This is a genomic window from uncultured Vagococcus sp. (genome assembly GCF_963518325.1).
In the GTDB taxonomy this organism is placed as follows: Bacteria; Bacillota; Bacilli; order Lactobacillales; family Vagococcaceae; genus Vagococcus_D.
The window spans coordinates 1-54,762 of record NZ_CAUQJB010000034.1; the positions used below are offsets into that span (position 1 = coordinate 1).

45 protein-coding genes are annotated in these 54,762 nt (G+C 41.4%); 37 read left to right on the forward strand and 8 right to left on the reverse strand.

Annotated features, from left to right (window positions below):
- Nucleotides 1-259 precede the first annotated feature (259 nt).
- The 7 genes from RWN13_RS19635 (at nucleotide 260) to RWN13_RS19665 (ending at nucleotide 12,325) form a co-directional block, all read left to right on the forward strand.
- Nucleotides 260-2,326, forward strand: coding sequence for a methyl-accepting chemotaxis protein (locus tag RWN13_RS19635; protein ID WP_314067209.1), 2,067 nt, complete (start codon nucleotides 260-262; stop codon nucleotides 2,324-2,326).
- A 131-nt stretch (nucleotides 2,327-2,457) separates the two neighbouring features.
- A complete protein-coding gene (locus RWN13_RS19640; protein ID WP_314067211.1) occupies nucleotides 2,458-3,588 on the forward strand; it encodes an exonuclease SbcCD subunit D in 1,131 nt (376 codons plus the stop codon).
- Nucleotides 3,589-6,732: an SMC family ATPase gene (locus RWN13_RS19645; protein WP_314067213.1), complete on the forward strand. Its 3,144-nt coding sequence runs from the start codon at nucleotides 3,589-3,591 to the stop codon at nucleotides 6,730-6,732.
- Between the two features lie 17 nt (nucleotides 6,733-6,749).
- Nucleotides 6,750-9,953, forward strand: coding sequence for a DEAD/DEAH box helicase (locus tag RWN13_RS19650; RefSeq protein WP_314067215.1), 3,204 nt, complete (start codon nucleotides 6,750-6,752; stop codon nucleotides 9,951-9,953).
- 185 nt (nucleotides 9,954-10,138) lie between these two features.
- Nucleotides 10,139-10,405 carry a hypothetical protein gene (locus tag RWN13_RS19655; RefSeq protein ID WP_314067218.1) on the forward strand — a complete coding sequence of 89 codons (267 nt, stop codon included), beginning with the start codon at nucleotides 10,139-10,141 and terminating at the stop codon, nucleotides 10,403-10,405.
- 113 nt (nucleotides 10,406-10,518) lie between these two features.
- Entirely contained in the window at nucleotides 10,519-11,010 is a 492-nt protein-coding gene (locus tag RWN13_RS19660; protein ID WP_314067219.1) for a hypothetical protein, read from the forward strand.
- 346 nt (nucleotides 11,011-11,356) lie between these two features.
- On the forward strand, nucleotides 11,357-12,325 hold the full coding sequence (locus tag RWN13_RS19665; protein ID WP_314067221.1) for a helix-turn-helix transcriptional regulator: 969 nt from the start codon (nucleotides 11,357-11,359) through the stop codon (nucleotides 12,323-12,325).
- A gap of 167 nt (nucleotides 12,326-12,492) precedes the next feature.
- Here the strand turns inward: RWN13_RS19665 and RWN13_RS19670 are convergent, their stop codons facing one another.
- A complete protein-coding gene (locus RWN13_RS19670) occupies nucleotides 12,493-13,041 on the reverse strand; it encodes a hypothetical protein (RefSeq protein WP_314067223.1) in 549 nt (182 codons plus the stop codon).
- 1,057 nt (nucleotides 13,042-14,098) lie between these two features.
- Between RWN13_RS19670 and RWN13_RS19675 the strand changes: the two genes are divergently transcribed.
- The 27 genes from RWN13_RS19675 (at nucleotide 14,099) to RWN13_RS19805 (ending at nucleotide 43,629) form a co-directional block, all read left to right on the forward strand.
- On the forward strand, nucleotides 14,099-14,842 hold the full coding sequence (locus tag RWN13_RS19675) for a MurR/RpiR family transcriptional regulator (protein ID WP_314067226.1): 744 nt from the start codon (nucleotides 14,099-14,101) through the stop codon (nucleotides 14,840-14,842).
- Between the two features lie 145 nt (nucleotides 14,843-14,987).
- Entirely contained in the window at nucleotides 14,988-16,415 is a 1,428-nt protein-coding gene (locus tag RWN13_RS19680) for a 6-phospho-beta-glucosidase (protein ID WP_314067228.1), read from the forward strand.
- Between the two features lie 182 nt (nucleotides 16,416-16,597).
- Nucleotides 16,598-17,461: an ABC transporter permease subunit gene (locus tag RWN13_RS19685; RefSeq protein WP_314067308.1), complete on the forward strand. Its 864-nt coding sequence runs from the start codon at nucleotides 16,598-16,600 to the stop codon at nucleotides 17,459-17,461.
- A gap of 31 nt (nucleotides 17,462-17,492) precedes the next feature.
- Entirely contained in the window at nucleotides 17,493-18,368 is an 876-nt protein-coding gene (locus RWN13_RS19690; RefSeq protein ID WP_314067310.1) for a carbohydrate ABC transporter permease, read from the forward strand.
- A 31-nt stretch (nucleotides 18,369-18,399) separates the two neighbouring features.
- Complete coding sequence (locus RWN13_RS19695; RefSeq protein ID WP_314067230.1) at nucleotides 18,400-20,010, forward strand: sugar ABC transporter substrate-binding protein; 1,611 nt, start codon at nucleotides 18,400-18,402, stop codon at nucleotides 20,008-20,010.
- Between the two features lie 19 nt (nucleotides 20,011-20,029).
- Nucleotides 20,030-20,632 carry a YesL family protein gene (locus RWN13_RS19700; RefSeq protein ID WP_314067233.1) on the forward strand — a complete coding sequence of 201 codons (603 nt, stop codon included), beginning with the start codon at nucleotides 20,030-20,032 and terminating at the stop codon, nucleotides 20,630-20,632.
- A 1-nt stretch (nucleotide 20,633) separates the two neighbouring features.
- Nucleotides 20,634-21,977, forward strand: a complete 1,344-nt coding sequence (locus tag RWN13_RS19705) for a glycoside hydrolase family 30 beta sandwich domain-containing protein (protein ID WP_314067235.1) — start codon at nucleotides 20,634-20,636, stop codon at nucleotides 21,975-21,977.
- The gene (locus RWN13_RS19710; RefSeq protein ID WP_314067237.1) at nucleotides 21,978-22,886 is read left to right on the forward strand and encodes an ROK family protein; all 909 of its coding nucleotides are present in this window, start codon (nucleotides 21,978-21,980) and stop codon (nucleotides 22,884-22,886) included. It abuts the gene before it with no gap.
- Between the two features lie 158 nt (nucleotides 22,887-23,044).
- Nucleotides 23,045-24,052: a LacI family DNA-binding transcriptional regulator gene (locus tag RWN13_RS19715; protein ID WP_314067239.1), complete on the forward strand. Its 1,008-nt coding sequence runs from the start codon at nucleotides 23,045-23,047 to the stop codon at nucleotides 24,050-24,052.
- A 148-nt stretch (nucleotides 24,053-24,200) separates the two neighbouring features.
- The gene (locus RWN13_RS19720; RefSeq protein WP_314067313.1) at nucleotides 24,201-25,073 is read left to right on the forward strand and encodes an ABC transporter permease subunit; all 873 of its coding nucleotides are present in this window, start codon (nucleotides 24,201-24,203) and stop codon (nucleotides 25,071-25,073) included.
- A 15-nt stretch (nucleotides 25,074-25,088) separates the two neighbouring features.
- Nucleotides 25,089-25,964, forward strand: a complete 876-nt coding sequence (locus RWN13_RS19725; protein ID WP_314067241.1) for a carbohydrate ABC transporter permease — start codon at nucleotides 25,089-25,091, stop codon at nucleotides 25,962-25,964.
- Between the two features lie 21 nt (nucleotides 25,965-25,985).
- Nucleotides 25,986-27,626: an ABC transporter gene (locus tag RWN13_RS19730; RefSeq protein ID WP_314067246.1), complete on the forward strand. Its 1,641-nt coding sequence runs from the start codon at nucleotides 25,986-25,988 to the stop codon at nucleotides 27,624-27,626.
- 68 nt (nucleotides 27,627-27,694) lie between these two features.
- Nucleotides 27,695-28,312 (forward strand): DUF624 domain-containing protein, encoded by a 618-nt coding sequence (locus RWN13_RS19735; RefSeq protein ID WP_314067248.1) that lies wholly within the window; start codon nucleotides 27,695-27,697, stop codon nucleotides 28,310-28,312.
- Between the two features lie 2 nt (nucleotides 28,313-28,314).
- Nucleotides 28,315-29,238, forward strand: coding sequence for an ROK family protein (locus tag RWN13_RS19740; protein WP_314067250.1), 924 nt, complete (start codon nucleotides 28,315-28,317; stop codon nucleotides 29,236-29,238).
- Complete coding sequence (locus RWN13_RS19745; protein WP_314067252.1) at nucleotides 29,239-31,380, forward strand: glycoside hydrolase family 3 N-terminal domain-containing protein; 2,142 nt, start codon at nucleotides 29,239-29,241, stop codon at nucleotides 31,378-31,380.
- A gap of 89 nt (nucleotides 31,381-31,469) precedes the next feature.
- On the forward strand, nucleotides 31,470-32,384 hold the full coding sequence (locus tag RWN13_RS19750) for a serine hydrolase (protein ID WP_314067255.1): 915 nt from the start codon (nucleotides 31,470-31,472) through the stop codon (nucleotides 32,382-32,384).
- 341 nt (nucleotides 32,385-32,725) lie between these two features.
- Entirely contained in the window at nucleotides 32,726-33,757 is a 1,032-nt protein-coding gene (locus RWN13_RS19755; RefSeq protein ID WP_314067257.1) for a D-alanine--D-alanine ligase, read from the forward strand.
- Nucleotides 33,758-33,939: 182 nt separating this feature from the next.
- Nucleotides 33,940-34,968, forward strand: coding sequence for a DUF916 and DUF3324 domain-containing protein (locus RWN13_RS19760; protein ID WP_314067260.1), 1,029 nt, complete (start codon nucleotides 33,940-33,942; stop codon nucleotides 34,966-34,968).
- Nucleotides 34,969-34,981: 13 nt separating this feature from the next.
- Complete coding sequence (locus RWN13_RS19765) at nucleotides 34,982-37,861, forward strand: pectate lyase-like adhesive domain-containing protein (protein ID WP_314067263.1); 2,880 nt, start codon at nucleotides 34,982-34,984, stop codon at nucleotides 37,859-37,861.
- 118 nt (nucleotides 37,862-37,979) lie between these two features.
- On the forward strand, nucleotides 37,980-38,729 hold the full coding sequence (locus RWN13_RS19770) for a WxL domain-containing protein (RefSeq protein ID WP_314067266.1): 750 nt from the start codon (nucleotides 37,980-37,982) through the stop codon (nucleotides 38,727-38,729).
- 505 nt (nucleotides 38,730-39,234) lie between these two features.
- Complete coding sequence (locus tag RWN13_RS19775; RefSeq protein ID WP_314067269.1) at nucleotides 39,235-39,471, forward strand: hypothetical protein; 237 nt, start codon at nucleotides 39,235-39,237, stop codon at nucleotides 39,469-39,471.
- Nucleotides 39,472-39,724: 253 nt separating this feature from the next.
- The gene (locus tag RWN13_RS19780) at nucleotides 39,725-40,015 is read left to right on the forward strand and encodes a WXG100 family type VII secretion target (RefSeq protein WP_314067272.1); all 291 of its coding nucleotides are present in this window, start codon (nucleotides 39,725-39,727) and stop codon (nucleotides 40,013-40,015) included.
- A 121-nt stretch (nucleotides 40,016-40,136) separates the two neighbouring features.
- Nucleotides 40,137-40,544: a DUF1310 family protein gene (locus RWN13_RS19785; protein WP_314067275.1), complete on the forward strand. Its 408-nt coding sequence runs from the start codon at nucleotides 40,137-40,139 to the stop codon at nucleotides 40,542-40,544.
- On the forward strand, nucleotides 40,541-41,767 hold the full coding sequence (locus tag RWN13_RS19790) for a hypothetical protein (protein WP_314067277.1): 1,227 nt from the start codon (nucleotides 40,541-40,543) through the stop codon (nucleotides 41,765-41,767). The genes RWN13_RS19785 and RWN13_RS19790 overlap by 4 nt, the downstream gene beginning before the upstream one ends.
- Nucleotides 41,764-42,126: a hypothetical protein gene (locus RWN13_RS19795; protein WP_314067278.1), complete on the forward strand. Its 363-nt coding sequence runs from the start codon at nucleotides 41,764-41,766 to the stop codon at nucleotides 42,124-42,126. The genes RWN13_RS19790 and RWN13_RS19795 overlap by 4 nt, the downstream gene beginning before the upstream one ends.
- Before the next feature lie 2 nt (nucleotides 42,127-42,128).
- Nucleotides 42,129-42,425 (forward strand): hypothetical protein, encoded by a 297-nt coding sequence (locus RWN13_RS19800; RefSeq protein WP_314067281.1) that lies wholly within the window; start codon nucleotides 42,129-42,131, stop codon nucleotides 42,423-42,425.
- Between the two features lie 985 nt (nucleotides 42,426-43,410).
- Complete coding sequence (locus RWN13_RS19805) at nucleotides 43,411-43,629, forward strand: hypothetical protein (RefSeq protein WP_314067283.1); 219 nt, start codon at nucleotides 43,411-43,413, stop codon at nucleotides 43,627-43,629.
- Nucleotides 43,630-43,969: 340 nt separating this feature from the next.
- Here RWN13_RS19805 and RWN13_RS19810 read toward each other — a convergent pair whose 3' ends face one another.
- Nucleotides 43,970-44,434 (reverse strand): VOC family protein, encoded by a 465-nt coding sequence (locus tag RWN13_RS19810; RefSeq protein ID WP_314067286.1) that lies wholly within the window; start codon nucleotides 44,432-44,434, stop codon nucleotides 43,970-43,972.
- A gap of 77 nt (nucleotides 44,435-44,511) precedes the next feature.
- Here RWN13_RS19810 and RWN13_RS19815 point away from each other — a divergent pair, with 77 nt between their 5' ends.
- Together RWN13_RS19815 and RWN13_RS19820 are read left to right on the forward strand one after the other, a co-directional pair.
- Complete coding sequence (locus RWN13_RS19815) at nucleotides 44,512-45,438, forward strand: YafY family protein (RefSeq protein WP_314067289.1); 927 nt, start codon at nucleotides 44,512-44,514, stop codon at nucleotides 45,436-45,438.
- Between the two features lie 342 nt (nucleotides 45,439-45,780).
- Nucleotides 45,781-46,491: a DNA alkylation repair protein gene (locus RWN13_RS19820; protein ID WP_314067291.1), complete on the forward strand. Its 711-nt coding sequence runs from the start codon at nucleotides 45,781-45,783 to the stop codon at nucleotides 46,489-46,491.
- A gap of 230 nt (nucleotides 46,492-46,721) precedes the next feature.
- Here RWN13_RS19820 and RWN13_RS19825 read toward each other — a convergent pair whose 3' ends face one another.
- From RWN13_RS19825 to argF, 5 genes are read right to left on the reverse strand one after another with little or no spacing between them, the layout of a single operon-like run.
- On the reverse strand, nucleotides 46,722-47,738 hold the full coding sequence (locus RWN13_RS19825) for an NAD(P)-dependent oxidoreductase (protein ID WP_314067292.1): 1,017 nt from the start codon (nucleotides 47,736-47,738) through the stop codon (nucleotides 46,722-46,724).
- A 10-nt stretch (nucleotides 47,739-47,748) separates the two neighbouring features.
- A complete protein-coding gene (locus tag RWN13_RS19830) occupies nucleotides 47,749-48,606 on the reverse strand; it encodes an arginine deiminase family protein (RefSeq protein ID WP_314067295.1) in 858 nt (285 codons plus the stop codon).
- A 17-nt stretch (nucleotides 48,607-48,623) separates the two neighbouring features.
- Nucleotides 48,624-50,123: a YfcC family protein gene (locus RWN13_RS19835; protein WP_314067296.1), complete on the reverse strand. Its 1,500-nt coding sequence runs from the start codon at nucleotides 50,121-50,123 to the stop codon at nucleotides 48,624-48,626.
- The gene (arcC, locus tag RWN13_RS19840) at nucleotides 50,123-51,046 is read right to left on the reverse strand and encodes a carbamate kinase (RefSeq protein WP_314067300.1); all 924 of its coding nucleotides are present in this window, start codon (nucleotides 51,044-51,046) and stop codon (nucleotides 50,123-50,125) included. The genes RWN13_RS19835 and arcC overlap by 1 nt, the downstream gene beginning before the upstream one ends.
- A gap of 10 nt (nucleotides 51,047-51,056) precedes the next feature.
- Nucleotides 51,057-51,995 (reverse strand): ornithine carbamoyltransferase, encoded by a 939-nt coding sequence (argF, locus tag RWN13_RS19845; RefSeq protein WP_314067302.1) that lies wholly within the window; start codon nucleotides 51,993-51,995, stop codon nucleotides 51,057-51,059.
- Nucleotides 51,996-54,164: 2,169 nt separating this feature from the next.
- Between argF and RWN13_RS19850 the strand changes: the two genes are divergently transcribed.
- On the forward strand, nucleotides 54,165-54,437 hold the full coding sequence (locus RWN13_RS19850; RefSeq protein ID WP_314067304.1) for a hypothetical protein: 273 nt from the start codon (nucleotides 54,165-54,167) through the stop codon (nucleotides 54,435-54,437).
- Here the strand turns inward: RWN13_RS19850 and RWN13_RS19855 are convergent.
- The gene (locus RWN13_RS19855) at nucleotides 54,409-54,645 is read right to left on the reverse strand and encodes a hypothetical protein (protein ID WP_314067306.1); all 237 of its coding nucleotides are present in this window, start codon (nucleotides 54,643-54,645) and stop codon (nucleotides 54,409-54,411) included. The genes RWN13_RS19850 and RWN13_RS19855 overlap by 29 nt on opposite strands.
- Nucleotides 54,646-54,762: the final 117 nt, after the last annotated feature.

Below are 54,762 nucleotides of genomic sequence, written 5' to 3' on the forward strand. Positions count from 1 at the left end.
CTAGAAAAATCCGGTTAATTCAGATGTATCATCCCAACTGTTTGATTGGTTAAAGTGGGGCGAGTTGATATGGAGTGCTAGAAAAATCCGGTTAATTCAGATGTATCAGCTCAACTGTTTGATTGGTTAAAGCGAGACGTGACGGGATATTCTTTTAGTAGGGATTTTGTTGAGTGGCTTAATAAAAAGGGAAAAGTGCCGATTAATAAGGTATTAAGCAATTTTATTAGACATTTTTGAATCAATAGGAGGAGAGTAAGTGAAAGGCAAAGGCAAGAGTAAAAAAACAAGTTTAACAACAGTCATTTCTTTAAATATTATCCCGATTATCCTAATTATTTTAATTACCATATCTGTTGTGGGGTACACATTTGCCACGAAGATTATTCAAAAGCAAGTGACGATTCAAATGGAAACAAAATTGAATGAAACAGTTAAATCCATCGACATGATTTTACAAACACAGCAGGCATTGGCTCAAAGCACTGCGAAAAGTGTGGAAAGTTCCTTAGGGAAAATGGCAGAAGGCGATTATGAAGCTCTGTTGATGAAGCAACTACCCTTATATCCGGAAACGTATGGCATGGGAATTTGGTTTGAACCTTTTACTGTAGGTGAACGGAAGCAGTTTGCCCCTTTTGCCCACAAAGAAGATGCCAAGGTAGTGGCCGATCGCAGTTATACGGTGGGATTAGATAGGATTTGGGACACAGAGTGGTATACGGTCGGCAAAGCCAATAAAGCTGGTGGTTGGACAAAATCTTATCACGATCCTAAAACCAACGTTGGGATGGTCACAACGACTTATCCGATGTATCGGGGAGAGACATTTATTGGGGTTTCCACAGTTGATATTGATATTTCTAGTATTCAACAATTAATCGCTGACTTAAAGATTGATTTTGATGGGAAGGCCATCCTTGTGGATACGGATGGCACTTATCTAGGCGGTGCACCTAAAGAGCAGCTTATGACCCAAAAAATTTCAACAGATCCAAATCAATCCTTAGCTGACAGTGGCAAAGCCATGTTAAAAAATAAATCTGGTCAAAGTCAGTACAAAGGTAAAAATGGCAAAGAACGTTTTTACTATCAAACATTACCATTGAACGATTGGAAGATTGGTATCACGGTCAATGAAGGTAAGCTAAAAGCTGATTCTAATCGCCTGTTGCTGATTTTTACCCTGATCAGTATACTAGGTATTACGATTGTGACTTTTGTGATTTGGCGTTTTGCAAGCAAACTTGGAAAAGCCGCTAAAACCTACAGCAAAATTGCCCAAAGTGTTTCAGCAGGTAATTTGGTTAATGAGTTTGAAGCGCAGGATCTGGCACGTCAAGATGAATTAGGGGAGATTGGGCGTTCGTTGCAAGAGATGCAGCTTAATTTGAAAGAGGTGGTTCAAAGCTTCCAATTGGCATCGACTCAAATTGATGACAATGCGCAAAATCTCTCGTCTTTCTCTCAAGAAATGGCTGCAACTGCTGAAACTGTGGCAGTTTCTGTCAGTGAAGTCTCTATGGGAACAGGGAATCAGTATGAGAAACTAAAAACCGTGGACCAAATTGTTGCCAGTTTTAGTCAGATGATTCACTTTATGACTGGGGCGATTCATGAAGTGGGGGAGTCGTCACAGAATATTAATCAATTAGCTAATCGCAGCCAAGGTGGTATGACGGAGCTGATGGAGTCGTTTGAAACCTTAGACCGTTCGATTAAAGAATTGATTCAACGGGTAGATTCTGTTGGGAATAATATGAAACAGGTCAATGAAATGACGGAGTTGATCAATGGAATTGCGGAACAGACCAATCTTTTGGCCTTAAATGCGGCAATCGAAGCAGCGCGAGCGGGTGAGTCTGGCAGAGGGTTCGCCGTGGTAGCTGATGAGATTCGCAAATTGGCAGAGAAAAGTAAACACTCTTCGGAAACAATTAAAACGTTAATTGAGGATGTTTATGCAGATACGGAAGGCATGATTAGTTCGACCGCGTCTGTTGATCAGGAAATCGCTTCTCAACGTAAACATATTTCAGCAGCATCACGCTCTTTTAACGGCATCATTAAGGCAGTTGAAGAAATAGTACCAAAAATTGAAACGGCAGAAGAGTCAGCAACGGCGATTAATGACAGTCGCGAGACTATTCTAAAAGAAGTCAGTGAAACGAGGGAAATTTCCGAGACCGTTTCGGAATCGGCAGAAGAAATCGCCGCGTCGGCTGAGGAGATGTCAGCCTCTACAGAAGAAGTTTCGGCTGCTGCAATGAATTTAGGTCAAATGACCAATGAAATGCGTGAAAAGATCAAATTTTTCAAAATTTAAGAGAGTTCTCACTGAAGTAAGCCATTCATTATGCGAATGGCTTACTTTTTTTATTTTTCTACCCCTGTCTTTTCAGTTTCTAATGAAAATTTGGTATAATGGTGGGAAGATGTTTTTTGAGAGGTGATGACATGAAATTTCTACATACTGGGGATTGGCATATTGGCAAGAAACTAAATGGTTTTGATTTATTGGAAGAGCAGCGCTATGCCTTTGAACAAGTGATGAAACTAGCTGCTACTGAGAAAGTTGACGGCATTATTATTGCTGGGGATTTGTACGACCGTACAGTACCGGCAGTTGAAGCGGTGGAATTATTTAATCAGATGTTAATCGACATGAATTTAAAAGCGGCCTATCCTGTTTTTGCAATCTCAGGGAATCACGACAGTGCCACTCGTTTGGAAACCGGGGGGCCATGGTTTGAAGCGCTAAATTTTCATTTACACACCCGGTTGGAACAAGCTTTTAGACCAGTTGAATGTGGCGATGTTCAGCTGTATTTATTGCCGTACTTCGAGCCTTTTGAAGCTCGTCAGTACTTCCAAGATGACAGCATTCGTTCGATTGATGTGGCCATGGAAGCGGTGATTGCTGAGATGCGTAAAAGCTTTCAAGGGGATAAACAACAAGTTTTAGTCGCTCATTTTTTTGTGGCAGGTAGTTCAACTTCAGATTCAGAAACGAAAGTCACCGTTGGCGGGTTAGACGTGGTACCACTAGCGCTTCTAAGTGACTTTGATTATGTGGCTTTGGGGCATTTACATTATAAAAATGCGTTAAATGGAGCAAATGCTCGTTATAGCGGCTCCTTATTAAAATATTCTACCTCGGAAGTCAATCAACCAAAAGGCGTGTGGATTGTTGACGTTGGTCATGAGACGACCTTTGACTTTGTGGAACTGCCTTTTTTACGGGATTTAAACGTATTGGAAACCGATTTTGCGACCTTAATGGATCCGGCTTATTATGACACGATCCAACGGGATAACTATTTAGCTATTTCATTGACGGACCGTGGCGTGATCCCCAATGTGATGACTCAGTTGCGAACCATTTACCCACGCATCATTCAACTGGAGCGGGCCTTTGGTCGTGATATTAAACAAGCCAGTCGTAAAACCACAGAGGCGATTCAAGTCACCAGTCCAACGGAATTATTCGCCAATTATTTTAGCGAGACCACAGGTGAGCCACTTTCAGAGAAGCAAGTAGCGTGGTTAGAGGCCGAAATCAGTCAGATTGAAAAGGGGGAACAGTAGATGAAACCCATGAGCTTAAGGTTGCAAAATTTTGGCCCTTATCAAGCTGAAACGGTTGATTTTAGTCGTTTTTATCAAAGTCCGCTTTTTCTGATTAGCGGTAAAACTGGAGCGGGCAAGACCACATTATTTGACGGCATGACGTTTGCTTTATATGGTGAAACGACTGGCGGCATTCGTCAAGGGAAAGAGATGCGATCCAACTTTGCTGCGGCCAGTGAGCCAACGTCAGTTATTTTTGAATTTGCTCATCGTGAGCATCGCTATCTGGTGGAGCGAGAACCAGAGCAAGTGTTGGCAAAAAAGGTCGGCGAAGGGACCACGACTCGGCCAGCTAAAGTCAGGTTGACGGTTTTTCATGACGAACAAGAGATTAAACAACTGACGAAAGCCCGAGATGTTCAATTGTACTTAGAAGAGTTGCTGCATCTCAATGCACAGCAGTTTACCCAAATTGTCCTATTGCCTCAAGGGGATTTTCGCAAGTTTTTGAATGCTAACAGTAGTGATAAAGAAGTAGTTTTGCGAAAATTGTTTAACACAACCCTTTATCGGCAATTAGCTGAAGGGCTAAAAGCCCGAAAAAAAGATTACCAGAAGGAATTGGAACAAGCGGGGAATGCCATTCAATTATTGTTGAAACAGCTGAAATGGCAGCCTGAATTTGCAGAAAAGGCCGCAGAACTGACAGGGATTGAGGACTGTTTGGCCCTCTTAGAGGAGCAACAGCAGCAGTATCAGCTCCTAATCAGCGAGACGGAGAAGGCACTCAGCCAGGATCGCCAAGAGCAGCAAAAAGTGGCAGATCGTTACAATCAAAAAAAAGCCCTCCTATTGCTTTTTGAAGAACGGCAACAACTGCAGGAACGATTTGAGGCCTTGAGGGCTGAAAGCCATCAAATAAAGGCTCAGGAAGTTCGCTTGGCTCAGTTGGAGTGGGTGTCTCAACAAGAGGGTGACATACGTCGCTATCAAGAAAGTGTCATGGAAAGTCAGCGTGTAGCAGGCCTTTTGGCTAGCGCTCAAGAGGAACGTGAGAGAACCATTGAGCAAGAGAAGCAAGTAGCAAGAGAAGAAGCTAGCTTGTTGACTAAAGAGCAGGAAATCAAGGAACAGCAGGCGGAATTGGCTCAACTGATTCAATTAGCCCCTCTTTTGGCTGAACGCAAGGGACATTCTGAACGTCTAGCCCAGTTAAAAGTTGAATTAACCCAACTAGCAGCAACTCTAGCGACGTTAAATGAGCGAAAAGGCAACAATCAGCAGGCGTTAAAAAAGGCGGAGGAAAGGCTAGCCAAGGGGGAGCAGTTACAAGCCGAAAAAGAACAGCTAATAACAGAACTGTATCACTTGGAACAATTGCTTAATAGAGGGCAACAAGCCAGCCAGCTTTCCCAATCCTTAACTGCCAAAACCAGTGAATTGAGTCGAGAAAAACAGCAACTAAATGTGTTGGAAAGCAGTTGGCCAGAATGTGAAAGTCAATTCCAGCAAGCCAAAAGTCAAGTTGCCAGTTTGCAAATTGCTCGTTTGAGCTTGGATTTAATGCCAGGGGCTCCTTGCCCAGTTTGTGGAGCTACGGAGCACCCAGAACCGCATCGTGACCAAAACTGGTCGGTAGCTGAGATCAAAGATGCTGAAAGAAACTTGGAGGCAAAAGAACAGGCCCTCCAAGAACTCAAAGAAAGTCTGGCAAAATCCCAGCAAACCTGTGAGTACCTTGAAAAGGAAGAGGCAACCTTCGTCCAGCAACTGGCTAAAGAAGAGAGCTGGTATCAAGAAACAGGCGCTGACAGCTTGTCGGACAGCTGGCCTGTGCGGATTGACACCCTTAACCGAAGACACCAAGAGGTCTTGGCTAACCAAGAGAAGACAGTCAAGGCTTTAGCTGAGTTAAAACTACTTAAAGAAAGCCATCAACACATTCAAGAGGAACAAAGTGTGCTGGAGGAGCAAATTGAAGACTGTAAGGGACAACAGCAAGTCCTAGCCAGTGAACAATTAAAACGTGAGACAACCATGGCGACCATCAGACAACAACTGCCAACTAAATGGGCGGAAATGACTGATTTATCCAGCATTCAAGCCGAGTTGGCTGAGAGTGTCAAGCAGTGGGAAGAGACCTTGGCAGGCTTAAAAGCTCAATTAACAGCCTTGGGAAATCAGCTCCTAGTGGGGGAAAGTAGCATCAGTCATTTAAGTGAACAGTTGGCTAAAGAAACAAGCCGTTGTGAGCAATTGACCACCCAGTTAGATGCTCAGTTGGCAGCTAGTCCATACGACTATCAATTAAGTGAGCTTCTAGATGAGTTAGGGAATCTGTCAGAGGTCCCCAATCTGAGAACAGCGATTGAGACGTTTAATCGTCAGCAATTGACATTACAAGCCCAGTTGGAACAAGTCAACGGGAAACTTAAAGAGGCCGAACAGCCGGATATTAGTTTAGAAGAGCATCAGTTGGCCAACCTTGATCAAGAGATATTAGTGAAATCACGACACGTGGTGGAACAGGAACAGCAGCTGGCGCACAATCAAAGCATTGCCAAAGACGTTCGCCAGCAGCAGGCTGACCTTAGTGATAAATGGCAGGAGCTAGCAGAGCTCAATCAATTATCAGAAGTGGCTAATGGAGATGGGCCTTACAATAAGATGAGCATTGAGCGCTATGTGCTCCAAGCTTATTTTGAAGAAATCTTGCGAGTGGCCAATCAACGTTTGATTCAATTGACGAATAATCGTTATAGTTTTGAATTAAGTGAGAGTCAAGGTTCATACAAGAGTCAAACGGGGTTGGAAATCAACATATACGACGATAATGTGGGAGCTGTACGCAGTGTTAACACCTTGTCAGGTGGTGAAAGTTTTATTGCAGCCTTATCCCTCTCCCTTTCCTTGGCAGAGGTGGTGCAAAATCAAGCAGGCGGGATTCAAATAGACGCCATGTTTATCGATGAAGGCTTTGGTTCCTTAGATGAAGATGCTTTGGAACAAGCCATGGACGCCCTAGAATTAATTGAAGGCCAAGGGCGGATGATTGGGATTATCAGTCACGTCCGTGAATTAAAACAACGGATTCCTCAACAATTGCAAGTCGTGGCTAGCGGAACAGGTATCAGTAGCATCCGTTATCAGACAGCAGACTAAGAAGAGGCGGAAAAAAGATGAAGTGGACCATTCCTGAAAGAATTATTCAAAGAGGACGTAAATATGCCGATGAAGGCCGTGTGACGGCCATCACCCAAGATCTAACCCAAGAAGTATGGCATGCTGAGGTGATTGGCTCAGCCATTTATCAAGTGGAATTAGATGGTACTCCTCGTGAAAAAGATGTGTGTACCTGTGCTTACTGGCAAGAAAACGGGTATTGCAAACACACGGTGGCCGTTGAATTGGCACTGAGAGATAAAGGGCTCAATCGCGTCTTAAAGCAAAACAAAGATTTAAAAACGACTTACAAAGCGCCTTCTTTATCAAAAATTGTGACAGACAGTTTTGCGAAACTCCAAGATAAAGAAACCAAACAAGCCCTGGAAGAAGAAGCACTGTTAAAAGTCGAATTTATGGTGGAAAGTTTGGAAATTTCCAACTACCATCCGGAAAAAGCAGTCTTTGGTTTAAGCTTCAAAATCGGTTATTTAGACGGACGGACCTATGCCGTTAAAAATGCTAGTGAATTTTTACAAGCTTTTGCTAAACAAGAAAAATTTCGCCACAGCGACAAATACCTCTTTTCTCTAGCGGCCCTTAATTTCAGTGAAACTGATTATAGCCTATTGACAGATGCTTTGGGTATTTATCAAAATAACCAGATGGTTGCCAGCAGTGGTGTCCAGTTAAAAGGCAGTGTCAAGCAGCGCTTCTTGCTTTTGCCGGTCAAAGAATTGAAGCCCTTCTTAACGACGTTGCTGCGTCACGATAAACTGCACCTGACGATTGGCGAAAAAACCACTCGTAAGCTCTTTTTTTCCAGTGGAAAATTGCCAATTGTTTTTGAAGTGGAACCACAACATACGGGGTTTAATTTGAAAATTAGCAATGGCATTGACCATTACTGGGAGACCTACCAGTGGGTCAGTCGTGGTGTGACAATTTACGAGATGACAACGGCTCAACAAGAGATTTATCAGACCTTGACTCAGTTATTAAAACGAGTGGAGACGCCGATTATTTATTATGAGGCAGAGGAAGTGGCCGACCTCTTTTCCTATGTTCTGCCGGCTTTGGAGAAAATTGGCTTGCTGAAAGTCGATGAGAGTCTTCAAACTGAAATGATTCAAGTGCCCGTTAAAACAGGTCTTTACTTGTCAGCTACTAAGGGCAAACTCAACATGCGAGTGGACTTTAAATACGGCGAAGAAGTTTTTTCGACAGATAAGGCTCACTCAACTAAAACCGATAAAACTGCCTTAGTTATTCGCAATCAAGTTCAGGAGAGTCGGATTGAGAAACTATTAAGCCGTTATCACTATACAAAGCGGGCCGTTGGTTACAGCAAACCACTGCCTGAAAAAGCGGAATTATACCAGCTCTTTTCAACGGAAATTCCCTATTTGCGGAAATTTGCTGAGGTGGAAATTGCGCCGGATCTAAGTAGTCTCTATCTGGATGCGGTTCAGTTTCAGCCTCAAATCGAGGTCTTTGAAGAAGGTTCTTGGTTGGATATTCGTTTTGATGTTTCCAATATTGATGAAACTGATATTGACGCCATTTTATTGAGCTTACTCAATCAGGAAAGCTTTTATCAGTTGTCCAATGGACAAATTTTATCCTTGGATTCAGATGCCTTCCAACAAACCAGTGAAGCCTTATCTAAATTAAGAGGGCAACTACAGTATCAAGATGGCAAATTCTTAATTCCTAAATACCGGGGATTGCAAGTGGAAGAAGCCTTGGAAGACGTTGCGAATACGACCTTTAGTCAGGACTTTAAAGTGATGGTTGAAAAGCTGACAAAACCAGAATCTTTGGATTATCCGATTCCTGAAAATTTAGAAGCTGATTTGCGCCATTATCAAAAAGTCGGCTTTCGCTGGCTAAAAATGCTGAGTGACTACCAATTTGGTGGAATTTTAGCCGATGATATGGGACTAGGGAAAACCGTTCAAGGCATCACCTATCTCTTGTCTGAAAAAGAAAAAAACATTGGCGCCCCTTCATTAATTGTGGCACCGGCCAGTTTGATCTATAATTGGCAAATCGAGTGTCAAAAGTTTGCCCCAAGTTTGACGACCTGTGTGGTGACTGGCAGCAAAGCTGAGCGGGAACGGTTGTTGCAAGAAGAAGGGGATTGCGATTTGTTGATTACCTCTTATGCAAGTATTCGTCAGGACATTGAGCTCTATCAGGAACTGGACATTCACTGTTTGATTTTAGATGAGGCTCAAATGGTCAAAAACTCAGCTACAAAAACCTTCCAAGCGATTAAGGATTTAAAAACCACCCATCGCTTTGCTTTTAGCGGGACGCCGATTGAAAATGATTTGGAAGAATTATGGTCATTGTTTTACATGTTAATGCCTGGATTTTTCCCATCACGTGCCAAGTTTAAAAACTTGGAAACCGAAGAAATTGCCAAGATGATTCAGCCATTTGTTCTTCGTCGTGAGAAAAAAGAAGTTTTAAAAGACTTACCTGATAAGATTGAGTCAAATCTATACAGTTCGTTGACCGAGGAACAAAAGACAGTTTACCTAGCTCACTTGCGTCAAATGCAAGAATCGATTTCCAGTATGAGTGCCGATAGTTTTAGAAAAAATCGCATTTCCGTTTTAGCTGGCTTGACTCGCTTGCGTCAGATTTGTTGTGATCCAGCTCTCTTTATTGAGGATTATCAAGGGGATTCTGGAAAGCTGGAACAAGTTAAGGAACTGGTGATTGCCGCTAAGGAAAACGGTCGTCGTGTCTTATTATTCTCGCAATTTACCAGCATGTTAAGCATTATCGAAAGAGAGTTTGATCAGTTGGGAATTGAGAGTTTTTATCTGCGAGGCAGCACTAAGCCTAAGGACCGGATTGAGATGGTTGAGGCTTTTAACAGCGGCGAAAAAGATGTGTTTTTGATTTCCCTGAAAGCGGGGGGAACCGGCTTGAACTTAACCGGAGCTGACACGGTAATCTTATACGATTTATGGTGGAACCCTGCTGTAGAAGAACAGGCTGCCGGACGTGCCCATCGGATGGGTCAGAAAAAGGTGGTTGAAGTCTGGCGCTTAATTGCGGAAGGAACCATTGAAGAGAAGATGAACAAGCTGCAACAAGAGAAGCGGGAACTCTTTGATAAAGTCATGAACGCTGAAGAAGAACAACAATTAGCGAAATTAACAGAAGCTGATATTCGCGAAATATTGAGTATGGGAATCAATTAAAAACAAGCCCCTTTCACATGGGTATCAAGTGAAAGAAAGGCTGACTTGGGGTCTGGATGTTAGCCTGAATACTGCGGACAAAATGGCTGATGAGGGGAAGTAGACCAACCCGGTTAAATGAAAACAACTTGTATAATTAAGAGGCACGAGTTAAGCGTGACACTATGATTATACAGGATGTTTTTTTGATTCAGTATCGAAAGATATTAGAACTGCACTTATCCAACATTGCGCAACGAACAATCAGTTCTATCACCGGAAATGCGTGGCAAAGAGTGTCTGATGTCATTAAACAAGCAAAAATGAAAGGGCTTGAGGAATTAACAGACGCCATGACAAACCAGTGGCTTGAAGACTTTCCTTTCCCTGAAAAACAAGCATTAGAGAAAGGTTACTTCCCAATTAATTGGGATGAGATTTATCAAGAGCTGATGAAAAAAACGTCACATTAAAGCGTTTTCATCTTGGGTATGAGGACAAGGCAAGGCGCCACCATAAAATTCCATATGCTTATCGAACCATTGGTGAGAATTACGGGAAACATGCCAAGAAATACAAACTAACGATGCCAATCAGACGAAAACTAGGAGAGCTTATTGAGACTGACTGGGCTGTTTCAACTCTGAGGCCTAAAGATCGAGAGACAGGCGAGACGATTAACGTTTATATGTTTATTGCGACACCCCCCTATAGTCAATATAGCTATGTCGAAGGGTTCTTAGATTTGAAGAGGGACAGCTGGCCAACTGCACATATTAATCCCTTCAATTATTTTGGTGGCGTATCGGAAGTATTGGTTCCCGATAATTTACGTACCGGTGTTATTAAGTCTGACAAATATGAGCCAATCATAGACGAAGCTTATGGAGAATTAGCTGATTATTACCAAACAGTTGTCGTCCCAGCACGAGTGAGAACGGCTAAAGATAAGGCATCAGTTGAAGGGGCCGTTGGACATATTTCGAGACAAATCATCGCAGCTTTACTTTATGATGAATGTTTTAGTCTTAATCAATTCAATCAAGAACTATTAGCTAAACTAGATGACATCAATTAAACTGATTTTCAAAAACGAGAAGGTTCCAGATAACAGATAGTCGAGGAAGAAGTGAAATCGCCCCTTCAGCTCCTTCCTCGAACGCCTTATAAAATCGCGAAATAGAAAACAAGTAAGTTCAATTGAACCAACATATCCAAGTTGAACTCATGTATTACTCAGTCCCATATGAGTAAGTCCAAAATGAAGTGTCTAGCCGACTCACTAAGATTCTAATTAACGTTTACTTCAAAGGCATCTGATATCTATTGTATCAAGTTTGGTACAAGGAAAATCGCAAATGGTCTATAATAGTGCTTTTCATTTAACTCAATGAAGTGTATCTTCAATATAAGGAGGAATTATTATGGATATTGGAAGTAGAATACATTCATTAAGAAAAGAAAAAGAGTGGTCACAACAAGAATTGGCTGAGATTATTCATGTTTCAAGACAAACTATTTCAAGGTGGGAAAATGGCGACACCCTGCCAGATATTGATTTACTAATAAAAATTACTGAGGTATTTGAAATCTCATTAGATCAATTAATAAGTGACGAGAAAGATAAAGAAACGATTTCAGTAAAAATGAAAAAAACTAGACATAAGTTGTCCATGTTTAATTATGTAGTTATATTGCTAGGTGTGGCTACAATAATTTTATCAGTGCTAGCGCTTAATATTATTTTGGAGAATAACAATAAGAAAGTGGAAACTCAGTTGATAACGCTTGAAAATTCAATAATAAAGGCGAATAACAATTTGGATTCACTATTAGAAAATGCCTCAATTCTGTTACCGGATATGAAAACGACTGAGTCAAAATTTTTAGATCTAAAAAAACAAAGTATTAAGTTTAGTGAAGAAGTATCAACGATTCAAGTAAACAAAATTTATGATAACCCACTAAGAAAAAAAGAGAAAACAGAACAGATGGCTAATTCTCTTAATATGAGGATTAGCTCGATTATTGAGGTTTATAAGATTCTATCCAGTTTGAATACGTTTTATTCAGAAAGCGTTATCTTAGGAAGCGGAGAAAAGAATGGTGGAGCTGAATTATTAGGTTTTCCAACAGAACAAGAATTGACTAAAATCTATTCTGATGTACGAAGACTCAATGCTATTAAGGTGAAAGACACATTACTTATTATCGTCGAAGACGTGAAAAAGCAAAAAGAGCTCTTTGAGAATATTAAGTTACAATTAAAATACGTTGATGTCGATAATGAAGAGGAAATAGCGATGTTTTATGACAGTATTTTAAGATTAAGTAGTGGGACTATGCAAGATAGGTTAAAAAAAGAAATGAATGATATGAAAAGCAGTAAATAAACAATCCCGAACTGAAAACTAGCTTATACTAAACAGGCGTTAATAAGTAAAGTCATTAACGCCTGTTTTGATATAGGAACATATTTTGAATTTTTGCCATTCATTCAAAAAAGAACGCATCAGAAGAATCATAGGTTAAGTAAAGAGCTATTCTTTATGATTCATCTTTACAACGTTACAGAGATATTGTATTGAGATTCTGCACTCAAGTTTTTTAAATCCAGTGTTAAATTACCCGTACTTTTAGTTGTAAAGCTGTCAACAGATCTGCCTACGTCTAAAGTCCAGTTCACATATGTCGTATTCCCCATTTTAGCTGTCACAGTTCTATTTCTAGTTCCACCAGCGCTAGGGGTATTCGCATAAGATACTCTTTGACCATTAGAAACAGCGTATCCTCTCCTCCAAGAAGTACCGTTCTTCAAAATCGGATAAAAGTTGTCTGTAGCAGCGCGAATTAAACTTTGTTTGATATAGTCCGAAGGCAACACAGAAAATGCTGTTTCTGTTAACTTATCGTCTTTGATTGTAAAATATTTCCCTGAAATTTCTAACACATAAGACTCAATATCCAACGCTTCTTCATTTAACACTAGCGAACCTCCACTTGAAGAGTCTATCACAGAAACATCAATATTAGTGGAAGCATTTACTTTTTGTGAAAAAAGAAATATTGAAGCTAGGCTAAGAATAAGAATATAAATACTTTTCTTCATGTTTTCACCCCCTCCTCTTGTAAGCGTTATTTTTTTCACTTTTATTTTATCACTAAATAAACAAAAATCTTTATCACTAAATAAACAAAAATCCAACGATAATTGATCTGGAATTCATTGATACGACAGGTTTGTTACCTGATTTTGTTACAAGATACAAGATGTTAGATGGTTGTTACATGCTTATTTAAAGAATTCCTTATTAGATAAAGGTGTGCAATCAAATACGATTAAATCTTATCACTAGTGTAAAGTAGAAGAAGTCAGGATATTCTGGTTTATTAATTTCTTGAAAAATTGACAAAACGGATGACCACTTCCAGAAAATGTTCAGTACTTAACTTTTAAACCAAGGGTACCAGCGACAGGTTAAACGATTGTATCGGAATAATGTGTCTCAACCAGCGCTCTGCCAGATCAAACCGATGATAATAAAAGGTTCGTTTGAGCATCCGTTGATAAGTTTTTCAACTTTATTGACGATACCCATTCCTGAAATGATGTTTTTGAGGGATATTTATCCATATACTAGTCCATTTTATTGTTCATGAAAAACTTGAATACAAGTTTTATGCCAATGTTAAATCTTCGCAATACTAGTGAAACATAATAAAAGAACAATCACTAAATGGAAAATATGGATGTTATTTATAAAGACGTTGCGAATACTCCTTATCAAGAGAAGGAAAAAAGGTGATAATCTTAATGGAATTTGGATGCGGGGATTCAACTATAAAAGAGTGACCTATCGAGCCGCTTATGAGATTGAAGGGGATAAAATTATCCCTATTCTATTGTGTGGTAGTTGACCTGCTATGAACAGTTAAAAAGAAGGGTGAACTAGCAAAGATAAGCAACAGTAGTGAGTAAATTAATGTCATTTTGTACCCATCGTATTGATTGGCATGAGGTATAGCAATGATAGGCTGGCTCTCTCCATGAGGGCTTTTTTGAGTGCATTAGCTAAGTCACTCCAAGTAAATCTTTGCCTAGTATAGTTATTTTTTTCAATCCATAGTATAGTAAACACCATACAAACGATGAAATAGGTGAAGAAATGTCATTTTTAGGTAAGGTAAATTTTAATGAATTATCAGAAGTGGATCACGCTATCTATAATTATATGTCGACAGATAGTGATAAAATCCCTTATATGCGAGTACGGGAAATTGCAGCAGAATCACATACCTCTGCTTCGTCAGTGATGCGCTTTATTCGTAAATTAGGCTATGAGAGCTTTACGGAGTTTAAGACTCACTTTAAAACGGAGCATGAAATGAATTATCAAGGAAGTGATTTCTCCAGGGGAAGTGAATTGTTGGAACGACACAATTTTCCTAAAGAAATCGAGATGAAGCTTAAGCTTGTGGCCGAGTTAATCTTAAGAGCGGACAATATTGTCTTTTTTGGCATGGGCTCATCGGGAGCTATTTGTGAGTATGCTGCCCGTAAGTTAGCAACTATTGGCTTTAACAGTTTTGCATACAGTGATCCGACTTTCCCCCTTTTTGGCAAGTTGCGCAACAGCTCTTCTAATGTGCTGATTACCTTGTCAATCAGTGGCAGTACAAACGAAGTTGTGGAAACGGTTAACGGCTTTAAAACTCATCCGGACTTTGATACAGTCTGTGTCACAACTGATCAAAACAGCACCTTGGCTTTGATGTCAGATCATGTTTTAAGCTACCGAACAGATATTGAACTCTTACATAAACACGAGGATTTAACCTCGCAAATTCCATGCATGTATATAGTTGAAAGCTTAATTAGAGAAGTATTGAACATGGATAAGTTATTTTGATGAAAACCACCCTTGGCACACTACGTGCCAAGGGTGGTTTTGCATTCAAGGGGATGGTACAAGGTATCAACCTTAAGAAATCCCTTTCATTCAGTTTGAGTAAACCTTATACTCAAAGTGTAGAAAATATTGGAGGGCTTTTATTATGGATAAAAACGTTTTTAAAGATACTTTTTTATGGGGTGGCGCAGTGGCTGCCCATCAGATAGAAGGTGGCTGGGACCAAGGGGGAAAGGGCGTTAGCATTGCAGACGTGATGACGGCAGGTGGCAATGGTATTCCTCGTGAAATAACAAAAGGGGTCCTTCCAGATAACTATTACCCAAACCATGAAGCTATTGATTTTTATCATCGCTATCAGGAAGATGTGGCATTGCTAGCGGAGTTGGGAATAAGTTGTTTTAGAACGTCCATTGCTTGGAGTCGGATTTATCCAAAAGGGGACGAGTTGGAACCAAACGAAGAGGGGCTGAAGTTTTATGATGACTTGTTTGATGAGTTATTGGCTCATGGCATTGAACCGGTGATTACCCTCTCTCATTTTGAGATGCCCTATCATCTGTATGAAGCCTATGGCGGGTTCAAAAATAAACAACTGATTGACTTTTTTGTTCGTTATGCCGAAACGGTGATGACCCGTTATAAAGATAAGGTCAACTACTGGATGACCTTTAATGAGATTAACAATCAAGCCGATGGTCAGCATGATTTACATGTTTGGACGAATTCAGCGATTCGTTTTGAACCAGGTGACAATCACGAGGAAATCGTCTATCAGGCAGGGTTAAATGAGTTGATTGCCAGCGCTAAAGTCGTGGCCTTAGGTCGTCGGATTAATCCTGATTTTCAAATTGGCTGTATGATGGCTTATGTGCCCGTTTACCCTTACTCATGTAAGCCAGAGGATATGATGGCGTCAATCAAGGTCATGGATCGGCGATTCTTTTACAGTGATGTTCATGCTCGCGGTGAGTTGCCAAATTATATGTTAACCTATTGGCAAGACAAACAGTTTCAAATTGATTACACCTCAGAAGAGCTTGAGGCACTGAAAGCCGGAACCGTTGATTACATTGGCTTCAGCTACTACATGTCAACGGTAACGACGACTCAGGCAGAAGTAGATGGCTATCCAATCGCTGATTTTCCAGCTGCGAAAATCACCAGCAACCCCTTTGTTAAGGCCAGTGATTGGGGCTGGCAAATCGATCCCGTCGGCTTACGCTATACGTTAAATCTGGTGTATGAACGCTACAACTTACCATTGTTCATCGTTGAAAATGGCTTTGGTGCCTATGACAAATTGGAAGAGGATGGCACCATTAATGACAGCTACCGAATTGATTACCTTAGCCAGCACATTGAGCAAATGGCTTTGGCTGTGACGAAAGATGGGGTCGAACTGATGGGCTATACCCCTTGGGGAATCATTGATATTGTCAGTTTTGGCTCAGGAGAGATGGAAAAGCGTTACGGCTTGATTCATGTTGATAAAGACAATCAAGGTCAAGGAACGTTAACTAGACGGAAAAAGCAGTCATTTTACTGGTACCAGCAGTTGATTCGCAAATAACTAATAAAAACGTTTTTCAATAAAATAAAACAAGTTAAACGGACAAGAAATTCCCAAGTCCTTTTAACGGAGGAGGAGTAGTGGTGGAACAGAAGACCCTTAAAACATTAAAGCAATTGCCGCGAAAAGAACGTCTGTCAAAGTGGTGGCAAGGATTTAAACGTCAATGGGAGCTCCAGACAATGGTCATTCCAGGTGTGATATTTATGCTTATTTTTAGCTATATTCCCATTTATGGCTTGTCCATTGCCTTTAAGAGTTACACGGTGATTGACACAATTGAGACCGCGCCTTGGGTTGGGCTTGAAAATTTTAAGATTATTATGGAAGATAAATTTTTCTGGGAATCGGTGGTGAACACCTTGGGAATCAGCTTTCTCAAGTTGGGAATTGGCTTTATTATTCCGATTATGTTAGCCATCTTGATTTTTGAATTAAAAGCGGGACCCTTCAAGAAAATCGTGCAAACGATTTCTTATATGCCTCATTTTCTTTCTTGGATTGTCCTTGGTGGCATGTTGATTACTTGGCTATCCACAACGGGCCTTCTGAATCAGATTTTAATGGGGGTGGGGGTTGCGACTCAACCTAAAAACTACCTGCTGGATGCAGATGCTTATTGGTGGATTGCGGTGCTGTCGGATATTTGGAAAGAAGCTGGCTGGGGAACGATTTTGTATCTAGCCACCATGTCTAAGATTGATCCTTCGTACTATGAAGCAGCTAAAATCGACGGCGCCAGTCGTTTAAAACAAATTACCAGTATTACTCTGCCGATGATGTCTAGCATTATTAGCTTAAATTTGATCTTAACAATCAGCGGCTTACTTGGGTCAAATCTGGATCAGACCTTAGTATTGATGAACCCTCAAAATCAGGCTCGGGCAGAAGTGATTAACTCCTACGTTTATCGCATGGGGATGACTCAGGGAGACTTCTCATATGCAACAGCTGTTGGGCTTGGCGTTTCAATTGTATCAGTGATTTTATTAGTGATCTCAAATAAAGTCACCAGCCGTTTAAACGATAATCAATCCGTCTTATAGAAAGGAGATAGAAAAGATGCAAACAAAAGTAATGAAAAAAGATGTGGACAGTCGCCTCTTTAATCTAATTAATGCAGTGGTTTTGCTCCTATTTACGATTATCATCGTCGTTCCTTTATGGAATGTGCTGGCTTCCTCTTTCAGCTCAGGAAAATCACTAGCCAGTGATCATTTCCTTTTTTGGCCCAAAGATTTTTCATTGGAAAATTACCGAGCAGTCTTCAGGGATACCACGATTTGGCGGGCATTTTTTATTTCCATCACTAAAACTGTTATCGGTGTTGTGACGCATGTCTTATTTTGTGCCACTGTGGCATATGGCATGAGTAAACGCCATTTAAAAGGGCGCAAACTGTATTCAACACTGGGAATTATTACCATGTTTTTTTCAGGGGGGATGATTCCCACCTATTTGCTCATTAAGTCATTGGGCTTGTTAAACAGCTTTTGGGTATACATCATTCCAGCTATGTTTAGTTATTATGATGTGATTATCTTGATGAATTTCTTCCGGGGCGTGCCAGATTCACTTGAAGAGTCGGCGGCCATCGATGGCGCCGGCCAATGGCGGATATTTGCCTCGATTTACTTGCCCTTATCAAAGCCAGCCTTGGCCACAATTGCACTCTTTAATGGGGTTGGTCAATGGAATGATTTTATGACGACAAAACTGTATATTACGGATAAAGCCTTGTATCCACTGCAAATGAAATTGTATGAAATCATCGTTCAATCTCAAACTCAAACCATGCAAAGTTTGGCAGCTGGGGCGGCGATTGTGGAAACCACGACAAAAGGCGTTCAATTGGCGACAATCGTGATTACCACGGTGCCTATTTTAATTATTTACCCGATTCTGCAAAAGCATTTTATCTCTGGCATGATGGTCGGAGCAGTCAAAGAATAACAGATACTATAGGATAAAGGGGACGAAGAAGATGAACTGGAAGAAGACCGTAACAGGAGTAGCATTAGCAAGCACGTTATTAATGGTAGGCTGTGGCAAGAAAGAGGCCAAAGAAGCAACGGAAATCTCGCTTAAGGATCGTTATGAACTAGATGAGACAGCACCAGCTTGGACTCTAGACAAAAAAACAGAAACCACTGAATTAACCTGGTATGTCAATGCTGATTGGTGGAACACTGATTTTGGCAAAGATGTGGTCACTAAAAAAATGAAAGAAGACTTAAACGTGGACATTAAATTTATAACAGGGGATGACACGAAGTTAAATACCTTCTTTGCTGGTGGCGATATGCCTGATATTGTCACCGTCTTTGATGCGAAATCAAAAGTGGCCCAAAAGGCTGATACATGGGCATTGCCATTAGATGATCTAGCAGAAAAATATGATCCTTACTTCTTTGAAGTAGCCGCAGCTGATACGCTGAAATGGTTTCAGTTAGATGGTAAAACCTATGGCTATCCCAACTATTCCAATACGGCTGCCGATTATGACAGTGGCTTGATTCCCGCCAACACTAATTTTTTGATTAGAAAAGATGTTTACAAGGGAATTGGTGAGCCAGCTATGGGAACGCCGGAAGAATTTCAGGCTGGGATGAAAAAAATCAAAGAAAAATACCCAGAACTTATTCCTTTTGGGTTTAATTCAGTAGGCGAAGGCGTGGGTTCTTTAGGGGATGTTTTCCAGGATTTTATTGGTGTTCCTCTTGAAACTGCCGAGGGTGAATTTTATAACCGCAACTTAGATGAGGATTACTTAAGCTGGCTAAAAACCTTAAACAAGGTCCATCGGGATGGTGGGATTAGTGATGATAGTTTTGCGGACGACGGTGTAGCCTTTGAAGAAAAAGTTAAATCAGGTCAGTATGGGACGATTATGGCAAGTGGCACGGCTCAAATGAGCGGCTTCTTGCAAACGTGGTTAACGGCTAATCCAGAAGGCCAATACATCGCCATTGACGGTCCTAGTACGAAAGGGCGACAGCCAACCTTAAATCAAAGTGGGATAAGTGGTTGGATGAACACGTATATTAGTAAAACCAATGTGGACCCAGCCAAGTCTATTCAAATTTTCACTTACTTACAAAGTGAAGCTGGTGGTATTTTGACAACCTTTGGTGTTGAAGGGGAAACGTATGAAGTGGATTCAGAAGGGAAATTTGAGTTGTTGCCGGAGATTCTTGAGATGAAAGAAAATGAGCCAGATCGCTATAAAAAAGAGATTCGCTTAAGTGAATTTATCTTCTTTGGCCACGATAAATATCAGGCGATGGCCAGTGAGTCAGCTGCGACACCCGCTTTGGTTCAACCGCGAGCGTGGGGAGAAGGCAAGCTGTATCCCCACTTTGTTTTGGAAAATATTAACCCGAAACAAGGAACGGCGGAGGCTCGTGCCTTAAGTGGAATTGATACTAATTGGGCCACAACCTTGGTCAGTTCGATTCGAGCTAAATCAGAAGGGGAGTTTGATCAATTGATTGCTGCTCATGAAGCCTTCCTAAAAGAAAATAAGATGGATGAGATTACGGAGATTCGTACGGCAAACATGGCAAACAATCGGGAAAAATTAGGCTTAAAATAAACCAGTGGAGGTCGTTGAGATGCAGAAGTACTTTAGTTTAGAAGGTGGGATTTATCGCGGCTTGAGCTTGATGGGTGATTTAATAACCTTAAATTTACTGTTGATTGTTACCAGCCTGCCAATTCTAACAATGGGCGCCTCTCTCTCAGCCGCCTATGGGATTTGTTTTAAATTAATCAAAGGTGAGAGGGTTGAGATTCGGAAAAGCTATCTGACTGCTTTCAAGGAAACGTTCCAACTAAGCACCCTAATCTTTCTAACCCATTTAGGCGTCATGGGATTTCTAGCAGTGGCAATCAAGCTGATAGGGGTAGAATGGATCGTTTTCCCTCTATTGGTGGTCCTTGCGATGTGGCTACTCTTAAATGAAATGCTTTATCCTTTGCTCAGCCTGAGACATTTTTCCTATAAGGAGCTCTATCGCCAAAGTTTTGGGATAACGCTGAAATATCTCGTGCCGCTGGTTGCCAGCTTTATGTTGACCTTGATTGGACTACTTTGGCCCGTCTTTTTGATCAAGCTCTCCTTTATCTGGTTAGCTTTAGGGGGAGCACTGATCATCTATTTGAAAAGCAAACTATTGACTCACGTCCTAACAAAACTAAAAATCGAGGAAAATTAATATGATAACAATCACTGCCTATCAGTCAACAGGCCCTAAGGACCTGTTTCAACACGTTAATCTAAAAGACTGTTCTACCGAAGAGAGCGAAACAATTGAGATTGACCGTTCTCAACTGTTCCAAGAAATTGATGGTTTCGGGGCTTCTTTCACCGATTCTTCAGCTTATTTAATCGATCAGGTCTTAAGTCCCCAAGATAAAGAGGGCTTAATGACCCAGTTATTTCACAGAGAAAAGGGTATAGGCCTGTCAGTCATTCGCAATCCAATGGGGGCCTCAGATTATGCCCGGAGCCTTTATAGTTACGATGACCAGCCAGCAGGTCAAAGTGACGTTGAGTTAAAGGATTTTTCGATTGACCATGATCGGGAAAGTATTTTGCCCTTAACCAAATGGGCCATAGACATTAATCCGGATATCAGTGTTTTTGCCTCTCCTTGGAGCCCACCTGCCTGGATGAAGACGACAGATACCATGAATGGTGGTAAACTAAAGGAAGAGTATTACGAGTCCTATGGAAACTATTTTGTTAAATTCATCCAAGCTTATGAACAAGCAGGCGTTCCTATTTCAGCCGTTACGCCTCAAAATGAACCTTTGTACATGCCTTTGCATTATCCTAGTATGGAGTTTTTAGCTCATGAAGAAGCTCGCTTTATTAAGGATTATTTAAAACCGGCCTTTTTGCGCCAAGGGATAAGCACTAAAATAATTGCTTATGATCATAACTGGGATCGGATTGATTATGCCTTTGACGTCTTGGATGAAGCCAGTGAGTCAATTGATGGAATTGCTTGGCATTGGTATGGAGGCCGTCCAATCTCTCAAAGCCGGGTTCACCATGAGTATCCGCAGATTGACACCCATTTTACAGAAGGCTCAGGAGGAGAGTGGATTCCTGCCTTTGAACCGGCTTTTTCCAATCTAATGAGAACGGGAATTGACGTGATGAGGAATTATGCCAAATCCTTTGTGTTGTGGAATATGGCATTGGATGAGCACAACGGACCGACAGTTCCCGGCTTTGGCAAGAGCACCTGCCGTGGGATTGTGACCATTAATCAGGAAACAAAAAAGTTGGACTATACCTTGGATTATTACGGCTTAGCCCATTTTAGTAAATGGGTCAAAAAGGGAGCGAAGCGCATAGGCTCAACAACCAATCAATTCGTTAAGAATGTGGCCTTTTTAAATACAGACGGGACAGTGGTCAGTGTCTTGTTTAATGATAGTCATGTCCCTCAATCTATCAGGTTGAAACTAGATGGGCAAATTATTAAACAGCTGATCATTCCAGAGAAAGGTGCCATGACTCTCGTAATTGAATCAAAAGGAGTGGAATGAATGACGTATTACGTCGGGATTGACATTGGTGGCACCAATATTAAGTATGGCTTGTTAACAGCTGCAGGCACCATCATAGAAGACAGTCAGATAAAAACAGCAACCAGTGGGGCCTGCATTATTGCTGAAATCACGCAGATTGTGAAGGCGTATCAAGAAAGCTATGACATTAAAGCCGTTGGGGTCAGCGCCCCAGGGGTGATTCGCAATGATGGCTTTATGGTGACGGGAGGGGCGATCCATGATTTTTATGGCATTAATTTGCGGGAACTATTAGAGGAAGCTACTGGGTTACCGACTTTCGTGGAGAACGATGCTAACTGTGCGGCCTTAGCTGAAAAATGGTTAGGCGCTGGTCGTGAGTATCACGACATACTGGCAGTGGTGGTCGGTACAGGTATTGGTGGCGGAATCATCATCAACGACCAACTGTTTAAAGGGGCCCACGCCACAGCGGGAGAATTTGGCTTTATGATTGTAGAGCCTATTCAAAATCAGGATTCTCGCATGGCTACCTTGAGCTTAACAGGGTCTGTCGGCTGTGGAATTGTCCTTAAGTATGGGGAGAAAATCGGCTCAGATGAGTATTTAGATGGGGAAGCCATTTTTGCTCGCTTAGCTGAAGGCGAAATTGAGGCAACAGAAGTCATTGGAAATTTTTATAATCGCCTAGCCATTGGCATTTTCAATATGGCAGTCTCCTTTGATCCCGAAATTATTCTGATTGGCGGGGCCATCAGTGGCAACCCTACGTTTATGACCGAATTAACCCATCAGGTGCATGAATTAAAGCGTCAGCATCGTGATATGGGGCCAATCGTTTTACCAGAAATCGCACCGTGTCAATTTCTAAACAAAGCTGGCATTATTGGCGCTACCTATAAAGCCAAATTAGGAATTGAAAAATAATAACTTCGTGATGGCGGATAAACCTATATTTATCAAGGGTTATCCGCCATTTATAAGAAAGAAGGCAATTAAATTTAAAAAAAGAGGTTGCCAAATGAAAACGGTTGTGTTAAATTATAGATAAATAAAAACGTTTTTATTGAAAAGGAGATGAGGCAGTGAAAAAGGAAAAAACAACGATCAAAGATGTGGCGAAAGCGGCAGGCGTCTCTATTTCGACTGTCTCCAATGCTCTGAATGATGTGGATGTCTTAAAGGCTGATACCAAAGCCCATATTTTGGCGGTTGCTGAAGAACTGAACTATGTTCCCAATCTAAATGGTCAGTTGCTCAAATCCAATCGGACCAAAATGTTAGGCTTTTTCACTACCAGTGTCAGTGGACCTTATTTCTATAAGTTAGTAGAAGCCATGGCCAAAGAGTGTGAACGTCTAGGCTACGTCTTGAGTATTCAGATTACTAGCAACAAAAACATGATTTTAAACCATATTTTAGGCAGGCGCTTTGATGGCAATATTATTTTCGAACAGTCGGTTTTTTTCGAGGAAGAAGAGGCCCTACTGGCAAAAGAGAATATCCAAACCGTTTATCTGGATCGAAAAGTTGAAAATAAAACCAGTAGTAGTGTGGTTTTTGATTCCTTTCAGGACGGATATGAGATGACCCGACATTTAATCAGTTTAGGGCATAAAAAAATTGCTTTTATCAAAGGCTTTCCCGGAGCATACGATGGTGAGGAGCGCTTGAGAGGGTTTCAAGTGGCCATGGAGGAAAGTGGCTTAGGGATACCTGAAGCGTACATGTTATCGGGACTGTTTGAAGAAGCCGTGACTTACCAAGAAGTTAAAAGGTTTATTGAAACTAGCCGGGTGGATTTACCCGACGCCTTTATGGCGGCCAATGACTTAAGTGCCATCGGTTGTATCAAGGCTTTGAAAGATGAAGGATACGTCGTACCTGACGATTTCAGCGTGACAGGTTTTGATGATATTGAAATTGCCGAGTATTTTCCACCGCCTCTGACAACGATTCGCAACCCGATTGCCCGTCAAGGTGTTGTAGCGATTCAGCAGCTGGTTCAGCAAGTGGAGCAACAAGCAGAGGGCAAAGTGATTTGTTTAGAAGGCGATGTGGTCATTCGAAAGTCATCATTCTTAAAGAGATAGACTTTCGAATGGTTTTTAACCGCCGAAATAAAAACGTTTTTATTTCGGCGGATAAAGAGTAGAGGAGGAAAAAAGTTTGAAAAAAGGGAACCCCCCAACAGGGGAAGTTGCGAAGAAGAATATCTGGGCGCGTTTAAAACGCCAAGGAATGTTTCAAGGAATGGTTGCGCCAGGAATTATCTTGATGATCATTTTTAGTTTTGTGCCGATGTATGGGATTGTAATCGCTTTTAAGGATTATTCAGTCCTTGATACAATCGGTAATGCACCATGGGTTGGGACGTATTATTTTAAGGAGTTCTTTTCGGACCCAATGTTTTGGACGGTGATGAAAAACACCTTGGGTATTAGCTTTTTAAAGTTAGCCTTTGGCTTTCCCGCTGCCATTATATTAGCCGTCTTAATTAATGAAATCGTCAACAAACAACTCAAGAAAATCGTGCAAACGATTTCCTATCTGCCTCATTTCTTATCCTGGGTAATTCTGGGTGGCATGTTTATTACTTGGCTGTCAGATACAGGATTAGTTAACAATATTCTAGTGGATTTTGGGATGATAGCCAAACCCATTAAGTTTTTAACCGATCCGAAACATTACTGGTCCGTGGCGGTCTTCTCAGATATCTGGAAAGAAGTCGGCTGGAACACGATTCTTTATATCGCGGCCATGACAGGTATCAATCCAGCTTTGTATGAAGCAGCTAAAATGGATGGTGCCACTAAAATCAGGCAGGTGATTAGCATTACGATTCCGTCGATTCGCCACATTATTGCCCTGAATTTTATTTTGTCAGTAGGGGGCTTGTTGGGTTCAAATTTAGATCAAACACTGGTCTTGCAAAACCCGGTTAACTATCAGGCCAGTGAGGTTATTAATTCCTATGTGTATAAGATGGGGATTCAACAAGGGGACTTCTCCTATGCTACCGCCGTTGGTCTCTTCGTGTCATTAGTGTCACTAGTTCTAGTGGTGGGCAGTCATTTTATTACGAAAAAAATTAGCGATACATCCGTCTTTTAGGAAGGAGATAAGAGCATGAACAAGATGTACAGTAAAGATGAAAAAATATTCAATGTCTTTAATGTTATTTTTATGATATTTTTTGTGGCGATTATCGCCTTACCTTTGTGGAATATCATCGCCTTATCCTTTAACGATGCAACTGATTCGATTAAAGGAGGCTTGTACTTTTGGCCCCGGGAGTTCTCACTGGAAAGTTATTTTACCGTATTTGAGGACAAGCAGATATACAAAGCCTTTGTGATTTCAATTGCCAAAACATTAATCGGTGTTGTTCTACATACCTTTGTGACCGCGATTGTGGCTTATGGGATTTCTAAACCAAACCTGATGGGACGCAAACTCTATATGAATATGGGGATTATGACCATGTTTGTCAGTGGTGGCATGATACCCACTTTTCTCTTATTCAAATCATTAGGCTTACTAAATAATTTTTGGGTCTATATCATACCGGTTCTCTTTTCTTTTTACGATATGGTGATTTTAATGAACTTTTTCCGTAGTGTCCCTGTGTCTCTGGAAGAATCAGCGGAAATTGATGGGGCGAGCCCTTTTACCATCTTCCTGAAAATCATTTTACCCTTATCACTGCCAGTATTAGCAACCATCGCCTTATTCCATGGCGTTTATCAATGGAATGATTACATGACGGCAAACATCTATATCGAGGATCGTTCACTCTACCCACTACAGATGTTGTTGTTTAGAATTGTCTCAGAAAACTTGTCACCAGCTGTTGCGACCGGGACAAACGTGGTCAGAAATACCACCTCACAATCCATGCAGTTGGCAACCATGGTCGTCACCACCGTTCCGGTTGTTGTGGCCTATCCATTCTTACAGAAGTACTTTATCCAAGGCATGACCCTTGGTTCGGTAAAAGAATAACGAAAAGGGAGAGATATCAAAATGAAAAAGAAAACATTATTAGTGACAGGATTGACGCTTTTAACTCTAGCTACATTAGTCGGTTGTTCCTCAAAAGAAAAAGCAGGCAGTAAAGCGAAAGAAATCAAACTGCCGGAAGCTCGTTTTGAACCAGATCCAAAAACAGCAAGCTGGGAAAAAGACACTGATCATGCTGCCACATTAAAATGGTATGTCAACTTTGACTGGTATGCCCAACCTGGTTGGGGGGTGGATACGGTCACCCGAAAAATTAAAGAAGACATGAACATTGACGTGGAGATTGTTTCTGGCAATGATGAAAAATTAAACACCATGATGGCTTCTGGTAATCTACCGGATTTAGTGACCTTTGATAAAAATTTGACGATTGCTCAAGATGCGCCTAAATTTGCCTTGCCATTAAATCAATTAGCAGAAAAATATGACCCTTATTTCCTAGAAGAAGCGGCTAAGAAACAAACGGTTCAATGGTATACCAAAGAAGACGGAAATATCTACGGTTACCCAAGTTTCTCTGTGACACAAGATGATTACGACGCGGGGAATACCGTCGGCGATCAAGTCTTTATTGTCAGAAAAGATATTTATGAAAAGATCGGCAAACCAGATATGAGTACACCGGAAGGGTTTTTAAGTGCTTTAGAAAAAGCCAAAGAAGCCACGCCAAAAGCCGATGACGGCTCTGAGCTAATTGGCTTTGCTTCAACAGCCATCGACATTGCCAATGGCGGCGATGGCGCCATGGGTGGGACCCTCCAAGATTTCCTGTCGATTCCTGTCTCAAAAGACGACACGTGGTATGACCGAGATGCCGATAAAGAATACATCACTTGGCTGGAAACCCTACGCCAAGCGTATAACAAAGATTTAATGAGCGATGAACAGTTTTCTGACAACGACAACACGATGAAAGAAAAACTGTCTCAAGGAAAATATTTTGCCTATCTACATAGTAATACCAAAGGATTAAATGAATTTATGTCCAATAACAATAAACGAAATAAAGATCAGGAGTATATTGCCGTCGATGGCCCTAAAAATAGTGCCGGAGATCGTTCAACCTTTAGTGGTGGCACGATTGGCGGTTGGACCAACACCTTTATTACCAATCAAACCAAAGAACCGCAAAAAGCCATGGAATTACTGACTTACTTAACGAGTCAATACGGTAATATGGTGGCTACCTTTGGGATTGAAGGGGAAACCTATGAATTAGTCGATAATAAAGCTGTCCTTTCAGAAGAAACCGAAGCACTGCGCAATTCAGATATTGCTAAATTCGATAAAACAGTTGGATTAGGCAGCTACTGGTTTACCATTGATTCAGCCTATACCCTGTCAATGGGGGAAGAACCTGCCACATCGATTCGTCAAATGGTTCGTTGGGCCGATGATAAATTAGCCCCACGTTTTGAAATTGAAGAAATCGACCCAACACCAGGCACTAGTTTGGCCCGGAACTTAACGACAATTAACACCGACCGCGTCCAAGCGATTGTCAAGTATTTGGAAGCCACAGATGAAAAAGCCGGCAAACAAGTCTGGGATGATTTCTTAGCAAGTCGAGATAACAATAACTTTGAGAAAATTACCAAAGAACGTAATGACAAGTTAGCAGATAATGTTAAAAAATTAAAATAAACCAGGGCCCTCTCAATGAGGGGGGGACGTACACCGAGTTAATCGGAATGATATAGGAGGAAAGCCAGATGTTTTCTATGACCAGTAAGTTTTATCAATTTTGTGTGGCAATCTATCGCTTGATTTGTTTAAACGCCTTATTTCTGGTGTGTTGTCTGCCAATCGTTACGATTGGCGCCTCTTTTTCAGCTTTGATTGACACCTTGATGGCGACCGATGATGTGAACGTCTGGCGGCCTTTCCTACAAAGCTTTAGACAAAAATTTCGTCGTAGTTTGCCTTTGATGGGGTTTAATATGGCCTCCTTTCTATTTGTTAGTAGTTTGCAAATGACTAATATAGGCAGTTCTACTTTTTTACATTTGATAAAGTTGTTGTTTATCAGCTTTATCATTTCTTATAATCTGAACATCTACCTCATTGATGTCCTATTGATGAAACAGAAAGTAATGGAAGTTTTTAGACTGGCGTTTATCTTTACTTTGGGAACCTTCTTCAAAACTTGTTTTTTACCACTGCTGGTGCTGGGATTAGCCTATCTCTCACTTTCGGTGGCAGGTTATGGCACCTTTTTCTTTGTCATAAGCTTACCGACGATGATGTACCTACGTTTTGTTAAGAAAGATATCATAATAATTGAAAAAAATGAAGAACTAGTTGAGCAAGTCGCTAGTGAAGGAGTTTAAAGATGGCGTATTACGTAGGAATAGATATTGGCGGGACCAATGTCAAATATGGGTTAGTCACTGAAACGGGAGATATTCTGGCAGAAGGAAAAGTCAGCACCCATCATAATGGAACGGAATTAATCCAGACAATTGAAGAGATTGTCCATGGTTATCAACAGGACTACAGTCTTACAGCAGTTGGGTTAAGTGTTCCAGGAGTGGTGGAAGAAACGGGATATCTGACGACGGGTGGCTCCATTCAGGATTTTTATGACATGGATTTAAAAGGCCTTTTGGAAAAAAAGTTAAACTTACCAGTTTTTGTGGAAAATGATGCCAACAGTGCCGCCTTAGCCGAAAAATGGCTGGGAGCAGGGAGGGAGTATCAGCATCTACTATGTGTGGTAGTAGGGACAGGCATTGGCGGTGGGATCATCATCAATGGGGACTTATTTCGAGGGGCTCATTCCAATGCCGGTGAATTTGGGTTTATGGTGGTCCAGCCTATTGAGCATCAGGATACACGCTTAGCCACCCTTAGCCTGACGGGTTCGGTCCAGTGCGGGGTGGTTAGTCCTTATGAAATCAGTCAGTCCGGTTATGAAATCAACCAACTTGATGGTGAGACGGTCTTTCGTTTGGCCGCAGAAGGTGATGAAGTGGCTCAACAACTGATCGATGTCTTTTACGATCGTCTAGCAATCGGAGTGTTTAACATGGCGATTGCCTTTGATCCAGAAATTGTGCTAATCGGTGGGGCTATTAGCAGTAACCCGTCATTTATGATGGAATTGAATCGTCGTGTCAGGGCCTTGAAAGAGGGGCATATCGACATGGGAAATGTTCAACTGCCAGCAATAAGAAATTGTCAGTTTTTTAATCAGGCCGGGATAATTGGCGCGGTCTATCGTTCAATAAAGGCGTTAGCGAAGGAGGCGAATTAAATGAATCTCAAACGCTTATTATCAGAAATGACCTTAAGCGAAAAAATTGGACAACTAGTCCAGTTGACCCCTAATTTTTTTGAAGAAGGAGCAGGGGAAATTACGGGACCCTTGCAGGAACTAGGCTTGACCCAAGAGGATTTGTTTCAAATTGGTTCGGTCCTAGGTACTCATACAAAAGAACAAGTGATTCAAATTCAAGGAAGGTATTTGGAAAAAAGTCGCTTGAAAATTCCTCTGATGTTTATGGCCGATGTGGTTCATGGCTATGAGACGATTTTTCCCGTGCCCTTAGGCTTAGCCTCATCATGGAATCCAGACTTAATCGAGGAAATGGCCAGTTTATCTGGACGAGAAGCAAGTGATGCCGGGGTTCACGTGACTTTTTCACCGATGGTTGATCTAGTGAGAGACGCGCGCTGGGGCCGAGTTATGGAAAGTACGGGAGAGGATCCTTATTTAAATGGCTTGTTTGCTGCGGCGTTTGTTAAAGGGTATCAGGGAGATGCTGAAAATCTGGCCAGTGATTATCAAAAAATAGCCGCCTGTGTCAAACATTTTATCGGTTATGGCGCCGCTGAAGGTGGTCGTGATTACAATACGGTCGATATCTCTGCCATTAATTTGTATCAGTACTACTTACCTTCTTTTAAAGCGGCCATTGAGGCAGGGGTTAAATTAGTCATGACGTCCTTTAACACGATTAATGGGATCCCAGCCAGTGGTAATAAGTGGCTGATGAACAAGATTTTGCGGGAGCATTTGGGCTTTAAGCAAGTACTGATTTCCGATTGGGCCGCCATTTGGGAAATGATCCCTCACGGAGTTGCCCGAGACTTAAAACAGGCCGCCCAATTGGCGATTGAGGCCGGTGTGGATATCGACATGATGACACCAGCTTATCAACAAAATTTGGAGGCCTTAGTTGCCTCAGAGGCTATTTCCCAGGACTTAATTGATCAAGCCGTTTTAAGGGTTCTGCAACTAAAAGCAGACCTAGGGTTATTCGAGGATCCTTACCGTGGTTTATTAGCAGAGCGTCAATGGGCAGTCCAATCAGAACTGGCCGCGGCTTCTCGCCGAATTGCCAGTCAGTCCATGGTCTTGTTAAAAAATGAGCAGATTTTACCTTTAAATACTGCCAAAAAAATTGGGTTAGTCGGTCCGCTAGCCACGTCTCATGACATTTTAGGGGCCTGGTCCTGGATCGGCGATCTATCTAAAAGCGTGACCGTGGCAGAGGGCTTAAGAGCTACTTTACCCGACTTACCTGTAGTGGGGACGGCAGATCCGTTAGTCTTTACCGATCAGGAGAAAGCCCAGATGTTGACCTTGGCTAAAGAAGTCGATACGTTAGTAGTAGCCTTGGGTGAAAGTTCGGAAGAAACCGGTGAAGCAGCCAGTAAAGCCGCTATCACCTTGCCAGCTAGTCAAATTCAGCTACTAAAGGATCTCTATGCCTTTAATCAACAAATTGTCGTGGTATTATTTAATGGTCGCCCCTTGGAATTAAGGGAAGTTTTAGACCACAGCCAAGGGGTTTTGGAAGCTTGGTTTCCAGGGTCAGAAGGAGGACATGCAGTTGCCGATATTTTATTGGGAGCAGTCAATCCTTCAGGCAAGTTAACCATGAGTTTTCCGGCCAAGGTCGGTCAAGTTCCCTTGTATTACAATCAATTAAGAACGGGACGGCCCCTAACTTCAGTAAATCAAGATCAAAAGTACATCTCACGTTATTTGGATGTTAGTAACGACCCTGTCTTGCCATTTGGTTATGGTCTAAGTTATACGACCTTTGACTGGTCCGTTGTACAATCAAGTGAGCAACTGGCTGAAAAAGGGTCGATCACCTTTGATGTCAAAATCAAAAATACAGGGAAACTAGCTGGCAAAGAAACGATCCAATGTTATCTAAAAGACCTCGTCGCAGAAGTAGCCCGACCAAAACGAGAACTTAAGCAATTTGTTCAAGTGTTTTTGGCCCCAGGTGAAGAAAAAGTGGTGACTCTAACCATTGAGCCAGCGGATTTAGCCTATATTCACAGTCATTTAGAAAGCCAAACAGATCCGGGAGAGTATCACGTCTATATTGGTTCCAGTAGTCTGGCACCGAAAGTTGGACAAATTTATTATAGTAACTAAGAGGGGCACGCCGACTTCCGTCAAAGGACAGTCGGTGTGTGTTTATGTTAAACTAGAGATATACTCTAAACCAATCAAAGGAGCTAGTTATGGATAAATTATTAGGGCAATTTTTAACAAAAGCCAACAACCAACATGTGATTAATGCCATTCAAATTCACCAAAGAGGACAACTAGTAGCGGAATTTAACCGCTTTAATGATAAGGAACGGTTTCACAGTTTTTCAGCCAGTAAAAGCTTTACCGCCATTGGGGCAGGTATTGCCATTGATGAAGGCCTTATTAGTCTAGATGAAACCATTGCCGACAGTTTTCCAGAGTTTATTCCCATCGATGCTGACCCAAAAGTCTACGAGATCAAGGTGGAACATTTACTGACAATGAGCTGTGGGTTAAAAGATCCCTTATTCTTTTTTAGCACACCAGAACGCTATCAAATTAAAGATTGGCTTTCCCATTTTTTTGCGGCAGAATTTGCACACCAACCAGGGACTCATTTTCTCTATTCCAACTTTAATGCCTATTTATTGAGCTGTTTAATCGAGAAAAAATATGGGGCTAACCTGTGCAGCTATTTGGAAGAGCGCCTATTTGCTCCTTTGGGGATTTACAGCCCAGATTGGTTCCATTGTCCCATGGGTCATACGACCGGAGCTAATGGGTTATTTGTGACCATTGATGAAATGGCTCGCTTTGGCCAGTTATTAATCAATAAAGGCAACTATCAGGGCAAACAAATCGTCTCTCCAGCCTTTGTCGAAGCCGCCACACGCAATCATTATGAGGAACACGGGCCGGAACATGGGTACGGCTACCAAATTTGGATGAGTAACGACGAACTATCTTATCAAGTAGCAGGAAAGTATGGTCAGTTGATTTACGTATTGGAAGCAGAAGAGGTGGTGGTTTCCGTTCAATCACTGGATGAGCAGGACATTGAAACCTTTCTCTGGAATGAGCTGATTTTACCGATTAAAATGAAAAATAGTTTGAAGAACATCTAGCTTTAGCCATCAAAAGGGAGTGTCGGCTACCACTACACAACTGAAATAGACGGAGCCCCTCCTTGCAAGTGAGGGGCTTTTACTGTTTTTAGCATCGCAACTATCAATCAGAATTGGCCTCATAGCCTTCCTCGATTTTACTTAACCAGAGGCTAAGAGGATAACTATTCGTTGTTTAGGCAGGTCAAAATAGGGAGCCAATCAAGATGAAAGAAACCAAAGTCGATGGCCATAAGTGTGGAAAGAATGTCTAAAAAATAATTAATTTTTCCTGAAAAGTGTCAAACTCAAAGGAGAATAGGCTATGATAGGGGCTAATAAAAGCGAATTGAGGGATGAATATGAAGGTAGTAGTATTGGCAGGAGGCTTAAGCCCAGAACGTGATGTGTCATTAAGTTCTGGCGCGATGGTAGCTAATGGCTTAATGGAAAAAGGCCATCAGGTTCTAGTGATCGATGTCTACCATGGGGTTCCAGATAGTCAGGACTTCGGTGAGGCCTTTGAAAAGCACCAGCAAAGACATTATCAGTATGAGGTACCAGTAACACCGCCAGATTTAGTTGAACTTATGGCGGAAAACCCAAATAATGGCGCATTGGTTGGTCCAAATGTCTTGGGTATTTGTCAAAGTGCGGATGTTACGTTTTTGGCCTTACACGGAGCCATGGGAGAAAATGGTCAAATTCAAGCCACCTTTGACGTTCATGGTATTACTTACACGGGTTCCAGTTACAGCGGTAGCCTATTAGCGATGGATAAAGTACTTTCTAAACAATTGATGGCAGCCTATGGTATTCACTCTCCTAATTGGCGCGAAGTAAATCTAGTAGATGACAGTCCTGTCATGTTTCAAGAGGCTGAGCTGCCCTGTGTGATAAAGCCAGTCAGTGGCGGCTCTTCGATCGGCGTGTCTCTTGTTAGAACCGAAAAGGAATTCTATGAAGCGATTGAATGGGCTCGAACTGTTGAGCCTACGTTATTAATAGAAGAATTGATTACTGGACGAGAATTTTCCGTGGGGGTTTTGGCAGGTGAAACCTTACCAATCATTGAAATAATGCCAACCTCTGGCTTTTATGACTATCAGAACAAGTATCAAACAGGAAGGACAAAAGAAGTCTGTCCAGCGATGATTAGTCCAGACTTAGCAGAAAAATTGAGCCATGAAGCATTAAAGGTCCATCGCATCTTGCGCTTAGGTGCTTATTCGCGAGTGGATTTCCTAGTGAATAAAGAAGGTCAAACCTATTGTCTGGAAGCCAATACCTTACCAGGCATGACGCCGACTAGCCTATTACCACAAGAAGCCGCTGCGGCAGGCATCGATTATCCAGAGTTATGCCACCAACTGGTTCAACTAAGTTGTCGCTAAAAAAGCGAATCAAACCACTCCAATAGATTTTGGGGTGGTTTTTTTTGTCCATTTAGGGCTTTAAAGTGGTCATTTTTTAGGTGCTTCTCAAAAATTAACGTTTTATTCTAGAAAAGTTGACACAAGTCGACAATCAGACCTTGTTAAGATAGGGATATAGAAAAATGAAAAGAGGGTGCCGTATGAAAAAAATAGTTGAAATTTTAATGGTGGTTGTCTTGCTTTCAGGAAGTAGCCTGATCGCCATGAAAAAAGCTGAAGCGTCTCAGTTAAATTTTTCGGTTCAAACGGAATTACCAACCAATCAATTGGATGCTAAAAAGAGTTATTTCGATCTGTTAATGACGACCAATCAAAAGCAAACCGTTCAGATTGCCTTAAATAATGATACCGATCAAGCGATTACCATCAAGGCTGAGATTCACAGTGCCACAACCAACAGTGGCGGGGTTGTCGAATACAGTGAAAGCAAGAGTCAGAAAGATGATAGTTTGGTCAATGACATAACAGAACTTATGGAGGTCCCTGAAAGTACTCTGGTTCCTGCCAAAAGTTCCGTCAAATTACCTGTCACCATTCAGATGCCCAAGGAAAAGGTTGTGGGACAATTGGTGGGAGGCATCACCTTAAAAGAACAGCAAGAAGAGCGCACACAACAGACCGATGCCAAAGAAATAGCCATTGAAAATCGCTACAGTTATGCGGTGGCCATTGTTCTGCAAGAATCTCAAGAAGAAGTTGAGCCTGAGCTGATCTTAAATCAAGTGGAAGCCAGTCAGAAAAACTTTCGCAACGTGATTAAGGCCAACCTTCAAAATATCACGCCGACCTTTGTCAATAAACTGGCAGTCAATACGACCATCACTAAAAAGGGGCAAAAAGAGGTTCTGTATAAAGAAACAAAAAATGATCTGCAAATGGCACCTAATACCAATTTTGACTTACCCATTCCATTAAATGGTGAAAAATTGACTCCAGGTGCCTATACATTGACCATGGAAGCTACCTCAAAAGAGCACAAGTGGAAATGGCAGAAAGATTTTACCATTAAAGCGGAAGTGGCCAAAGAGTTAAATGCCAAGGATGTCACGATTAAACGCGATTATGGTTGGGTGTTGTATCTGGTCTTAGCTGTCTTAACTTTAGTTGTGATCGTCTTACTGGTGTTATTGACTAAAAAGCAAAAACAGCCGGAACAAAGCGAAAAATAAAGAGGGGAATGTTATGAAAAAGATAAGCCTATGGGGCATAATTGTTTGTCTTTTCCTTCAGTTTTGTTTGCCCTTGGTTGTCTTGGGGACATCGGAAGACTCTCTTCTTTTACATTTGTCAGGGGAAAAAGAGGCTTATATCAGCCAGACCTTGAGGCTTAGGGCAACCGTAGATGATGCCGTAGGGGTGGCCTACTTAGCTTTGCCAAATGGCCTTGACTATCAAGGTCCAATGACGAGCCAAACAGCTCACCATCGATTGGAGTGGCGACCAGAAGAGCGAGTCTTAAGCATCACGACTATCACCACTCAAGAGCAGTCGGAAGAAAAGCTAGAACTAACGGCAACACCAATCTTAAAAGAACCGATTGAAGTGGTGATGATCGCCCGTGAAGCAGGGGACTATCAGCTTCAGTTAACTAGTACCATTCAGCAGGAGGAAGTGATATCCAACGAAGTTAATATCACGATTCAGCAAGGGCGACAAACCGATAGTGAGTCGTTAGAAGGAGGGGCAGAGACAGCCAACAGTCAAGTTGAGTTAATTGAAAGGGAAGCGAGTGTGGAAATGATTGAAAGCAGCGCGGAACCGGAAAAAATGACGAGCGATCAAGTCACAGGTGAGGCAGAGGTGACAACTTGGGCGGAGTTCGCAGCAGCTGTTAAAGATCCCAACATCTACCTGATTCAGCTAACTGCTAATTTCAGCAATCCAAGAACGACAGGTGAAGGGGATCCTCAATCTCTCCATCTCTACGCTATTACGCGCTCACTTGAAATAAACGGCAATGGCCATCGGGTTAATTTTCAAGGAAGTTCCCTTTTTTTAGGGGACCCGGGTAATGCTCGACCGACCTTTCATCTCCACGATATTATGTTGGAGCAACGTTATGCAGGTGGGTATTCAGAGGATATTGTCGGGTCTCGATTAACGGCCTACAGCGGCAAGTGGCATTACCGTTTTGGGAATGTGACGACTGAAGCTAGCGTTCAGCGATTAGCTCGCGCTCAGTATGCTGATGTGACCCTTTACGGTCAAATGAAGATCGATACGCGAGCTGAAAACTTTTATCTGGGTAGCTTAAAAATGGAAGAGGAGACCATTTACCGGGGGAATGTCAACCATTATGATTTTTCGATTTTTTATTATAATCTAGCGGCTAGAACCACCGATACTGGCTATACTCAGGAGTTTACCGTGGGAGCCCGAAGCGATGTTTTTTTGATGCAATCGCAAAAAGCGGGCACGTCTTACCCAGCTGTCTTTCACTATTATACAACTCTGACGATTGGGGAAGAAGCTAATTTTAATGTTAATATGCCTGGGAATAGTGTGCGCTTTAATTTTGCTAACTCAAATGTCTCCATTAAACGAAATGCTACGGTTAACTTAAAAAATGCCGCCAACAAACCTGTGGTCAATTTTGCTGCTAGCAATACCAGTTTTACAGCAGAACCAGGTGCTAGTGTAACAATCATTGGCATGGGAACAAGTGAAAGTGCTGTGAATATCAGTAACGGTACGTTCTCAAATAATACCTTTCAGTTGACTCGTCCCCGCTATTTTGATATCCGCAATCTCGGCAATAAAGAGACCTCTCGAGCCATTAGTTTAGGAACGGGGAACCGAATTGCCAATACCTTTGACATTACGGAAGGGGATATGGCGATTTGGTACACCTTTAACAACAATCAGGGGCCGCCGGATTATGCCTACGAAAATGTGGCCCATTTGCAGGTTATTGGTAGTGGTAACATGCAGAAAGTGACCTCAGACAATCTCCAGTTGCAAGAGGCATTTGAAATGACCTATATCAGCCGCATGACGTCTGTCAAACACCTGCCAACACTTGAATTTGACCCTTTGACTGATGCTCATTTAAGCATTCGAGCGCGGGTTAAACTAGGCGAAATACCTGATAATAATGGGGCTAACAGCGAGGGCGTGGTAACGTCAACCCCGATTTATGCTGGCCAAAATCAGTATATGGCATATATTGACGATAGTTATGGGATTCGCCACAAAGATATTCCGACCGATAAAGAGGGGTATTTAACGTACAAAGGTAAGTCGTTAAATGTGGCTGGGACAACTATTAAAGTCGGCTTAATCATCAAGTTACCAACTGTTCAAATCTTCGAGAAAATGGTCAGTGATCTGACACCGCCAGAGCCTGTTTATGACGTTCAAGTGGCGCCTGATAACCAGCAAGTAAGAGGCAAAGCCAGTGAAGCTGGGGCAGAACTGACCTGTGAGTTGAACGGTGTCACCGTTACTGAAGGGGGGCAGCCTGTTAAGACGATCATTAAAGAAGATGGTACTTGGGAATTAAGCTTGGCAGAGCCATTAAAACCCAAGGAAAAGGTGCAGTTTTTCCTACAAGACCAAGTTGGCAATCGCAATCCAGTCACAGATACACCTGTTTTCGATGCCTTGTTTAAAGCCGGGACTATCCTGACCGTTAAGACAGGTGAGTTACAGTTAAGTGTTCCTAGCTTTTTTTCTTTCGGAGAACATCTAGCTATTAGTGCAAAAGCTAAACGTTATCCTTTGCAAGAATTGACAGGGAAATTAATGATTCAGGATACTCGCAGTGAGAAAAGTCCCGTCAGTTTAAGTGCTAGAATGACGCAAGCACTGACCAGTTCAAGTGGGGCCCAGTTGCCAGAAGCAATTGTTTACAGGCAAGAAGGGCAGGAAATCCCTTTGAGTGAAGAAAGTGTCAGTATTTATACAGGTAAAAGTCAAGATGATCACCCGATTGAGTTATCGGCAGATTGGCTAGAAGGAGAAACGGGTCTGATGCTCAAAACCACTCCCGGAAAAGTCAAGGCTGAAACCTATGAAGGGGCAATTGAATGGACCTTAAAAGATGTGCCAGCAAATGAGTAACGCTTACAATGTTGTCTGACGAGCGGCTATTGGCCAACTCGTTTTAGATATAGTACCACTACCCGGCTGACGTGTAAGCGTCAGTCGCGGAATCCCAAAACTAATGGAGGAAATTTTTATGATGAAAGCAACAAAATTATTACTGATCTCAACAATCGCACTAACAAGTTTAGTCGGTGCTAAGATGGTTCAAGCAGAAGACGCAAATACTCTCACAACGACAGGCCTTGTGACCTTTGAAGCCAGTAACGATCCTAATACACCAATTGATCCAAATAATCCAGAGAATGAAGTCACACCAATTGACCCAACTGAACCAGGAGGCGTGCCACCAGTAGGAACAACCGGTCCTCTTAGTATTGATTTTGCGTCAAGTGTCGTATTTGGTTTGAACAAAATAAGTGGACAAGATGAAACCTATTACGCCAATGCACAAGCGTTAGAAGGTGGCGAATACCGTGGTAATTACGTTCAAGTCACGGATAAACGTGGATCTAATGCTGGCTGGAAATTAATCGTGAAGCAAGATGGTCAGTTTAGAAATATCTCTACTTTAAATCAAGAATTAAACGGTGCACAGCTGAGTTTTAGTGAGCCGGCAATTTTCACTAATACAGAAGGCGTTGATGAGCCGACTGCGACTCCCTTTGTTTTAGATCCTGAAGGGGAAGCGAGTACTGTCATGGTTGCAGAAGAAAATGCAGGTGCCGGAACATGGATTAACATGTTCGGGAATGTCAGCACCATTGATGGGGTGGAAAAAAACACCGCTATTACCCTGGAAATACCAGGTAAAATCGCTAAAGATGCCGTATCATATGGCACTAAATTAAACTGGACGATTTTAGATAGCCCAGGTAACGAATAAACAGTCACAGACTGTTTGGAGAACTCATAAGAAAATGAAAAGGGGCTGGGATTTTCTCAGCCTCTTTTCTGATTGGTTAAACGTGTTTCTTTTAGGTAAAAGGGAGGCATTTGCTGTCCCATTAGAACAGGTTAACGTAGTAGAAACTAGCGGTAATAAGGGTCTTTTTCTAAGATGAACATTGATTTGACCGTGTTTCTGTGATAAGATAAGCATAGTTGAAAGCGGGAACATTTCTGGAGAGAACACAATCCTTAGCAGGAAAATCCCCTGTCAAAGAGAAATAACCTAAGGGGAATTCTTGAAGAAATTGTAGGGGGAATTAGTTCGCTAAAACATTGTTAGTCAATTGGATGGAAAAAAACTGACCCGTTCTTAGTCATCAATAGAGGAAATACTTAGCTGCAATAGATAGTAACGACTGCCTTGGAATAAGTTAACGTGGAAAAAATGATTTTAGGTGAACTGTAATGATGATTGCATATCAGAAAGAATAGGGAGTTGTATGGATCACAAGAAAAAACAGGATGAAGCCTTCATTCAAGCAATAGGGTACCAAGAGGGTCTTGAAGTGGTTGTTAAAAACATGTTGAAAGATCGATTACCCTTGTTTACGATAGCCAGATACACAGAGCTCAGTTGTCATAACTTGGCTGAACTTAAAAAGAAATATGAAAAAGTTGTCGAGAGTACGGAAAACAAGCAAGTAAAGTTTGAAACTAAAGAAAGTCCCTTGAAATAAACAAGTAGTGGGACAATCGAACCGTAGCTGTCACAAAATTAGATGTCTAATTTTGTGACAGCTACTTTTTTTATTTTATAGCATCCTTATTAGTTAATATCAAAAAGGACAATTTGTTCTATTTGTTAAGTATTAACATACCTATTATAGACAGTTTTTAGTCTATGGTAGGTGTGTGTTTATAAAAAACATTGTCAAGGATTATTAAATAACGTATACTAAATAAGTGATTAAAAAAAGAGGAGGAATTAATATGAGTCAAATTAAATTAACACCAGCAGAGCTAGTAGCGTCAGCTGCAAAGTATAAACAGGGGTCTCAAAATATTACTGAGACACTTCAAATGTTAACACAAGAGCAAGAGACAATCAGATCTAACTGGGATGGAGCTGCATTCAGAAGTTTTGACGACCAATTCCAAGCTTTAACACCTAAAATCCAAGAATTTTCACAATTACTTGAAGATATTGATGTTCAACTGAAAAAAGTGGCAGAAATTGTCGAACAAACAGACCGAGATATCGCGTCTCAAATCAATGGCTAAGGAGATAGTCGAAGAGAGAAGAGAATATTACTTTCTCTCTTTTTTTAGTTATATTAGGAACTGAGAGAAAGTCACAAGATAAATGGAGAAGTGTACGCAAATCTGTTGAGGGAGTGTTGAGTTGAACAAGAAATCAATAATATTAGTAATCAGTGGTATCGTCATATTTGGCGTAGCAATAATAGGGGGCAGTTTTTATATGAATGAAAAAACTTTAAATGATGACATGTTAGAAGTAGTTAAAAGTAAAGAGGCACAGATGTCATATGTTAGAACAATAAAGAACTTGGACTCGAAAGCACTAACACCAGAAGGTATTATCCAAACATTCAAAGTGGATTTTAAGACTGTCAAACGCAACCCTATTGGGGGAATAATGCTAGAGTTAATTGTTAATGACGATGAAAAATTAACGATTGACGTTTTATTGGAAAAAGGGTCAGAAGCAGGTATGCTTAAAAATGGATGGGGTGGAGTGTCAAAAGAGTTAAATGATCTGTTAGAACCGAAGATAGAGGAAGAAAAATGAGATATTCTGACGAAGAACAACTGGAAATTGCTAAATTAGAATACAAAGATCTTAAAGAAGGTCAGAAAATAAGTATTAATGAAGGTGATATAGAAATAGGTTATGTTGCTAAAGTTATTAATAATAAGGAGACAGGTGAGCAAAGCTTTATTATAACAGATGGAAATCCTTCTAAACAAAAAGCTGGAGATGTAGAAAGTGTAGTAGTTCTTTATAGAGGATCTACGGCACCTGGGGTTAATAATTTATTAAGTAAAGATGTACGAGCTGATTGGCTAGGTAACGACGCGCCAATTGCTCAACAAATTGTAACTAATAAATTTACAGGTCCAACGCCTCAATTAGTTTCCTCTTCGGAAACATTAGATAAGGCAATGAAAAAATATGGTAATGCACTTTTTGATGTATATGGTCATTCTTTAGGTTCGATGAATGGACAGTATGCGCTCGCTAATGCTAAATACCCTGAAAGAATCAGAAATGCTTATCTATATGAAGGGCCTAATATTTATGGGCTTTTAACAAACAATCAAAAGAAGCAAGCAGACGGTCTAAAAAAGCGGATTTACAATTATATTGACCTAAAGGATAAGGTTCCGATTGGTTATGACTTAAAAGGGATTGGAATTATTGTATTTATCGATTCTAAAGATGGAAAAGATTTGATAGATCAGCATATGTGGGGGGGATACCAGTTTGATAATAATGGTAATCTTCTGTATCCTCAAGGAAAGATGATAACAGTAAGAACTGCCCAGACGGAAATGTTTATTGCAGACCAAATGAGGACGTTAGGCAAGCTTGCAGCGAAATTACAAGCTAGCGGAGGGACGTTATCTGCATCTGAACAAGTATATTTAGATAGTGAGAGCACGCTTGCAGTGTCCAATGGTGTCTATCAGTTAGTCGAACAAGCAGTCATTGATTTAGAAAATACATATAATGAAACGATTCAATCGATAGAGAAATTATGGCCAAAAACATTAAAAAGTGCTCGAAGCATAGGGGTTAACTTAAATGAAGCAGAAATAATTGAAGCGCTACAAGCAGGTGGTTGCAATAAGCAAACCTTAGTGGATGAGCCTATAGCAAAAATGATAGCTAAGTTAGCGGAAGTTAAAGCAGTCGGGCAGGACTACAAACAAATAGTTGATCAGATTAAATCTGGCGTTGAAAAGCAATTGGCAGCAGATCAAGATTTAGCAAGGCAGGTAGCGGGATGATAACAAAAGTGGAGAAATACTATCGTCTGCAAGAAGATTTAGAAGATGCTCATAAACAAAAACGATTAGAAGTAGAAAAAAATAAAGAGTTATTATTTTATGGACGACGACAGTCAGAGCAACAGTTTGATGAGTTACAAGAGCGTACCAACTATTTTTTGAGGGACCTCGGAGTAGATAATGAGGAAACCTTTCACACAAGAGCAATTATTGAACGTAGTAGAGATGAATTTCAAGAAGAAGTTTATTTGCTTGAAAAAGAGATTGATAATCAGTGGGAACAAACTGATGATGATTTTCGAAAAAAATACTCTCAAATTGAGGATGACCTCGAGAAATTGAGACGAGAGGAGACTTAGTGATGAATCGTAGTTTTTCACCAGTATCTGATGTAGAAAGAATGTTAGCAGAGATAAATAAAGAAAAGCAAAAACAGGCAGAAAAAAAAATTATTGAATCTTCTGTGGCAAAAACGAGCCTTGCTAACTCCTCTGCAAAGGTAACGAAATTTGAAACCAGTACTACCCAGACGTTAGCAGTTACTCGAAGTAGTGTTCAGAACGTTCTAAAAGGTTTGGATAGCTCCCTAAAGGGGAACTGGGGAAAGAAAGCTAGAGAAGTGTTTACTCAAAACGACACAAAACTAGGTTCACTTTAAAATAGTAGTATCAAAAACGTAGAAAGACCTTAGAACTCATTAATGGGCTCTAAGGTCTTTTTTTTGCCACAAAATTGCTATAAAAAAATAGTAAGTGATCCTTGGGAATCGTTTTCATTTATCTGTTAATGTTGATTTGACAACGTTTGACGTTAGAGGTCGCTACAGGATTACAGGATTATCATAAATACTTAATATCACTTTTGTGAATGGGCGTGACACCATTTATAACAAGTACAAACAAAAGGGAACTCTGAAGCGTAAGAGTTCCCTTTTGTTTGTCTATGGGTGATCAGACTAATTTCTTCACTTAAATCAGCCTAACAGGACTACTCACATATTTAGAGTCCATAACTTTTTATTAATAAAGACCTAAATTTCATTGATTTCGTGAAAAATAAGTCATTATATTATTGTTATAGCAAAACCAGTTAGAACCAAAACGGGAGTTGTGGGCTGTTTTTGGAAATATATGGAGTTGGCTTACCTATCTATCTGAGATGATAATAGAGCCAACCGTCGCTGAAACTTATGATAGAAATGAAAATACAGACCATACACTATGTATTCAATGATTCGAATGAAATAACATCAGGAAAAAAGAGGGGGGAAAGGATTTATTTACGTAGTCAGTTATTTTTTGTAAGCAAAAGCCGGTTCAAATTATGCCATTCTTTAGGTACTAACTCATTCTAAAGTGGTCTACTTTTTTTATCGGGGACGGCCATTTTAAGAAACGAGCGATAACCAGACTCAACACGGTTGGCTGGTGATTTATCCTACAGGGAAAGCGACAATGATCATCATAGCCACAGGTTAATTAGTTGAAATCGGGGGACTGTTGTCAGTTATTGAAGTTATTTAAGTAAAAACTGAGACCGATAATCCCTTAAGACTTGTTATGATAGTAGTGTAAGTTTACTGTCGGGCGACAGGGAAAGAAAAGATCATCACACGACACCAGATAATGAGTAAGGAGAAAATAATGGATATTGAAAAGAATTGGAAGGACGTCACTATTTATTACGTGACATTCAAAGCGGATAATTTTTCTCGTGACGTCAGTCGAACCTTTGTGTTCGAACGCTATTTGTCAGAAACTGAAGTAGCTAGAATTGTGACAGCAAAATTTCCTCACATTCAACGCATTTTACATGTCGAAGAGTGCGAAGCGGCTTTTTTAGCAAAAGAGTTACTTGAGTAAATCCTTTGTTTACTGATGGTCCCCACGAATGATGTAGGCAAGAACCAGCCTAGGCGTCTCATTAAAACGAGGCGTCTTTTTGTTCGCCTTGTAAGGGGGAAAGACGATAAGTGGGGGGACATAACTAAGATAAGTTAGGTAGATTGTCTACTAAAAAAAGCATCATTTATCAGTTAAACGGACATTCAATTAAACAAATAAAACGAACCTTAGACGATAAACACTGATTGAAAGGGGCCAATCAGTGCGTTAGATCTTCCAAGGTTCGTTTTAAGCATCAAAGGTCAGGTGTCCAATGGACAACATGACCTCGTGTAACAGGATGAGAGTCATCCTTAGTTTAGCCTTTTAAACTAGGATCAGGTTGTTTTTCTCGCGAAACTTGAATAATCACGCCAAAGGGATCTTGGATGATCCCGTAATAATCGGCAAATTCATTTTCCGTTGGTTGGGCGATGACCTTTGATCTAGAGTCAGATTGAATGGCATCAAAAAGAGTTTTCGCTTCCTCTACTGTACCTGTGGTGACACTAAACGAAAGGGCTTGGCCCATGGTTAAGGGCATAGAAGGATAAATCGGATTATCAACAATATTGAGTTGTGTGCCACCAATTTGCAAAACAGAATGAGAGATAAAGGTCTCTTCTCCTTTTGGTATAAGGAGCTCTGGGTCCATCTTTTCTTTAAACTGCTGGTTGGTGATTTTAAACAGAAGTTCTCCTTTAAAGACGGTCTGATAAAAAATCAGCCCTTCTTCGGCTTGACCATTTAAGTTCAAAAATAATGATAAGGTGATAGTTGTCATGTTAATGCCTCCTAATTATTTGGTATACTAAGCATACAATATAACGGTGTCATATTATGACACCGATGGAGGCAACTATGATAAAATCAGAAAGAATTAACCAAGAGCTGTTATTCCTTAGTGGCAAAACCCATTTTAACTTATCAGATATTATGAAAGAATTTAATATTTCAAAAAGCACCGCTTTACGTGACATGCAAGTGTTAGAAAGACTGGGGGTCCCTTTATACACGGAAGAGGGGCGTTACGGGGGCTACCGGTTAGTTCACCAGTCTTTATTGACTCCGATTTACTTTAACGAAAAAGAAATAGCCGCCATTTTTTTCTCGTTGCAATGTTTAAAATTCTTAGGCAATACCCCGTTTAAAACCTCTTACGAGCAGATTCATCAAAAACTATTAAAGACCTTTAGTCAGGAACGCCAAGAGTTTATTCTGAGTAGCTCGGATATGGTTCAGTATGAGGGCACGCAACAGATGGCTCCTGTCGAAAACCTAGAAGTGATTTTTCAAGCCATATTAGCAAATGAGTCCTTGGAAGTTCTATATCGACGATACGAGTCTATGAACAAACGCATTTTACCCATTCGTTTGACGATTATGGATGGTTTTTGGTATTGTGTGGCTTGGGACATAGAGAAAGGGGCTTGGCGCACTTATCGCTGTGACTATCTAGAGGTTATCAGCGTTCAATCTAGCGATCTTGTTTTTAATAAGGAACAGATTGCCGCCTCTTTTCAGATGCAAAGTCAAGAATACCGCAGGATGTCATTTAAAGTTAAACTAACCGCCAAAGGGAAAGACCATTTTTTAAGACGTCACTTTGCTAATATGACCTTGGAAGAACAGGAGGACCTTTATTTGACCGGGACCATCAACGAACAAGAAATGGACTTTCTGGTGACCTATTTACTAGGATTTGGAGAAGAGGCAATTATTATGACACCGATTTGCTTAAAAGAGGCTTACATTAAGCGGTTGAAAGAGATTTTGGCTCATTATTAACAAGGGAACATGACTAACATCATGTCCCTTGTGGGTCTCCTTTAATGACTGCCAGTCTCCAATCATTAATGCAGGCAAGAGTTTCACCCCAGCTTCCCTTAGTTCCTATTCAACATGAGGCTGCGTATCAATCATTATGAGACGTTGCTAGTAAAACTGTTGTGGAAGCGCCAAGGCAATTCTTGCAAGACATGTGATCCAGTTAACGTGAACGATCTGGTAACAGGGAATTAAGGGGACGAATGAGAAGAGAAGTCGTGGGTCAAGGGAACTGGAAAGTTGTTTATTTAACCGGCTCATAGTAAACTTAAGCCAATAAACACTTAATAGGGAGACTGAACAATGAATGTAACAGATATTATGACTGAATTGAAGGAATTGGGAACGACTCAGACTCGCAAAACCTTTACCACCCATGGGGCACCAGCCAATTGTTATGGGGTAAAGATTGGGGACTTAAAAAAACACTTGCTAAAAAAAGTCAAGCACGATCATGACCTTTGCTTGGCCTTGTTTGCGACAGGTAATACGGATGCTCAATATTTAGCCGGCTTGGGAATTGAACCCAAAAAGATGACAAAAGAGGAGATAAAGAGATGGTTAAGTCAGAGTCAGTGGTCGGCAATTGATGAAACCATCGTAGCAGGTGTTGCAGCTGAAAGTGAGGATGCTTTAGAACTAGCACGAGAATGGTTGGCACTGCCAGATGAACAATCACAAAATGTTGGCTGGTTGACTTATGGAAAATACCTGGCCCTTAGTTCAGACGATGAGATTCCCCAAGGGGAAGTGGAGAGGTTATTAGGGCGCTTAAAAAAGGAGATACATACGGCGCCTAACGCTATTCGTTACAGCATGAATCAATTTATTATTTATGTTGGCAGTTATTACCCTAAGTTGACGGCGTTAGCATTTGAGACAGCTGCGGACATTAGTGAAGTGGAGATTACCCTTGCCACAAAAGGCTGTCGTTTACCTAATCCTGCTGTGAAGATTCAGAAAGTCATTGACAGTAATCGCTTAGGCGTTAAACGCAAACGAATTATTTGTTAGACTTAGGCGATAGTGGGGGCAGATTAAATATCTGAGGGAGTTAAGAGTAATGACTTAAGACCATTAAAATAGACCATTCATGGACCTCTTTCCGTCCATGAATGGTCTATTTTTTTCTAGTTTGCCCTCAACTCGAGTGATCTTGAGGCAGCTAAAGTGCCATAATCAGCTACTAGCTTAAGCATGGCCATGATCCCCAAATGAAAGAGAGGAGTCTGCGCCAAGCATCCTTAATGGCTGATAGGTTCGTTGTGCCAGATTGCCCCCTCGTTCACCAACTTAAAAACCTTGTCCATTTGTCCTTGTAAGTAATAAACGATATTTTCTGTTGAAATTCGCTTTAGTTCCTTAATAGAGGTAGTGGAGTAAAAGGCCGCATGTGGGGTGATGAGCACATCTGATCGACCGACCAAGGGATGGTTGGTTAAATCAGGGGTCTCATCTCCTAATAAATCAAGGCCAGCCCCTTTAAGGTGACCTTGATCCAACGCCCAGATTAAATCTGCCTCGATGATACTGGCGCCACGTCCCATGTTGATCAAATAAGGTCGTTGTGTCATTTTTAGAAAATTTGACCGATTGAAAAGCCCCTTATTTGAGTCAGTTAAATTCATGTGATTGCTGATGACATCTGCCGTAGCGAAGAGTTTTTCCTGAGTGACAGAGGTGACGTTTAAATCAACCAATATCTTCTGGTCGATAAAAGGATCACAAGCAATGACGGTCATGCCTAGTGCTAAGGCTCGTTTAGCGACGGCTTGGCCAATTTTACCAAACCCTAGAATACCAAGAGTCATATCCTGTAAGCGAGGATTTGGTGTGACGTAATCAAAGCGCCATTGATGATGGTGATCAATATCATGACCATACTGCTTCAGATTTTTCACCAGTGACATCATCATCGCCATGGTAAATTCGGCAACGTCAATCGTCGAGTATTCACCTACTGGGCAAACACCAATCCCTCGTTGGGTGGCTGCTGACAGGTCCACATTGTCATAACCTGTTGCATTAAGTGAAATGACCTTTAAGCCTGGAGCCTGAGACATCGCCTCTTCATCAATTGGCATGAACGCCGTCAAAATAGCATCAGCATCGTGAATAACGTTAAAAAACTCTTGTCGTTTTTCATCACTGTACTCATAAATGACAATCTCGCAGTCGGGGAAGTGGGTTCGTAATAGCTGTTGCTCCTCGTCGTGGGTGGGCATCATGGAATCTGGGTAGTCCGAAATAACAATTTTCATCGGCTGCCCCTCACGATTCTCTTAAAACAGGGAAGGTCATACAGTGGGGGCCGCCACCTGCTTTGAGAATTTGTTCAAGGGGCAATGTGATAACCTCAAGACCAGCAGCCTCCATGGCTTGATTAACAAAGACGTTGTTTGCGATACCAAGTACTTTGCCATTGCCAAGGGCTTGCACATTACAGCCATGCTTTAAAATCAACTCACTGGGCACATCAATAATGGTATAGTCCCGCCGTTTTAGCATTTCCAAAAAGTCATAAGGGAGATCAAGAGTGGCGGCAAGACAGACTTTTTCAGCCACGATATTAAAAATCATATCCAAGTGCAAATTGGCAGGTGCAGCTGGCACCGCCACCACGGTATAGCCAAATTTTTCAAGTTGTTCTCTTAAATTAGCAACACCTGCCAAGTCAGTTCGATCGACAACGCCAAAGGCCAAGGTGTGCTCATCAATCATCCAAAAGTCACCACCTTCAAAACAACCGGCATTACAGCGGGCAATCACAGGAATCCCTAATTCTTTTAAGGTAGCTTCATATACCTCGGTTTCGCGTTGGCGTGCCGGATGTCGAAATTTACCGATAATTGCCCCTTCTTTCACCATGGCGCCAAAATCTCGGGAAAAGGTTTGGACTTCCAGTTCTTTATCAGGAAACATTTCAACGACGTCTACACCCGCCTCTTCATAGGCCGTTACCAGCGTTTGCCACTCGTCAACCATCCGCTCATTTTGCTCGGTCTCTCCTTTTGCCATCCAACTTTTGGTAATTTCATTAATCCCATTAAAGACATAATAAGTTGGGGGACAAACAATGACTTTCTTTAAGGGATTAGTGGCATTTTTAACATATTCAATTGTTTTCACAGGTATCCTCTCCATTCTTAGGTTAGAAACAAAACACTTACGAGTAACAGGCCGCAACAAACGAAAAAGAACAAGGCAATGTATGACCAAGTGGCCTTAAGCCAAGAGCCGTAATCCACATGAACTGCTTGAGTACAGGTCATGACAATAATTGAGGTAGGGGCAAATATTTTAACCAAGCCCAATGCCAGATTGTAGATAATCACCATGTTGGCTTCGGTTACCCCGGCAAAAACGGCCAGAGGCGCCATGATGGACATGGTAGCGGCGGCTAGACCTGTAGAGCTAGGAATAAAGGCCGCTAGTAAGAGGTAGACAAGAAAACAGGCAATCACAAATAACAACGGCGATAAGCTGCCTAATGTTTTTTCACAAGCGTTCAAGACGGTAGCGGTAATGTTGCCACTGGTCATTAGGACTTGAATGCCTCGAGCCAAAGGGACGATAAAAGCAGTTGACACCAGACTAGCAGCCCCTTTAATAAAAATAGTAATCGAGCGATCGATGCTGTATCCCATAATAAAGCCAGACAAAATGGTCATGACAATCAGCAAGCCATTGATTTCATTAAAATACCATTGACCAAGGGGGACTAAATCACTGCCGATTAAGGTGCCTAAAAAAGGCACTTGGGTAATCCAATCAGTGGCACGGTCGAAAAAGGTCCAATTAGCATTTAAGGAAGTCCAAGGAACTAAGGAAACAATCATAATCGTAAAGGTTAAGATAAAGATGAACAGTACTTTTTTTTGTCTCTTATTCAAGTTTGTTTGTTCCTCAGTGCTGGTAAATTCGCTGATATCTTGTTGGCGACGATAAAATTGAACCGATTTTTCCGGATGTTCTTTGATTTGTTTAGCATAGCGGCAAATCATCAAGGAAACGGCGCTTAATAAGACGATAAATATCGCTGTTCGCAAGATGATTCCTTCGCCGGGACTAATGCCGGCAATCCCTGAAGCGATACCAGTTGAAAAGGGGTTGACAATCGAAGCGGCACAGCCAGCTTGTGAGCCAAAAATAACAATCATCAAGGCCACAATCGTGTCTAATCCCAAGGCTAAAATAACAGGTAAAAACATCAGTAAATAGACAAATCCTTCTTCGTAAGCCCCTTGAACTGTTCCAAAGAGGCCCATGATAAACGTCAACAACGTAATCAATACAAAGTAATTATGCTGGTATTTCACAGCGACTCCTTTTAAGGCGATATTAATGGCTCCTACTTCGTCCATCATTTCTAAAAAACTACCAAAGAGCATCACATTTAGTGAAATCGTAATGGCCCCAGAAATTTGGGCATTTCCGACCATGCCGATGATTGGCGCCATCAAAACGTCCCATAGTCCTTGTCGATTAGCCTTGATGGGTGAGTAAGTACCAGCTAGGGCTTGACCAGCATCATTTAGCTGATAGTGACCACCGGGCACAATCCAGGTCAAGACAGCGACAATCAGCAAAACAAAGAAGATGATAACATAGGTATTAGGTGACTTAAACTTCTTTTTAGTAGCCATTAGACTCCCTCCTGAATAACTGTTCCGCGCTGAAAAAGAGGCTCACGAAGGCCAGCGATCGACGTGATGATCGCTTTGTTTGTTGGTTTGACCTCTGCAAAGCGAATGGCCGCTAGAACTTTAGGTAACATCGAGCCAGGAGGGAAGTGGCCCTCCGTCATCCAGTGAGATAATTCTTTAGTTGAGACATTGGCCAGCGGCTGTTGATTGGTTTTCCCATAGTTCAGGAAGACGCCATCCACAGCGGTTAAGATCAGCAACAGGTCGGCCTCAATTACTTCTGCTAAAAGTTCACTGGAAAAGTCTTTATCGATGACCGCATCCACACCGACTAACTGTTGCCCTTCTTGAATGACGGGAATGCCTCCGCCACCGCAAGCAATGACCAGCTGTCCTTTTTCCAGCAAGTCTTGAATGCTAGTCTTTTCGACAATGTCGAGGGGAAAAGGAGAGGGAACCACTCTGCGATAGCCTCGTCCAGCGTCTTCTTTCATGACATATCCCTGCTCGTTCACTAGGTGGCGGGCCTCTCGTTCTGAATAAAATAAGCCAATTGGTTTAGTAGGCGCCCTAAAGGCAGGATCCTCTTTAGCGACGACGACTTGAGTGAGACAGGTGCAAGCTTCTGTTTCCAGACCTTGCTTCTTTAATTCATTTCCCAGGGCTTGTTGCAAGTGATAGCCGATATAACCTTGACTCATGGCTGTGCACTCGGCAAAAGGCATCGTCTGTTGCTGGTTGTCCAGCTGTTGGAAGGCGTGATTGATCATGCCAACTTGGGGACCGTTACCATGAGTGATGACCACTTGATGGTCTGCTGTCAACGACACGATGTCTGGGACAATGGTATGAATGGCTTTTTTTTGGTCACTAACTGTTTGTCCTAAGGCGTTGCCTCCAAGGGCGATTACTAGTTTAGCCATAGTCTCCTCCTTAATCTGCAACAGCAGCCAAAATGGCCTTAATCGCGTGCATCCTATTTTCTCCTTGATCAAAAATAACAGATTGGGAACATTCCATAACCTCGTCGGTGACTTCCTCCCCACGATGAGCAGGCAAGCAATGCATAAATATGGCATCTGATTTGGCTTTTGCTAAGGCGTCTAGGGTAACTTGATAGGGTTTAAAAGACGCCTTTAAGTGAACAATCTCGGCCTCGCTTTGGCCCATGCTGTATTGAGACATACCATAAACAATGTCTGCCTGATTGAGGGCTTCATCAAAATCTTGGGTGAGGGTTATGACAGCTCCCGACAAGTGGGCCCGCCTGTTCGTTTCCGCCCAAATCAGTGGGTCGGGTTCGATTCCCTCAGGACAGGCCATCGCTAAATCAATGCCAAAAGAGGCGCAGAAAATCATCGTGGTGTAAGCCACATTATACAAGTTGCCAGCGTAACACATTTTTAGGCCCTTCAATTGTCCCTTTTTCTCGATAATGGTCATGATATCAGCAATCCCTTGTGTGGGATGTTCCAAGGCAGTGAGTCCGTTTATGACTGGGGTTCTCATCCATGCCGCACATTCTTCGACTATCTCATGGCCAAAGGTGCGGATAAACAACCCATCAAAATAACGATCTAAAATCCGAGCCGTATCCTTTAGTGGTTCGCCACGAGTCATTTGCAATTCGTCGGGGCGCAAGTAGACCAGCTTGATTCCTAAATCTGCTGCGGCACGTTCCAGAGCATTTCGGGTTCGAGTGCTGTTTTTTTCAAATAAAGCCGCCCAAACCTGACCTTTAAGGTATTCATGAGGTTCACGGGTCGTCCATTTACGTTTGAAATCCAAGGCTAAATCAGTGATGAACGTGAGTTCTTCCACGCTCATGTCTTTAAAGGCTAAATAGTCCTTTCCTTTAAGGTGGTGTCTCATTATCAATCTCCTCTTTTCTGTTTAATAGCTAAAATCACCAGTAGGTCAAACCAATACGTTATGACAGCAGTTACCAGATAAAAAAGCATCACAAGAGTGATCATGGCCACATCAATGGCTAGCAGTGGCAGGCCTACCATTGATCGAATGAGTTATTCGCTGAGCACACCCAACAAAAAAACAGCATTAGACAAAATCTGCCTAATGCTGTGTTCAATAGCGCATGAAAAAAGAGTATTTCAATAACGGTGTCTAAATTATGTCTTAAGGATATAGTAAAATAAGCCCCCAATCTGCTAGTTTATTTTCTGTTATTCCTAAAAAAATACTAGAAAATAGCCGCTAAATTGGTTACAATAAAGACACGCTAGCTTGGCTAGCCTATTGGCAACTTGATTGATTAGATTCCAGTCTAAGTAATCAGGGCTACAGGGGGAGTGTTTGAGACTCATCCTTGTAGTGCCAATTTTTTTGATTTAGTTGGTGTGATGCTTTATGCCGCCTATTGTACGATGTTTTGAAAACGTTGTCAACATTGAATTTATTAAATAACAACAAAATTGTGACAGATTGAACAATCGAGGGAGTCCAGCAGTGACCTGTGTTGAAGTAAGATGAACAGGCTGAACAATAAAAAACGCTGAAGGGTCGAATGAAGAGAAAAGCGTACGGGACCACTAGAAAAAAGGCGTCCAATCCAACCCTTAAGCCACCCATCCATTTTTTTCTTACGCTTATTCTAGGAGAGGCTATTATTTAGCCATCTTTTGAAGGACAATCTCTTTTTAATTGAAATCATGGAGGTAGATGATGGTTTAGTAGAGCACCTCATCTAACTAAACGTGAGGGGGGGCATTTAGACCAAACACCATATAACTTGAAAGAGCTTTTTTAGTCCCATTAAAAGCCTGTCTTTCACGATGCTATCAATGATGAAAAGAGAAGAGGCCATGTTTTGAGATAGTGATTTGCTCCCACTCATCTAAATCTGGCCACATAAAAAGAACCCTTCTACTGATAACCATCAGCCAGAAGAGTTCTTATAGTTGTTATTTAATAAAAAAAGACTTGACACCGCTTTCGACAGATTATACAATATGGGCGTTAAGATAAACCCACAATTACATAAATCCATTGGCTACTGCACTCGAGATTGGCGTCTCAAATGCAGTATGAAACCTTGAACAATCAGCACTAACTGACTAATCAAGCGCCAATAGTGTAGCGCCTAAGCGCTAACATCTTTATTATACTCAATTTGAACGGATTTTTCTAGCTGTTTTTTTGAGTTTCCTAAAGAAGGGGGAGTTTCTCCGTTGTTAAGCTTGGCCAAATGAGGATTTTTTCCCTTATAACTATTGAAGCGGTATTAGACATGATGTCTGATATGGCTTTTTTTCGTTCAAATGGACCGATCTGAATTTGGCTCAATCAAAGCTGACGAGCGTTGATTGAGTGCAGGGTTTATCTTAATGACGCAAGCACCGAGGAACTGAATGGGCACTCTTCATCAAGACAGTATTTGAGGTTATAGCTGTTTTGATGGATGGTGATACCTCAACAAGTAATGCGCTTTATCCAGACAAGTCGGTTGAAAGTAGGGGAAAGAAAAATCAAGGGAAGTCTTTTGAGTTGGGGGACTTCACAAGGATCATCAAGCTTCTCCTTGATTTTTCAACAATGGTATCTTGACAAGTATCACCCCACCCAACACGGACCCCAGCACAGTTTCAATCAGAATGTCAGGGAGTGGCCACTCCAAGTTATGCGGAAAGCAAGGTAGAGCGAGTTTACGCAGAGGTAAATGGTTTTAGACGTACGGTTAAGGAGTCGTTAGCGCAAGAGTAGTGCTAACGGCTCTTTTTCTGATAAAAGTGTCTGTGTAAAGGTTTGAGCGGATTGTGATTGCTTGTGACGTGAGTTATTTTGGCAGGAAAAAATCGGATAATAATCATATTCATCAGATATAGAGAAAAAAGCTTGAAAAATCTAATTAATGGAGAGTGTTATTAAAAAATAAGTGATAGCGCCTACTCTATTTTGTACAATGTGAACATTAGGAATGAGTCAAATCAGTAGATGTTTAAAGAATAAACTCGTCAATCCTATTTGTTAGAAGGACCATTATCTTGTTTAGAAAGTAAAGAAGGCTGGAAAAGTGAGGTAGCTATGAAAATTTATGTGGATATAACACGTCATATCAGGTTATGGGATTTAAACTACTATCAAAAAATCGCAGGAGTCTTTTTTGACAAAGTTTTTGTACATCACCCAGATGACGTGCTGGAGAAGGTTATAGAAGAGCTAGGTGAGTTAAGTGAGTTAAGGAACCTGCCGATTTGTGTTGTGTTAACAGCTAAAGGGGCGGCTGAATTGGTGGAAGAAGCAAAGGAAATAGGGGCAAATAGTATCGTCATTGAGTCGGAAAAGTTAATGCCCTGATTTGTTGAGGAGCGAGACCTGTTGCTTCTGAAATTAGTTCAACAGAAAGGCCTATTTCGATTGACTTGAGCGCTATTTGTTGACAAAGGCCAAGATTTTTAATTGATTCTCTGAGCCCCAGTTCGTATCCTTCTTTATATCCTTCTTCCCATGCATATCCACATATGGCCTTCTCATCTTCGCGAGCTTTTTCAATCACATCAATCATGTTTTTCCTCCATTTCCAAACCCTTATAAGCAAACACCCACGAGCAATCATGTAGATGAGTATGCTCGTGGGTTTAGTGTCTACAGCTCTTTAATACGGTCGATACTGAGCCCCGTT

Coding starts and splice junctions, on each gene's coding strand:
- RWN13_RS19770 (WP_314067266.1), top strand. CDS start 37,980: ATGATGAAAGCAACAAAATTATTACTGATCTCAACAATCGCACTAACA.
- RWN13_RS19700 (WP_314067233.1), top strand. CDS start 20,030: ATGCAGAAGTACTTTAGTTTAGAAGGTGGGATTTATCGCGGCTTGAGC.
- RWN13_RS19850 (WP_314067304.1), top strand. CDS start 54,165: ATGAAAATTTATGTGGATATAACACGTCATATCAGGTTATGGGATTTA.
- RWN13_RS19690 (WP_314067310.1), top strand. CDS start 17,493: ATGAAAAAAGATGTGGACAGTCGCCTCTTTAATCTAATTAATGCAGTG.
- RWN13_RS19760 (WP_314067260.1), top strand. CDS start 33,940: ATGAAAAAAATAGTTGAAATTTTAATGGTGGTTGTCTTGCTTTCAGGA.
- RWN13_RS19680 (WP_314067228.1), top strand. CDS start 14,988: ATGGATAAAAACGTTTTTAAAGATACTTTTTTATGGGGTGGCGCAGTG.
- RWN13_RS19755 (WP_314067257.1), top strand. CDS start 32,726: ATGAAGGTAGTAGTATTGGCAGGAGGCTTAAGCCCAGAACGTGATGTG.
- RWN13_RS19695 (WP_314067230.1), top strand. CDS start 18,400: ATGAACTGGAAGAAGACCGTAACAGGAGTAGCATTAGCAAGCACGTTA.
- RWN13_RS19805 (WP_314067283.1), top strand. CDS start 43,411: ATGGATATTGAAAAGAATTGGAAGGACGTCACTATTTATTACGTGACA.
- RWN13_RS19705 (WP_314067235.1), top strand. CDS start 20,634: ATGATAACAATCACTGCCTATCAGTCAACAGGCCCTAAGGACCTGTTT.
- RWN13_RS19710 (WP_314067237.1), top strand. CDS start 21,978: ATGACGTATTACGTCGGGATTGACATTGGTGGCACCAATATTAAGTAT.
- RWN13_RS19640 (WP_314067211.1), top strand. CDS start 2,458: ATGAAATTTCTACATACTGGGGATTGGCATATTGGCAAGAAACTAAAT.
- RWN13_RS19810 (WP_314067286.1), bottom strand. CDS start 44,434: ATGACAACTATCACCTTATCATTATTTTTGAACTTAAATGGTCAAGCC.
- RWN13_RS19725 (WP_314067241.1), top strand. CDS start 25,089: ATGAACAAGATGTACAGTAAAGATGAAAAAATATTCAATGTCTTTAAT.
- RWN13_RS19660 (WP_314067219.1), top strand. CDS start 10,519: ATGCCAATCAGACGAAAACTAGGAGAGCTTATTGAGACTGACTGGGCT.
- RWN13_RS19855 (WP_314067306.1), bottom strand. CDS start 54,645: ATGATTGATGTGATTGAAAAAGCTCGCGAAGATGAGAAGGCCATATGT.
- RWN13_RS19750 (WP_314067255.1), top strand. CDS start 31,470: ATGGATAAATTATTAGGGCAATTTTTAACAAAAGCCAACAACCAACAT.
- RWN13_RS19765 (WP_314067263.1), top strand. CDS start 34,982: ATGAAAAAGATAAGCCTATGGGGCATAATTGTTTGTCTTTTCCTTCAG.
- RWN13_RS19745 (WP_314067252.1), top strand. CDS start 29,239: ATGAATCTCAAACGCTTATTATCAGAAATGACCTTAAGCGAAAAAATT.
- RWN13_RS19730 (WP_314067246.1), top strand. CDS start 25,986: ATGAAAAAGAAAACATTATTAGTGACAGGATTGACGCTTTTAACTCTA.
- RWN13_RS19685 (WP_314067308.1), top strand. CDS start 16,598: ATGGTCATTCCAGGTGTGATATTTATGCTTATTTTTAGCTATATTCCC.
- arcC (WP_314067300.1), bottom strand. CDS start 51,046: ATGGCTAAACTAGTAATCGCCCTTGGAGGCAACGCCTTAGGACAAACA.
- RWN13_RS19800 (WP_314067281.1), top strand. CDS start 42,129: ATGAATCGTAGTTTTTCACCAGTATCTGATGTAGAAAGAATGTTAGCA.
- RWN13_RS19665 (WP_314067221.1), top strand. CDS start 11,357: ATGGATATTGGAAGTAGAATACATTCATTAAGAAAAGAAAAAGAGTGG.
- RWN13_RS19835 (WP_314067296.1), bottom strand. CDS start 50,123: ATGGCTACTAAAAAGAAGTTTAAGTCACCTAATACCTATGTTATCATC.
- RWN13_RS19740 (WP_314067250.1), top strand. CDS start 28,315: ATGGCGTATTACGTAGGAATAGATATTGGCGGGACCAATGTCAAATAT.
- RWN13_RS19820 (WP_314067291.1), top strand. CDS start 45,781: ATGAATGTAACAGATATTATGACTGAATTGAAGGAATTGGGAACGACT.
- RWN13_RS19780 (WP_314067272.1), top strand. CDS start 39,725: ATGAGTCAAATTAAATTAACACCAGCAGAGCTAGTAGCGTCAGCTGCA.
- RWN13_RS19645 (WP_314067213.1), top strand. CDS start 3,589: ATGAAACCCATGAGCTTAAGGTTGCAAAATTTTGGCCCTTATCAAGCT.
- RWN13_RS19825 (WP_314067292.1), bottom strand. CDS start 47,738: ATGAAAATTGTTATTTCGGACTACCCAGATTCCATGATGCCCACCCAC.
- RWN13_RS19735 (WP_314067248.1), top strand. CDS start 27,695: ATGTTTTCTATGACCAGTAAGTTTTATCAATTTTGTGTGGCAATCTAT.
- RWN13_RS19775 (WP_314067269.1), top strand. CDS start 39,235: ATGGATCACAAGAAAAAACAGGATGAAGCCTTCATTCAAGCAATAGGG.
- RWN13_RS19790 (WP_314067277.1), top strand. CDS start 40,541: ATGAGATATTCTGACGAAGAACAACTGGAAATTGCTAAATTAGAATAC.
- RWN13_RS19815 (WP_314067289.1), top strand. CDS start 44,512: ATGATAAAATCAGAAAGAATTAACCAAGAGCTGTTATTCCTTAGTGGC.
- RWN13_RS19675 (WP_314067226.1), top strand. CDS start 14,099: ATGTCATTTTTAGGTAAGGTAAATTTTAATGAATTATCAGAAGTGGAT.
- RWN13_RS19650 (WP_314067215.1), top strand. CDS start 6,750: ATGAAGTGGACCATTCCTGAAAGAATTATTCAAAGAGGACGTAAATAT.
- argF (WP_314067302.1), bottom strand. CDS start 51,995: ATGAGACACCACCTTAAAGGAAAGGACTATTTAGCCTTTAAAGACATG.
- RWN13_RS19670 (WP_314067223.1), bottom strand. CDS start 13,041: ATGAAGAAAAGTATTTATATTCTTATTCTTAGCCTAGCTTCAATATTT.
- RWN13_RS19720 (WP_314067313.1), top strand. CDS start 24,201: ATGTTTCAAGGAATGGTTGCGCCAGGAATTATCTTGATGATCATTTTT.
- RWN13_RS19795 (WP_314067278.1), top strand. CDS start 41,764: ATGATAACAAAAGTGGAGAAATACTATCGTCTGCAAGAAGATTTAGAA.